The sequence below is a fragment of the Bacteroides sp. HF-4919 genome (assembly GCF_018860125.1).
This window is the reverse complement of the sequence record NZ_JAHKNF010000004.1, coordinates 1-57671: the sequence shown is the minus strand read 5'-3', so window position 1 is coordinate 57671 and position 57671 is coordinate 1. Positions and strand designations below refer to the sequence as shown.

The 57671-nt window shown below is 41.9% G+C and carries 34 protein-coding genes and 3 pseudogenes (1 of these 37 running past the window's edge); 8 read left to right on the top strand and 29 right to left on the bottom strand.

Features of this window, described 5'->3' with window-relative positions; all coding sequences use genetic code 11:
* Both KO473_RS08315 and KO473_RS08310 read right to left on the bottom strand, forming a co-directional pair.
* On the bottom strand, positions 1–856 hold the 5' portion of the coding sequence (locus KO473_RS08315; RefSeq protein WP_181996065.1) for an OmpA family protein. It extends 452 nt beyond the left edge of the window; only the first 856 of its 1308 coding nucleotides appear in the window; its start codon is at positions 854–856; its stop codon lies off the left edge, out of view.
* Between the two features lie 31 nt (positions 857–887).
* Positions 888–1736, bottom strand: a complete 849-nt coding sequence (locus tag KO473_RS08310; RefSeq protein ID WP_005781301.1) for an AraC family transcriptional regulator — start codon at positions 1734–1736, stop codon at positions 888–890.
* 327 nt (positions 1737–2063) lie between these two features.
* On the opposite strand from KO473_RS08310, the gene KO473_RS08305 reads away from it, so the two are divergent.
* Complete coding sequence (locus tag KO473_RS08305; protein ID WP_005781304.1) at positions 2064–2654, top strand: peptidylprolyl isomerase; 591 nt, start codon at positions 2064–2066, stop codon at positions 2652–2654.
* Positions 2655–2747: 93 nt separating this feature from the next.
* Here KO473_RS08305 and KO473_RS08300 read toward each other — a convergent pair whose 3' ends face one another.
* Both KO473_RS08300 and KO473_RS08295 read right to left on the bottom strand, forming a co-directional pair.
* Positions 2748–3266, bottom strand: a complete 519-nt coding sequence (locus tag KO473_RS08300; RefSeq protein ID WP_122130836.1) for a hypothetical protein — start codon at positions 3264–3266, stop codon at positions 2748–2750.
* Between the two features lie 108 nt (positions 3267–3374).
* Positions 3375–4661, bottom strand: a complete 1287-nt coding sequence (locus KO473_RS08295; protein WP_005808324.1) for a serine dehydratase subunit alpha family protein — start codon at positions 4659–4661, stop codon at positions 3375–3377.
* A gap of 175 nt (positions 4662–4836) precedes the next feature.
* Here KO473_RS08295 and KO473_RS08290 point away from each other — a divergent pair, with 175 nt between their 5' ends.
* From KO473_RS08290 to KO473_RS08280, 3 genes are all read left to right on the top strand, one after another.
* A complete protein-coding gene (locus tag KO473_RS08290; protein ID WP_005808327.1) occupies positions 4837–5964 on the top strand; it encodes a glycoside hydrolase family 43 protein in 1128 nt (375 codons plus the stop codon).
* A 150-nt stretch (positions 5965–6114) separates the two neighbouring features.
* Positions 6115–7209 carry a PCMD domain-containing protein gene (locus KO473_RS08285; protein ID WP_005808332.1) on the top strand — a complete coding sequence of 365 codons (1095 nt, stop codon included), beginning with the start codon at positions 6115–6117 and terminating at the stop codon, positions 7207–7209.
* A gap of 10 nt (positions 7210–7219) precedes the next feature.
* Positions 7220–8002 (top strand): porin family protein, encoded by a 783-nt coding sequence (locus KO473_RS08280; protein WP_005781314.1) that lies wholly within the window; start codon positions 7220–7222, stop codon positions 8000–8002.
* A gap of 427 nt (positions 8003–8429) precedes the next feature.
* Here the strand turns inward: KO473_RS08280 and KO473_RS08275 are convergent.
* The 19 genes and pseudogenes from KO473_RS08275 to KO473_RS08190 form a co-directional block, all read right to left on the bottom strand.
* Positions 8430–9311 (bottom strand): annotated as a pseudogene (locus KO473_RS08275) (transposase); the annotation flags it as partial.
* A complete protein-coding gene (locus KO473_RS23775; protein ID WP_005821669.1) occupies positions 9310–9447 on the bottom strand; it encodes a hypothetical protein in 138 nt (45 codons plus the stop codon). The gene KO473_RS23775 and the pseudogene KO473_RS08275, both read right to left, overlap by 2 nt.
* A 150-nt stretch (positions 9448–9597) precedes the next feature.
* The gene (locus KO473_RS08270; RefSeq protein ID WP_005781318.1) at positions 9598–9993 is read right to left on the bottom strand and encodes a calycin-like domain-containing protein; all 396 of its coding nucleotides are present in this window, start codon (positions 9991–9993) and stop codon (positions 9598–9600) included.
* 35 nt (positions 9994–10028) lie between these two features.
* Positions 10029–11600, bottom strand: coding sequence for a DUF4925 domain-containing protein (locus KO473_RS08265; protein ID WP_005821670.1), 1572 nt, complete (start codon positions 11598–11600; stop codon positions 10029–10031).
* 394 nt (positions 11601–11994) lie between these two features.
* Entirely contained in the window at positions 11995–13542 is a 1548-nt protein-coding gene (locus KO473_RS08260; protein WP_229067040.1) for an arylsulfatase, read from the bottom strand.
* A gap of 27 nt (positions 13543–13569) precedes the next feature.
* Positions 13570–14511: an endonuclease/exonuclease/phosphatase family protein gene (locus KO473_RS08255; RefSeq protein WP_032538029.1), complete on the bottom strand. Its 942-nt coding sequence runs from the start codon at positions 14509–14511 to the stop codon at positions 13570–13572.
* A gap of 64 nt (positions 14512–14575) precedes the next feature.
* Positions 14576–15499 carry an alkaline phosphatase gene (locus KO473_RS08250; protein ID WP_032536834.1) on the bottom strand — a complete coding sequence of 308 codons (924 nt, stop codon included), beginning with the start codon at positions 15497–15499 and terminating at the stop codon, positions 14576–14578.
* Positions 15500–15512: 13 nt separating this feature from the next.
* Entirely contained in the window at positions 15513–17969 is a 2457-nt protein-coding gene (locus tag KO473_RS08245; RefSeq protein WP_005808352.1) for a PQQ-binding-like beta-propeller repeat protein, read from the bottom strand.
* Between the two features lie 101 nt (positions 17970–18070).
* Positions 18071–19864 (bottom strand): RagB/SusD family nutrient uptake outer membrane protein, encoded by a 1794-nt coding sequence (locus KO473_RS08240; protein ID WP_022011707.1) that lies wholly within the window; start codon positions 19862–19864, stop codon positions 18071–18073.
* Between the two features lie 12 nt (positions 19865–19876).
* A pseudogene (locus tag KO473_RS08235) lies at positions 19877–23316 on the bottom strand (SusC/RagA family TonB-linked outer membrane protein).
* 161 nt (positions 23317–23477) lie between these two features.
* On the bottom strand, positions 23478–24503 hold the full coding sequence (locus KO473_RS08230) for a FecR family protein (protein WP_122130838.1): 1026 nt from the start codon (positions 24501–24503) through the stop codon (positions 23478–23480).
* 74 nt (positions 24504–24577) lie between these two features.
* Positions 24578–25150, bottom strand: coding sequence for an RNA polymerase sigma-70 factor (locus tag KO473_RS08225; RefSeq protein ID WP_005781333.1), 573 nt, complete (start codon positions 25148–25150; stop codon positions 24578–24580).
* 939 nt (positions 25151–26089) lie between these two features.
* The gene (locus KO473_RS08220) at positions 26090–27931 is read right to left on the bottom strand and encodes a RagB/SusD family nutrient uptake outer membrane protein (RefSeq protein WP_216035101.1); all 1842 of its coding nucleotides are present in this window, start codon (positions 27929–27931) and stop codon (positions 26090–26092) included.
* A gap of 22 nt (positions 27932–27953) precedes the next feature.
* A complete protein-coding gene (locus tag KO473_RS08215; RefSeq protein ID WP_122130839.1) occupies positions 27954–31169 on the bottom strand; it encodes a TonB-dependent receptor in 3216 nt (1071 codons plus the stop codon).
* Between the two features lie 876 nt (positions 31170–32045).
* Positions 32046–33367 (bottom strand): annotated as a pseudogene (locus KO473_RS08210) (BT_3987 domain-containing protein).
* Positions 33368–33393: 26 nt separating this feature from the next.
* Complete coding sequence (locus KO473_RS08205) at positions 33394–35280, bottom strand: RagB/SusD family nutrient uptake outer membrane protein (RefSeq protein WP_216035100.1); 1887 nt, start codon at positions 35278–35280, stop codon at positions 33394–33396.
* A gap of 29 nt (positions 35281–35309) precedes the next feature.
* Complete coding sequence (locus KO473_RS08200) at positions 35310–38762, bottom strand: TonB-dependent receptor (RefSeq protein WP_032531998.1); 3453 nt, start codon at positions 38760–38762, stop codon at positions 35310–35312.
* A gap of 128 nt (positions 38763–38890) precedes the next feature.
* On the bottom strand, positions 38891–40090 hold the full coding sequence (locus tag KO473_RS08195; protein WP_005821694.1) for a FecR family protein: 1200 nt from the start codon (positions 40088–40090) through the stop codon (positions 38891–38893).
* 99 nt (positions 40091–40189) lie between these two features.
* Complete coding sequence (locus KO473_RS08190) at positions 40190–40768, bottom strand: RNA polymerase sigma factor (protein WP_005781354.1); 579 nt, start codon at positions 40766–40768, stop codon at positions 40190–40192.
* Between the two features lie 260 nt (positions 40769–41028).
* Here KO473_RS08190 and aroC point away from each other — a divergent pair, with 260 nt between their 5' ends.
* A complete protein-coding gene (aroC, locus tag KO473_RS08185; RefSeq protein WP_005808404.1) occupies positions 41029–42105 on the top strand; it encodes a chorismate synthase in 1077 nt (358 codons plus the stop codon).
* Between the two features lie 11 nt (positions 42106–42116).
* The gene (locus tag KO473_RS08180; protein ID WP_005821695.1) at positions 42117–43481 is read left to right on the top strand and encodes a dipeptidase; all 1365 of its coding nucleotides are present in this window, start codon (positions 42117–42119) and stop codon (positions 43479–43481) included.
* 107 nt (positions 43482–43588) lie between these two features.
* Here KO473_RS08180 and KO473_RS08175 read toward each other — a convergent pair whose 3' ends face one another.
* From KO473_RS08175 to KO473_RS08160, 4 genes are all read right to left on the bottom strand, one after another.
* Positions 43589–44641 (bottom strand): linear amide C-N hydrolase, encoded by a 1053-nt coding sequence (locus KO473_RS08175; protein WP_005821696.1) that lies wholly within the window; start codon positions 44639–44641, stop codon positions 43589–43591.
* A gap of 67 nt (positions 44642–44708) precedes the next feature.
* A complete protein-coding gene (locus KO473_RS08170) occupies positions 44709–48140 on the bottom strand; it encodes a bifunctional proline dehydrogenase/L-glutamate gamma-semialdehyde dehydrogenase (protein ID WP_181996066.1) in 3432 nt (1143 codons plus the stop codon).
* 245 nt (positions 48141–48385) lie between these two features.
* Entirely contained in the window at positions 48386–49108 is a 723-nt protein-coding gene (locus KO473_RS08165) for a DUF4396 domain-containing protein (protein ID WP_005808413.1), read from the bottom strand.
* Between the two features lie 89 nt (positions 49109–49197).
* The gene (locus KO473_RS08160; protein WP_005781365.1) at positions 49198–51348 is read right to left on the bottom strand and encodes a DNA topoisomerase 3; all 2151 of its coding nucleotides are present in this window, start codon (positions 51346–51348) and stop codon (positions 49198–49200) included.
* A gap of 124 nt (positions 51349–51472) precedes the next feature.
* On the opposite strand from KO473_RS08160, the gene KO473_RS08155 reads away from it, so the two are divergent.
* Positions 51473–52864: an alpha-L-fucosidase gene (locus KO473_RS08155; protein ID WP_005781367.1), complete on the top strand. Its 1392-nt coding sequence runs from the start codon at positions 51473–51475 to the stop codon at positions 52862–52864.
* 129 nt (positions 52865–52993) lie between these two features.
* On the opposite strand, the gene scpA is transcribed toward KO473_RS08155, so the two are convergent.
* Positions 52994–55141 (bottom strand): methylmalonyl-CoA mutase, encoded by a 2148-nt coding sequence (gene scpA / locus KO473_RS08150; RefSeq protein WP_005781369.1) that lies wholly within the window; start codon positions 55139–55141, stop codon positions 52994–52996.
* A gap of 1 nt (position 55142) precedes the next feature.
* Positions 55143–57041: a methylmalonyl-CoA mutase small subunit gene (mutA, locus tag KO473_RS08145; RefSeq protein WP_005808421.1), complete on the bottom strand. Its 1899-nt coding sequence runs from the start codon at positions 57039–57041 to the stop codon at positions 55143–55145.
* Positions 57042–57369: 328 nt separating this feature from the next.
* Between mutA and KO473_RS08140 the strand changes: the two genes are divergently transcribed.
* A partial coding sequence (locus KO473_RS08140) for a transposase family protein (RefSeq protein ID WP_216035099.1) occupies positions 57370–57671 on the top strand: 302 nt, incomplete at its 3' end.

Below are 57671 nucleotides of genomic sequence, written 5' to 3'. Positions count from 1 at the left end.
AGCAAACAGGTGTGGGTAAGTTCACCGCGCGCTCCTCTATATATCTTACCGCAATATCTGTCACATGCTTTGAGGCATAAAGGGCATTATCTTGTTTCTTCTTACCCACTTTCCATATCAAGGAAAGCCCGGCACTCGTCATAAAATGGTCTTTTGACTTGATAAGGGTCGACACACCATCCATCTTATTATTATTGACCCATATAATTCCCGTACGCAACTGTACGTCAAAAGCGCGTGAAATCTTGTAACGCAAAGAGAGATCTCCCCCTACTCCAAAGTTCCAGTCATCAGTCTTTTTGCCTGACAACGGGCTCTTATCCGCCTTATTTACTAACTCCGTAGAGAAACGTTGTGCATAAACAGCAGGACTCAGCAATACCGTCCAACGCCGGTTGCCCCGGTTGGGTCCAAAGAAGTTATTTACATTCAGGTTCATCTGTAAGCCAAGATTGGTGAAGTGTACTTTCGAAAACACATCCTTATACTTCCAGGTAGTAAAGTCCTGCTTGGTATAATAAGTCATTCCGTCAGCACTCAGGAGGTAATCGGACGCATAAGATTTTGCGCCCATTCTGGTATATCCGGTCCGTGCGGATGCCTCTATACCTATCCACGAATTGATCTGATAGCCTGCAAATCCCCCAAGCTGAGACCCGATATAAGTTTTATCTGCCGAAAATGAAGTAAAATCACCAAATAAAAAGGGAGTAGCATACTCTGCTCCGAAGTACCAATGAGAATACGATTTGAGAGGTTCATCGGCCCCAACCGATGTTTTTGTCTGGGCAAAGCCGTTACAAAACAGCAGAGATAAGAAAAGGAAAAGAATGACTCTTTTACATTCTGTTTCCATACAACAACGAATTTTTAACATAAGCTCCAATTTAAGAATTATTGTTTGTTTTCAGTTTCTTGCGAAGTTCGCAAGGTGTAAGTCCATATTGTGACCTACAAAATTTATTAAAGTGTGAAGGAGACGAAAACCCAAAGTCATCGATAATCTGGCTAAACTCATCACCATATACGGTAATGCGATAAATAATCCGTTGTGATTTCCGATTGAGGAGCCAACGATAAACCGATACTCCGAATTGCTCTTTAAATTTAACCCGGAAATTGGTGACCCCGTATCCTAACAGACTGGCCAACTCGCCTACATTTTTTGCACTGAGATAGTTTTCCAGTATCTGTTCTTTGAATTTGGATGACTGTTCCGTCAAAGAGCTGAATAAAATTGCAAGTTCCTGCTCATTATAAACAGAATTCAGAATATAAAACAGTTCCTGCCGTTTCGTTATATACAAGGAGACATCATCTAATTTCATCTCCAGATACAGCACCAGAAGCTGTAGAAAAGAGTTCAATGGCTCCGCGAATCTGAGTCCTGTACCTTTCAGAGCAGACTTGTCCTGAAAGGAAGCATAAGGCCTAAATGTCAACAAATCATGTACAATTAAATCGCCGAATGCAAACAGAATGACCTGTGTATCTGAAAGCATCTCACAAACATGATCATTTTCTTTATCCCAAAAGAAGATATGCCGCTCGTCAATAATAGCTAATTCTTTCTCACCAGAAAAAACTTTCATAGTGCCACTCATGATAAAAATTAAAACATTGCTATCCATTTTCGGCAAATGGCTTCCTTTCACAATGGTTAAAAATCTAAATCCTGTTTGAAAGACCTGATTTTGCAGTAAATCAGAAGATAAATTGTCCAGTAAGGTTTTCATAGGTTTATGTATGTTGTAAAAAAACAAAAGACACACTAATATCTTATTAATAAATAATACAAAGAAAACCCTTTGACAACTCAATCCGTTTATACATTTTATTTATTTTGTTATATATAATAACGAAATAAAATACTTTTTTTCATTTAAGTAAAATTGAGACATGGCATTCCTTATTTTCATAAAATCACCGCCTATCAGCCAACAGGTATTAATTTCTACTACGAAAGAATAAACTCCATACCAGTCCACAAATCTCTGATGATTAATTCGTATCTTTGTCCCCACGGAAAATCCGAATTTTATTAATAACATTATAAAGAACAGATGGAAACAGCAGAAAACAAGTACATCACTGTAGCTTACAAACTGTATACAACAGAAGATGGCAAAAGAGATTTAGTAGAAGAAGCAACAGCCGAACATCCCTTTCAGTTCATTTCCGGTTTGGGTACTACGCTTGAAGCTTTTGAATCACAGATAGCAAACCTCAATAAAGGAGATAAGTTTGAATTTACCATTCCTTTTGCCGAAGCTTACGGTGAATATGATGAAGAACATGTGATTGATCTTCCGAAAAACATCTTCGAGATTGACGGAAAATTCGATAACGAACATATCTATCCGGGAAATATCATCCCTCTGATGAATTCAGAAGGCCAGCGCCTGAACGGTAGCGTAGTTGAGGTAAAAGCCGACACTGTGGTAATGGATATGAACCATCCGTTGGCAGGTGAAGATTTGACTTTCGCGGGTGAAGTTGTTGAAAGCCGTCCGGCTACAAACGAAGAAATCCAGGAAATGGTTAAAATGATGACCGGTGAAGGTGGTTGCAGCTGCGGAAGTTGTGGTGACGGTTGCGGTGACGACTGCGGAGATAGCTGTGGAGACAGCTGCGGTTGCGGACATTGCCATTAATCGAGCGATTATCTATAAAATAAAAAACGGTGAACATACTGCACATGCATGGTATGTTCACCGTTTTATTATATCAAAATGTGTATAGCACACCTATTTCACGATCTCTATCAAAAAAGAGTCCTCACTGTACTCCTTACCATTCAAATAAAGTTTCTTGTGTATCGTAGGATCCTGTTTCTTCCAGGTGATGTATAAGTCAAATTTCACCACGTCTTTTGTCCCGTCTCCCCAATGGATCGTAAAAGTCTCTCCCTTATATTGATGTTCCGGAGAAAACTCACCAAAAGAAAGAACACGCTTTTTCTCTTTACCCAGTAGCTCTTTTCTTAATCCTAAAGACCGGGGCATATTAAACCGCGTATCCACAGAGTTTTCCAGCGGAAAGGTCTTACCTTCGTATTCCACCGTAAATTCATTAGCCAATAAATTTGATGAAACCTGCGGGTCCAACAGGTTAGCCCCGGCAGCATCCTTCACCGAAAAATAAATATTATAGTTTATGAAATCCCAGATATAATCCCCCGGGCCGTCCTCTTTCTCTTCTTCTCCATAACAACCGGTTGCCAGAAGCGGAAGCAATAGAAGCAACCATACAAAGTAATTTTTCATATATTCAGCATTAATAGTTCGTCATTCCGTCAAAGTTCTTTATATCAAGAAAATGAAAGAATTAGCCTTTTACTGCTTATCTTCTGATTTTTAACACATTGTTTAACATTAGCACCCTTTATGAGTCATAATATCAAGCACCACCTTATCTGTTTCATTCATCCCCTGAGATCCAATCCGCGTCAAATTGCGGATACTTTGATCAACATCTTCATCAATAATTCCTTCTACCGAAGTTACGCAGCGATTCTCCATAGCCATTACAGCGGACAACACAGCTGTTGACACTCCTGTCGTCACCTTCAAGGCACAGCTCGGTTTCGCACCGTCACATATCATTCCGGTCAGGTTGGCTATCATGTTTTGAACAGCAAAAGCCACTTGCTCATAACTGCCTCCCATCAACCAAGTGATTCCACAACTGGAACCGGTAGCAGCTACCACACAACCGCAAAGTGCAGAAAGACGTCCCAGACTTTGCTTAATATATATCACAGTCAAATGACTCATCATCAACGCACGGATCAGTTCCTCTTCCGGTTTTCCGTTTTCTTCGGCATAAACCACTACAGGCAATGTAGCGGAAATACCTTGATTACCACTACCCGAGTTACTCATAACAGGAATCATCGCTCCTGCCATGCGTGCATCACAAGCAGCCGATGTATACGAAAGAATATGTGAAAACACACTGTCGCCCATAATCTTATGTTCATAGGTTCCGCGAAGCATCTTGCCCAATGCGTGACCATAATCTCCCTGAAAAGACTGTTCGGCAGCTTTCTTGTTAAGTCTTGCCGTTTCAAGAATAAAACGGATTTCATCCAACGGAGCAGTCAGTGCAAAGTCATACACTTTCCGCAGAGTGAGTTCCAGTTCCTCTTCTTCCTCTTCTTCACCGGAAACTTGCTGTTTATTTAATAGTATTTCATCTCCTTTGGCTACATAAACAAATGTAGTATGTCCTCCGGAAATAATAGCTGTAGCCTGCTCTCCACCGGCTTCACACATCACCTCTATGTAAAGTTTCTCCGTAATGTTTTCCTTCAGCGAAATACAGATACGCTTTTCATCAATCAACTTCTTCCCTTCTTCCACGGCTTCCGGAGAGCTGTCTTTCAACACTTCAAGTTGATAATCCGACTTTCCGATCAACGCCCCCAGAGCCACTGCAATAGGCAGCCCAATCATCCCCGTACCGGGAATTCCCACTCCCATCGCATTCTTCAGGATGTTAGCACTCAACAATACTTTTATTTTTTCCGGTTTAGCTCCTAAGGTTTCTGTAGCCTTTGCCACACACAGCGCAACTGCAATCGGCTCTGTACATCCAATAGCCGGAATCACCTCCCGCTGCACTAAAGCAATTATCTGTTTTCTTTCTGACTCAGTCATCTATTCAAGGTTTATATTTTGCACAAAAGTAGGAAATATACTCTTATAAACCATTCATTTAACTAAAGAATATCCCACCCGGACAAGTTAAGAGTTTTACAATCGGTTTACTGGTTATTTAAGAATTATCATGTATCTTTGTCTCTCAATTACAAATACTTAATAAAAAAGAGCAATGAATAAAGGATTTACACTAAAAGCCCTCTTTCTGTTATGTTTTCTTTTCTCGCAAACAGCCAAAGGGCAATCCTTCACTCCCGGAAAAATATGGCCGGACAATCATCAGGTCCATATCAACGCACATGGTGGAGGTATTTTGTACGATAACGGAACCTACTATTGGTTTGGCGAACACAAAACAGAAGGTGAAACCGGCAACGTTGCCAATGTAGGAGTGCATTGCTACTCTTCCGATAACCTATATCATTGGAATGATTGTGGAATAGCACTGTCAGTGATCGAAAATGACTCCGAACATATCATTTCTAAAGGATGTATCCTTGAGCGTCCCAAAGTCATATACAATCCTCACACTAAAAAATATGTCATGTGGTTCCATCTCGAGCCCAAAGGAGCCGGATATTCGGGAGCTTTAAGCGGAATCGCCGTAAGTGACCGGGTGACAGGTCCTTACACCTTCTTAAAAGCCGTCCGCCCCAATGCAGGTTCATGGCCTGTCAACGTACTGCCGGTCCATAAAACCGCCCGCAGACCTTCTATCGAAGAAGAACGTCAATGCACAGGTGGTAGTCTTCCTGCACATCCCGACAGCCTCAATATATTGGGACGCGATATGGAACGGGGACAGATGGCACGTGATATGAATCTATTTGTCGATGATGACGGCAAAGCCTATCACATCTATTCTTCCGAAGAAAACAGCACCTTACATATTGCCGAACTTGATTCATCTTATACCGGCTATACAGGAAAGTACACCCGAATTTTTATTAACCGATTTATGGAGGCTCCCGCCATGTTTAAGAAGGATGGTAACTATTACCTTATCATGTCCGGATGCACCGGGTGGAATCCTAATGCGGCACGGTCTGCAATAGCTTCTTCCATTTGGGGAGAATGGAAAGAATTAGGGAATCCCTGCGTAGGTCAGGATGCGGACCTGACTTTCCATTCGCAAAGTACTTATATTCTTCCGGTGCGGGGTAAGAAAGACCAATTTATATACATGGGCGACCGTTGGACACCCCAAAATGCAATAGACGGACGTTATATTTGGCTTCCAATTTATTTTGAAGGCGAAAAACCTGTTATAAAATGGAAAGATTCATGGACTTTAGACTAAAAACGCACCATTCTGAACATTATGACCGTTATAAAATGTTGTATTGTAGGGGTTCAAATGTATCTTTTCAAAAAAGAAACTTAACTTTGCAGCCAAGTTTACAAAAAATCAACTAAACTAAAAAGGATTATTAATCAAAAACAGAATCGAATGAAATTAAAGAATCTGATAGCCTGTTTCTTTCTGGGCTTTATAATGGTTTCTTGCATACAAGACGAAGCACCTAATGCAGAAGCAGACATCATTGCATGCACTGTACCGGGTGATGTTCTCAATCGTGATCCCATCATCGAAAACAAGAAAGTTACATTAATTGTAAAAACAGGAACAGATATAACTGCATTAGCACCTAAGTTTACTTTGACTCCGGGAGCTTCTATTGTCCCTAATAGTGGAACTATACTTGATTTTACCACACCTCAATATTATGAAGTAACTTCTGAAGATGGAAAATGGAAGAAAAAATATGAAGTAGGAGTAACTTTCTCAGGTATTACTAACACAATGTATCACTTTGAGAATATTAAGTTCGACTCAGAGGGAAAATACCATATTTTCTACGAAACAGATGCACAAGGGAAAGAAACCATGACTTGGGCAAGTGGCAATGCCGGCTTTGCTTTTACCGGTGTAAAAGCAAAAGCAGAAGAATATCCAACAAGTCAAGCAAACAATGGCGTCGAAGGGAAATGCTTAAAACTAACAACTTGCGAAACAGGTTATTGGGGCTCGTTGCTTGGAATGCCAATTGCAGCGGGTAATCTATTCTTAGGTAGTTTTGAAGTAAAGCCTACCGATATTCTCCGTTCAACCAAATTCGGAACTCCTTTTTCAAATATTCCAACTTCAATTACCGGATATTATAAATATAAGGCAGGAAAGTCATTCCAAATAGATGGTAAACCTGTAGATAACAAAAAAGATATCTGTGATATTTATGCCGTATTTTATGAAACAGATGAAAAATTGTCTACACTTGACGGAACTAACGTATTGGCAGAAGATAATACTTATATCGTATCAGTAGCTCGGATTAAAGATGCAAAAGAAACTGATGAATGGATTAAGTTTGACTTACCATTTGAATATCGTACTGGTAAATCAGTAGATATGGAGAAACTCAAAGCTGGAAAATATAATTTAGCTATCGTATTTTCTTCAAGTATACGCGGAGATCATTTCGAAGGTGCTCCAGGAAGTACACTTTACATTGATGAGGTTCTATTAAATTTCACTAACAAGTAAAAATGAAAAAATGAAAAAGTATATACTTATAGGCCTGCTCGCTTTTATCGGCACAATCAACACTTTAAAAGCCCAAGAAGAACGGAATCATGGTATTATTTGGTCTGCACTACATGGGCTTGAATATGAAATAAAAGCAGGTTTCAACGTTGGAGGTGCTTCACCACTCCCATTACCTGCAGAAATACGTGCACTCACAGGGTATAGCCCTACTATATGCTTAGCTATAGAAGGCAATACAACCAAATGGTTTGGTAAAGACTCTAAATGGGGAATGACTTTAGGATTACGTCTTGAAACTAAAGGTATGGAAGCCAAAGCACGTGTAAAGAATTACAGTATGGAAATTATAGGGGATGGCGGCGAACTTTTAGCAGGCTACTGGACAGGAAAAGTAAAAACTAAATATAGAGGTTCTTATTTCTCAATTCCAGTAACAGCCGCTTATAAACTTAGCCAACGTGTTAGAATTAATGCCGGTCCTTATGTTTCATTTATGACCAGTGGTGACTTCAATGGACATGTGCATGATGGATATCTACGCAAAGACACCCCCACTGGAGAAAAAGCAGAATTCGAAGGAGATAAAATTGCTCCTTATGACTTCTCTAAGGACCTAAGCAATTTTCAATGGGGGTTTCAAGCTGGTGCCGAATGGAAAGCATTCAAACATCTAAATGTATACGCAGATTTAGTCTGGGGATTAAATGATATCTTTAAAAAAGACTTCAAAACAATTACATTCAATATGTATCCCATATATCTAAATGTAGGATTTGGATATGCATTTTAATTAAAAAAGACATATTTCATTTTAGTAAGCTCGTATAAATCCTAATACCTTGGACTTTATACGAGTTTTTTATACAATAATATTCTAATACACTTCTTTGAAGACAAACTAACAACATACAGATAATATCACTTTTAAAAAAGAAGCATAACAATAGATTCCACTGAATTCCAACAACCCAAACAATTAACAAAAAAGTCCTAAGCATTAATACTACATAATAAAAAAGGAGGATGGTTAAACGAGGGCACTGAAAAAGTGATCTTTTTTAGCATCCAATCCTTTTTTTAGAAATTCTTGGAAAAAGTTGCATGTCGAATGATGCATTTCATTCACATACAACTTTTTCTTATATTAAGGGTAATAACTCCACAATTTGCTTTATACAAGCCGTGTTTGTCTTCCACGGGCATGGATTACACTTACTTTAACTGAGTTTGAGTATTCTCTTGAGATTTGCTGCAAAAATAGCCATTGCTCCTTGCATTTTCATACATGACAGTCCGTAGGACTGCGCCCTGTCATATCCATATACCTGTTTCAGTTCCGCATTTTTAGCTTCAATCTTATAACGCTCGGCAGCCTTCTCTTTGAACCGTTCGGTTTGTTGAAACTCTATCTGTTGTTGCTGCTCATCGGTTTTTATGGGTACAGAATAGGTTTTAGATTTAGCTCCCGGCTTATAACATCCCTCCCGTTTTGAGCAGCATTGACACTTATGTACATCAAAATAATAAGTATACGCCTGATTCCATGCTCCATTCTTTCTCCCTTGTTTTGCCCTACGTATAGCTATATGGCCGGCAGGGCAAACAAACATGCCGGCATCCTTATTGTAATCAAACTTGCCTTCCTCCTTTCTGAAACCTTGGCTGATACTGGGATTCAATTTAGCTACCAACTCAAAGTGTTCATCACGAGCTTTCTCCAGATTATCCTTTCCCGAATAAGCTGAATCACCAATCACTGTTTGTACATCGATACCATTCTTCCGGCTTTGTTCAATCAACGCGGGCAGCTGGGGACCGTCTCCCTTTTCACCCGAAGTTATGACAGCCGCTGTTATGATACGCTCCTCGGTCATTCCGATATGCGTCTTATACCCAAAGAAAGAACTTTCTTCCGATTTGTGCCCGATACGTGCATCCTCATCTTCAGAAACAGTGTAATGGTCGCTGATATCATCCAATGTCTCTTTTAAGAGGTTCAGTTTTTCCTTTATTTGGGGAATGCAGACGAAGGTTTCCTGTTCTTTTAATGTATCAATCAGTGTTTGCGTATAAGTCAGTTCATGTTCCAGAACGTCGTCAGGAAACGAGCTCATTATAAACAAAGGAAAAGTCTATCAGCGAGTTGATACGTCGAAGCAGGTTATCCTGAGGGATGATCAAATCATAAAGACTTGAATAATCACTAAAAGCCAAACGTTCTTGGGGTGCTAACATGGCGGTATTCTTTTGGTGACTCGAAGATACAAAAAAACGGTATAAATCCGGATTTTCTTGGATTTATACCGCCATTTTTTTATAGAAGGGAGGCAGGAGGACTTTTTCAGTGCCCTCGCCCGGAAAGCATCCTCCTTTTATCTATACAATTTATTTAGTTCCAACAAAAGTAACCTCTATTTTTTGAAGAACAGCTGAAATAGCCAAAGAGATATTACAGTTACTATCACTAACCTTTGAACCATCATCGAATTTCGCAGATAATCTCAAAAAGCCATATTTAATTGTTTTCAAAGTCAAATTTCCAGTAGCATCTTTTGAGGCCGTAATAACAACATCCGCTTTAGGATAACCAGAATAAGAAAAATCAGGAATTGTTAATGTCACAATATCACTTTCTGTCACAATTACATTCTGACCATCCTTCACAGTTGGGGTACCACCATCAACCGAAATCGTCAATCTACCAGTATAAGTACCAGCAGCATTTGCTGCAAACACACTTATCGTACAAAGTAACATTAATAAGGTAAATATCTTTTTCATTATTTATTGTTTTAACATTATATACTACAAACAATTTATTTAGCTAATAAATCCAACCCCAGATCAAAACCTGTTGTAGATGGCCAGTTCTGTGGTAATCCAATTAAAAGAATTATAGCCGCAGCTGCATCCTCTGGAATTATTTTTGCATCCATCATGATCTTCCACAACTTAAATAAATCTGATCCAGCACCAAAATCAGAAGAGTCAGCAGACATTTCTTTATCAACCATAATTGGGTCAAAAGCTGTTTTATCAAGATAAATATAAGTATGCCCCTTATCTGTGGTTTTTACATTCAAAGGTACACCATTATTCACCCAACTCAGCAACATTTCAAATGTCTCATCACTAATAGAACTCATATCAACCTTCAACATTGTACCTATTAGTTTCTTAACAGTAGCAGCATCACCATTTAAAATTTCAGAAATTATCGGAGCAAGCGATTCTGCATTACTACCCATTGCCTGAGAAATAATGGCAGGAACATTTAATTTCAAATACAGTTTATCATCTTTAGGAAACCAATAAGCTAAATTTTTAGGAGACTGCTGCCATCCATCAGTAGGAATTAATTTATTTAAAACATCAACTCCTGGTGCTCCACCACCAAAAATTAATCCCATTGCCCAACTTGGTTCAAAAGTTATAGAACCTGAAGAATATTTTGCAGAAATATTACCATCAGCTTCAAGAGTTACAGACTGCAAAACTTGAGGCAAAATTAGTCCACCAATAGTTCTGAGCACCGCAGGGAAGAAAGTAGAATAATATGCATCCTCAACCTCCCAGTTAGAATATAAAGAACTTGTTAATACAGAGTTAGGCATAGGTGTACCATCTACATCTAAGGTACCAAGAGTGTATTCTCCCAAAGTATATGTCTTAGCCCATCCTTTAGGATCATTCATTGTCACTTTCAAGTTCAAAGTCAACACTTTATCTTTGCGATAACCAGTATATTCTATAGTAGAACTATTTGTTTTGGTGCTTCCACTGAATCCTCCATTTGCTACTTGAACGCCAGTCAATGTAGTTTCTGTTTCTCCTGGGATAACGTCCTTCAAAAGGATACTTACATTATCACCATCTGTGGCATCAAACACTACTTCTTTACCTGTCAGTGCAGTTTCTCCATAAGTCAAAACTAAAGTTTCACCTTTGTAGGTTCCGATATAAAGACCGGCACCTGTTGCACTAACATTCAAGGTAACCTTACCTTCAGGTGTAATTGTACCATCAACTGTAACCTTTAACAATGGAGTCGGTTTAGCCGTTTCTCTTGTTACAGGTTTAGTCATAATATCTTTCGTCCCATTGAATTTGAAAGAGCCGTCAGCTTGTTTTTCCATTGCAACATCAACAGTTACATCACTATAACCATCAATCACATTTTTAAAACCTACTGTTGCAGACTGAAGACTTGTAGCTTCAAAGTTTACAGTTCCCGTGGTACTTGCTCCATTCAACTGGAAATCTACATTTTCTGCCTTAATTTCACCTTTAGGAAGTTCTTGCCAACTGTTATCATCATCGTCACTACAAGCAGTGAACAAGCTCACTGAACAAATCAGTGCGAAGAGATACAATAAATTTTTCTTCATAAATTAATCACGTTTAGTTAGTAATTTTTAATCTTTATTCTAAAACGGAGCAAAGTAACTGCTTTATTTCCATCCAAACAAGGTCTATCTTACGTATTTTATGTTCTAAATTTAAGATTAAGTTGCTTATTGGCCGAAATCGTATCATAAAAAATTCAATCTATGATTCTAATCCATCAGATATAACATCTCTCAATCATCATCTTTAATAATATAATGGCAGAATAGTTTTCTTATGCTAATTACTTATATTACACTGGTTATAAAAAGACAGGGGTAAGAGTCCCTTTCTATCAAAAAAGATCTCTTACTCCCTTTCAGCCTTTATACATAATAATATAATCGTATATATACGTTCTAAGTTGCCACTACCGATTATCCTATTTTTTAAGAATCAATATAGCTCGTCCAATACTTTCACCCGAAATGCAGGATATACGGGAACAGTATGCTCTTTTTTCATAATCTCACCAATCTTTTTGACGATTTCAGGATGCTTAGGGGCAACATCCCTCTGTTCACAAGAATCTGTTTCCAGATCGTATAGCTCGATCTTCATATTTCCTCTTTTCAGTCCATTACGCAATCCTTTCCATTTGCCCATACGTACAGCCTGTTGTCCTTCTATGTCCATAAACTCCCAATAGAGATAAGAATGCTTCATTTGATCTCCACTCTCCATTAAAGTCGGATAAAAACTGATTCCATCGGTCTCTGTGGCCGGATTCACACCTGCCAGTTCACATATCGTTGAGTAAAAATCATAAGATGTACATGGTAATGTAGTGTGTGCTCCTGCCCGGATATGTCCTTTCCATGTTACAATCAACGGTACACGGATTCCTCCTTCACGCAAAAAGCACTTTCCCCATCCATATTCCGAACGGAAAGGACCTCCACTCCGGAACCAGGGCGAATCGACTCCACCATTAAAGGTCGGGCCATTATCACTTGAAATGATAATGACCGTATTTTCATACAATCCCTTCTTCTTTAAAAAATCTACAATCTCACCTACCTTCTCATCGATGTAAGTCACCATTGCCGCATATCCGGCATGTGGATAACGTGCCGGAAAGTAATCGGCCTGTCCTAAATAAGGGGACTCGTCACCAAATTTCCTGACATAATGATCAATCAAACGTTGAGGGGCCTGAATTGGAACATGTGGCAAAGGAGTAGCGTAGTAAAGAAAAAAGGGTTGTTTTTTGTTCTCCTCCATAAAACGCAATGCTTCTTCCTGAATTTTATCGGGCGAATAAACATGTGAGATTAACTTATCATAGCTGCTCAGGCTCAAAGGATCGGCTCCGGGGTCAAGTTTGGTATGCGGTATCACCGTATCATTTGCCAGATACTCCCTCTGTTCATTCCGATACAAATGCAATGGAAAGTAAGTATGTGCCTGACGCTGACAATTATAACCATAGAAGAAGTCAAAACCATGATTCAAAGGCAGGCTTTCAGTACCCGGAGCACCCAATCCCCACTTTCCTACTATCCCTGTACGATATCCTCCTTCCTTCAAAATTGACACAAATGTTTTCGTACCGGATGGCAATCCGCGTTGACCTTCTAAGGTTGAATCGCGCTCAGCCGCAAGAAAATCCCATACTCTACCACGTTCCGGAGCTTCATCATTCCCCCTGATGCCACAATGACCACTGTGTTTTCCTGTCAAAAGAACACAACGGGCAGCAGCCGAAACCGGAGATCCGGTATAATAATTACTGAATACCATTCCTTCGGCAGCCAAACGGTCTATATGGGGAGTTTCGATCCGCTTCTGTCCGAAACATCCCAGATCTCCATAACCCAAATCATCCGCAAGCACAAAAATAATATTGGGACGGACAGAATCGGTAACCTTATCCCCCGCATACACCATCTGGAGTCCTGCTGTTTGTACCAACAATGCAGAACATACAAATCTAATATTCATAAAAATTCAATATATGATAATCCGGCACTACTTTTCCAACGATGACACTTTAAAAGTAGTCAATACAAAACCGTGATCGGAAGGATAAAAGAATTTTTCTCCCATAAACTCCAGAGGTTTAGTCAGCTCCTGGTTATAAGATTCAGACGTTACCGCACGAATAGTCTTACCTTGATAATAGATAAAATCAATACGGTCGGACCGGACAGGCTTATCTTCATTATCGTAGATCCAGGTAGCTCCTATATTCTTTTCGGGTTGGGGATGAATTTCACGAAAGCTATCCTTGAAACCTGCGTTTTGCATCTCTTTAGAAACAGTCCATTCCACAACGGCACCACCATGGCTATACATATCTTTCGTGGTATCTGTCCAGTCAAGATGGGAATGTACATTGAAATCTCCCCCCATAATCATGGGAATACTGTCAGTCTGACGAATCATCGGTTGCAAAACAGAAAGTATGCGGCGTATTTCATCATCTCGTGTCCCGGCATCGTCCCAAGCCAAAATATCGGCTTCTGATTGCTCCGTAGGCACTAATCGCATATCGGGTAAATAATGCAGCCAGGTATCGAATAAACGGACTGGCGTACCATCCATATCTATTTCGACTCCTCCGAAATTGAATGTAGAAATGGAATCAGGAAAAAGATACGTTTTCTTTATCGGATAGCGACTATAAATGCACAGATTGTCTGATAACAATACGTAATCATATCCCAAAGAGTCTGCCACCATTGGAGCCGCACCATAAGTCTCAATCATCAAAATAACATCCGCCTGACTCTTTTTCAGAATCCCTATAGTTCCTTCACAGCCCTTTTCGGGATAGTTTTTAGCATGTCCTGCATGCCATACATTCCATGACAAAACTTTTAATTCCTTCTCCTTAACACGTTCCACAGGTGTGCAAGAGACAAAGCTAATTGCCAAAGACGCAATTAGCATATATATAAATCTTTTCATATCAATCTTTTATACAGGTATCATCCAATGGGGCTATTTCCCCCATTGGATAAGTACATTTTAATTATTTAGTAAAGAATGCTGTCGTTACCGGATTGCCCAACCAGGCTTCGTGAGGCTCAACCCCCAGCAGCCAAGCTTCCGTTGCAGCCACATCAATCACCATTGTACTCTCAGTTATCTTATAGTTCTTTTTCACACCCTTTCCATAAAATACAAGCGGGGTCTCCATTTCATTGAGAGTTTTTCCGCCATGATTAGTACCGATTCCGCCATGATCCGCAGTCAGTATAATTACAGTATCATCCATCATACCGGCTTCTTCAATGGCTGCTACTATTTCACCTAAATAACCGTCCAATTCATCGAGCTTTTCATAATACTCTTTGGATTCCCACTTGTAGCTGTGTCCGGTGTGATCAGGATATTCAAATATAACAGCACAATACATAGGCTTTTTCTCTTTCAGATAATTCACGGCGAATTGTGTCGCTCCCTTAGGATGTTCCTTTGTTTGCGGAGCATGTACGAAGTAGTTGATAGCGAGCGAATCAACCAGATATCTCATTCCATCCCATTCATAAATATAGCCTACCTCTGCTTTAGGATATGTATCGCGTATCAATCCGTAAAGTCCCGGAAAACGACCGTATTGATTGGTTATAAAAGGAGGAATCTCGGGTGTCTTGCTTCCCCAGGTCGTATATCCATGAAGTTCCGGTCCGGCTCCGGAAAACATAGAGGCCCAGTTTGGAGCACTCGATGATGGCAGAATCGAACGGTTGTTCAGTGTATAAGCCCCTTCTTCCATCAACCGGTTGAAATTGGGCATGGGATGATTGCGGATAGCAACGGCACTTAAACCGTCAAAAGCAATTAATACTACATGCTTCGGATGTTTCTTCAAACGGGGACCGGCTGCATTTACTTCACTGGCAAATAAACTAAGAATCACAGAAAATATGAATAATATCGAAATCTTTTTCATTTTGTATATACAATTAATCATGTAACCTAAAATTATAAATATTACCTCCAAAATCGGTAACGAACAGACAGTTACCGCTTACTGCCACACTCGAGAATACCGGAGCTCCCAAAGCACGTTTTCCACGATAGGCGCCTGTGTCCAAGTCAACGGCATGCAAATGCCCGTCACTGGCCCCAAAGAAAACAGTTGCTCCCACAAGTACAGGCGAAACTTCGACTGTGCATTCATGGCTATGAGAATAAGGGACAGTATAGAAAAGGCTTGTTCCGGTACGATAGTTCCAGACCTCTTTAAAAGTGAGACGGTCAAATGCAACCACTCCTTTATTGGAAGTGGAAACAACCAGATATTTATCCGTCACAAGCGGAGCGCAGGCCGAATTAAACTCATAAGAAGTTTCCGCCATTTTCAGAATATCTCCGGAACGTGGGTTGATCACATATAAATTCTCACATGAGGCCAGATAGAAATTACCATCGTAAAAAGTTGCCGATCCGTCACGGAAACGAATTTTACTGTCACGCTTCTTCCACAATAAAGTACCGTCATTGATGTCATGTCCGAAGAGTCCGTTCCAATGTGCAGACGCCACTAATACTCCTGCACCTACAGTCAAAGTAGAAGTGGTTCCCTCACCTCCATCCCAGGCTTTGTTCTGCCACAGGATCCTTCCATCGGCAGTCCGTACGGCACAAGTTCCTTTCGCATGTCCGGCATACACCACACCATCGACAACCGCCAAGCCTTCATCAAGAAGTGGCAATAGAGAAACCGGCAACTGTGTTTGCCAACAAACCGTTCCTTTTTCTGCATCTATGGCGTAAAGCATCCCCGAAGCATCCGAAGCAAACACGCGCCCGTCTTCATAAGCAATGGTATTCTTTATCGAATTAGAAGCACTGAAAGTCCAGCAAAGACCTCCTGTTGCAGCATCATAGGCTTTTATAAAGCATTTCTCTGCCCTATCATCGTCAATGGTTCCTATAAACACTTTATTCTGTGCCACTATGGGCGAACACATATAAATATTGCTGCCTGCATTTCGGACCCAGTTGGTTTGCAGAGGCAAAGACACTGTGTCATTCACCAGTTGATTGTGGGCGGCATTTCCACGAAGTTCCGCCCAAATGGCGGATGCCACAGCCGAAGCTGCCGGCTGCCCGGTTACGGTGTAATCCACCCTTTTCGTCAAACGGGTTCCATCCTCAAACTCGGCAGTCACCAACAAGCGCTGCTTGCCATCGGACACACGGACTGTTCCGCTCCATTCCCAGTCTGTTTCGGGTAACAATGTGACAGACGACATGACTTTCCCGTTCCGTTCAACAGAAGCCGTTACTTTTTTTGCGTACGACACCGTACGATAAGCATTAATCCGAACTGTCATTTTACCATCAGAGACAGAAACAATTTCACCTTCTGCCGGATAAGCAGAAGTCAAGATTCCATCGATATAAGTATAACGGGTTTCCGAACTGAGTTTACCTTTGGTATCAGCATGATAAATCCTGAAACAGGACGTTCCGTGATCGATTCCTCCTTTATCCGGAGTGGATGAGCAGTAGGTCTGAAGTCCCGACTTCAACTGCTTATAATAATGATTGTGCCAGTGTCCGTAAATCATGGCGTCCAGATTATAATCTGCAAAGTCTATCTGTTCGCCGTTTTTATCCTTGAAGAGCAAATCGTCTCCCCAAAACCATAAGTCGTGATTAAATAAAACTACCCTTTTATCTCTATTTATTTGTGCAAGGTCATTCTTCAGCCAACGGATGATATCAGCACGCCTGTACGAGGGTGCATGATCACCACCCAGCATCGGAGTAACCACATAATGCACATTACCAACGTCGAACGAATACCATGAAGGACCGAAATGACTCTGCCATAACTCTTCACCATACCTTCCGGCACGCAAATCATGATTACCCACACAATAATAAGTCGGAACCCCCAAATCCTCAGAACGAAGATAACGTCCGTGAAAATCCTGATGGGCTTCATAACAAATATCACCTGTATGGATGATAAAAGCAGTCGGATTTGTTTTCACATACTCTTTCAGATTGTCTATCCAGTCACCATACAGAGATGTCTCTGTATCTGTGATTTGTACAAACGAATATCCATTTCCTGTCCTTACCGGACTCTTGCAAATTCCCAGTTCATACTTTTTCCCGGTCCCGTCGAAAGGTAAATAATGGGAAGCAGATGCCTGAAATCCATCGGGCACGGTCAAAGTGATAAACCGGGTGTCTTTATGTCCCGGAAGTATAAAGCTACCATCTTCCGCCGTTTGCACCACATGGAGCCCATCTTGCACACAGACTCCCTTTATCCCTTTCTCTCCGGCATCACGAATGCCGTTTCTGTTTGTGTCGATATAAACCCCGCCTTCTATCTGTGCGAAAGCAGAACTGCCAACTCCCAGGAATAAAGCCGCTATACCTGCAAATAACTTCAACATATTTATTGTTTTACTATATTAATCAGTTTTATCTCTTAACGAAAACAGCAGGCTTCTCCCGCTACTGCCGGAGCAGCCTTTCTGTTTTCGATATGATAAACCTATTCCCAGAATGGATTCTGATAGAGGTTTTCGTTAACAGTAATATCTTTGGTAGCAACCGGATAATAATAATATTTAGGAGATACAAAAGTATACTTACCATGTTGCGCTATCAGGTAGATATAGCCTTTTGTCCCTTCGGTGAGCCCAATCGTATTACCTTCCAAAGCATAAACCGTCAATTTATACTTTTGCTTGTCCTCCTCAGGTATCTTATCTACATCCGCTTTCTTTTCCACTACTGCAATGTCCGGTGTACCATCACCTGTTACATCATAATAGCCCATTCCCGGAATATACGCCCCTTCCGGAGCAGCCTCAAACAACTTTCCACATCCCCAACGCATTAAATCACCATATCTGAACCCTTCGCATGCCAATTCGATTCTGCGTTCACGGCGCACTTCCAGCACAGCACCTTTTTGTGAAGACTGTACATTGGAATAACGTTCTTCCTGTACCGGATCAATATTAGCCAGCCAGTCGTCCAACGAAGCATCCGGCATACCGGCACGCTGCCTGATCAGATTGATTGTATTATTGATGTCATCTTGTGTAAGCGTACCCAATTCGGCCTTTGCCTCAGCATATATCAGCAAAATTTCAGCGTAACGGATAATAGGTAAATCAGTATAAGATTTTCCCCAATCCATCTGATCGAATGTCAACGGACGGAATTTGATCTGCGGATATCCACCCAGATTCAGTTTAGCCCGGTGAGGCTCGGTAGTACCCACGTTCAGGACACCCGGTTTCATAAAAGTCTGCTCCAGACGAGGGTCCCGATTCTCAAAGATCTCCAGTACCGTCTTGGTCCGGTAACCTTCCACTTCATGAAAATATTTGGTTTGTCCGTCCTCAACGACTAAATAATCTTCCATCAGACTACGAGAAAGTCCCGTATTATAGTCAAACTGAGCCTGGGCATTGTGCAGGCGTCCTAATGCTTTATCGTAATCAGCCACCAGAATCATTTCCGGGTTTTGCGTAAGATCCGCACTACAGAAAAGTGACTGATAGGCAGGCAGGCCACTCTCTTTGGAAGTCGACAGACTGTAATGTTTTGTGTCCATAATCTTCCGGCAGGCCTCCACCGCTATTTTCAGGAAACGGTCGCCATCATTCAGTTTCAACTCGGGATGATATTTACGGAATGTCCCTTCATGCAAAGCAATCCGCGCCTGTATAGCCAAAGCAGCATTCCGGTAAATACGGGTCGTACTATTGTTTGTTTTCATGTGGGTCACGGCAAAATCAAGATCGGCCATTATGGAATCTACGACCAGGGAACGAGGATCCTGTGACTTATATAGTAACTCGGTGTCCGTCGTTTGCAGGTCATGGCTATACCATGGCACATCCGAATAGTCTTTCACCTTTGAATAATAGATTAATGCACGAAACATACGTGCCAGCCCGATGTAGTGATTAATCTCACCGCGGTCACCCTCCACACGGTCTGTCCTCGCTAACATAAAATTGACCGTACGAATATTCTTCCAACTCCATTTACCTATGTTATCGGGTCTATATTCACCACGCATCATTTTATAAATATCAGTATCTTCCGTGTAAAGCATATTGTCGGAAGGAGTATCCGAATAGCTTGCATCAATGTATCCGTACATGCCATTGGTATAGGTTTCCAAATCGGCAGGAGAAGAGAAAAAGACCTTCTCCGTGATACTGGTCTCAGGGAAACGATCCATGAATCCGTCATTGCAACTTGTCATCAGACCTGCGCCTGTCAGACAGCACGCAGTCAGTAATATATGTTTTATTTTTGAACACATAACTTATCTTAATTAGAATGTGAGATTTAAACCAAATGAATAAGAACGCTGAAGAGGATAAACAATATTACCTAAACTTTCCGGATCTACCTTATAATGTTTGTATAAGCCTGAAAACTCACACAGATTATCACCGGAAAAGAAAATACGCAAACGTTCAATTCCTATCTTATTCAACAGTACTTTAGGAAGAGTATAACCTACGGTGAGGTTTTTCAGACGGACATAAGCCGCATTTTGCAGGTATCTGGTCTGAACAACTCCACACTCCCTGTCTGTATTTTCCGCCACATAAGCTTTCATACGCGGGAAATACGCGTCCGGATTTTCCTCTGTCCAATGGTCGTACATATTACCCACGGTAATATTTGTCCAGGGCTGTGCATAAATACCCCAGAAATAAAGGTCGCCTGTACCCGGATAATAATCTTTCTTACCTACCCCCTGGGCAAACAGGCTAAGATCGAATCCATTCCACTGTGCATTGGCCGATAGACCAAATGTATAGCGTGCACGGCTGTTACCAATGACTTTATAATCACCATGGTCTTCCAGTGTCCATGCTCCATCGGTTATTTTACCGTCTTTATTTTCATCTTTAAATTTCAGATCACCGGGAGCCAGCGGACGGGTACCCGGATAGGAAGTACACCATGACTGGTCTGCATGATTCTTTATATCTTCCTCGGAAGTGAAAAAGCCTAAAGTCTCTACCCCCCATATCTCACCAATCTCTTTTCCTACATAGTAATCACCCAACAATCCTTTCGGATTTTCGTACTTCGTAATATAGGCACGGCTATCTGCCAGATTAAAGTTCACATCATAATAAAATAGTCTTCCGGCCAATTTGAACTGATCTTTCCAACCTATTCCCAACCCTCTGTCTTCAAGTCGGCTGCATTTTGCTTGGGAACATCCGTTCCCAAAACACTTGGCAGTGTCACTCCTGCCGTCAACATATCTTTTGTTCGGCGTACATATACTTCACCCGTTATGCTTAAACGGTTATTGAAAAAATTAGCGTCTACAGCAATATTGGTGGTAGTTACCTTTTCCCAGGTCAGGTTACCGGCTACCAATCCGGGAGCTCCCACATATACCGGCTGTTGTTTCTCCAGTATCTGGCTGATTTTTCCCGATCCCATCGTGGCAAGATATGCATACGCATCCACATCCTGATTTCCCAGACTACCATAAGAACCTCTCAACTTCAAGAAACTAACCACATCACTCAAAGGCTCAAAGAACTTTTCACGCGAGATGACCCAGCCCAATGATACGGAAGGATTAAATACAAAACGATCATTCTTCGGGAAACGCGAAGTACCGTCATAACGTCCGTTAAATTCGAAGATATATTTATCGTCGTAGATATAGCCCAAACGCGCGAACGCACCTCTTAAAGCCCAAGTCGTTATACTTTGAGACATATTCATATCTCCCGTGGCCAGGTTAATGGTGGGAAGTGAACTTGAAATCAGCTCTTTACGATTCGCTTTCACATAATCATATTTATACTCTTCCTGATTGAAACCTGCAACAGCAGTAATGGCGTGTTTCTTCGCAAATGTTTTCTGGAAAGTACCATAAACATCAAACAAGATGTGCTTTGTATCGGAATTACTGCTCGAAGCATCCGATACGGTAGAAATAGGATTAAACGTCAGGACAGGCAACTCGGGTCCATTGCGATAAGTGACAGGCAGATTATACCAGTTGCTTCTGGTCTTGGTATTTGCAAAAGCAAAGGTTCCCTGTACCCAAAAGACATCTTTGACTATATCCATCTTAGTAGACAGGTTGATATTTGTATTTGTTTTCCAGTCTGTAGCACGTCCGCCTTCGGCCAATGCCCCCAATGTACCCACACTGGCATCTGTCCAGGTTCCATCAGGATTCTTAACCATATCCATCGGATTTTTACGGTACATCTGTTTATAGGTGTTGGTCATGGCATTCGCATAGTCATAATCGGAAGTGGTCAGGCTCACATTGCTGCTCAGACTCCACCAATCCGTCAGTTTAAACTGTAACTTGGTACGCAGGTTATACCGGTTATAAATGTCGTTTCCATACCTTAACATACCGTTCTGACGATTGTATCCTCCCGAAAAGTAATAAGAGATACGGTCTGTTTTCCCGGAAATATCAATATTATGGATCGTAGAGAAACCTACATCATTGTAAGCCTCGTCCACCCAGTTTGTACGTCCAAAATAAGTATAAGAACCATCCGGATTCAGGAAGTAGGGAGAAGTGGAAGGATCTTCGGAACATTTTTTCGCATAGGCCAGTTGTTCCTCGTTATAAAGGTTATACCACGGATATGACATTGTATTTCTCGTAGTTGCCACCAGATAAGGGTCTGTTATAATTTCCGGCATACGAGTGTTGGTACGCAATACAAAATTGTTGTTATAGTTAACAGTAAGTTTTTCATTGCTGCCATTTTTAGTTGTAACCAAAATAACACCGAACGCAGCACGCGACCCATATATAGCAGAGGATGCGGCATCTTTCAGCACAGAAATATTGGCTATATCAACAGGATTCATGCGATTCAACTGATCACTGGTGGAAACAACCCCGTCAATGACTACCAACGGAGAACCTCCGTTCAGAGAAGTAGTACCACGAATGTTATAGGAAGGGGAGTCATCTGCCTCACCATCACCGACAGACACATTAAGGTTGGCAACGGCACCTTGCAAAGCCTGCCCCATGTTCAGTACCGGACGGTCTTCGATTGTTTTAGTAGATACGGTCGCTACCGAACCCGAAAGGTTGACTTTCTTCTGTACAGCATACCCCACTACCACAACTTCGTCAAGTGCTTTACTGTTTTCCTGCATTACAATGTCCATCACCGTTTTATCGCCTACCTTCACCGTCTGGGTGATATAGCCGACATACGAATACTGAAGCGACTTGCCTACCGGAACTTTCAATGAGTATTTGCCGTCGATATTGGTTATGACACCGGTAGTTGTTCCCAATATCGTTACATTTACTCCGATCAAGGTTTCACCCCTTGCGTCTGTAACGGTACCGGTTATCTCTTTCATTTTTGCAACGTGGTCATTCCGGACATTTTGTTTCTCCGCACCGGGAATCAGGATAATCTTTCTATTCTCCACTACGCATTTGCAGTCCGGCAGAATTTGGGATAAAATTACGTCAATACGTTCATTATCGGCCTCAACCGTTACTTTACGGTTCATGTCAATTTCCGCATCATTGTAGAAGAAAGTGTACTCACTCTTCGATTCAATCGATTTAAGAACCTGCTTCAGGGGAACTTGTTTCACATGGAGATTAATACGTGTCTGCTGAGCATAAACTCCCTGAAAAACAAACAGGAACATAATAAAAGACATAAGTCTTGCTAAACGAATGTTTCTTTCTGTTAAGAAAAAGCTCAAAAAGCTCCTCCATTTAAATTTATTCATATCTTTGTAAAAGATTTAAAGTAAATAATTGCGTCTCCTGCAAGAGACGTGATTAAAAGAAATCTGAGATAGGTAAGTGCTGCAACATTTACCTATTTTTTTGTTTGGTTGTGTGTCTCTACATATTTTCATTCAATTTTTAAGGTTAATACTTGTGTTGCCTATCGCTTTCTGGGAAGAATATGTAAGATACCATTCTCCCAGTAATATCTTATTGGAGCAACCAAAGTCATCGCTTTCAGAATTTCATCCAGATTCTCTCCATTCCTGACAGAGAACGACATAAATACTTTTTCAGCAAACTCTGACGGACATTCAATATCCACCCCATACCATTTATTCAAATTAATGATAATATCGGCCAATTTATCATTGTCGAAAGTCAGCTCATTCTGAATCCAACTGATATAATCATCCGTATTGACCATCTGTACCTTGGTCCGCTCACTCTTCTTATCATAATTTATCAACTGCCCCGGAGTCAGTACCACCGAATGGTTCATCTTGCAACCGGCAATCTTCACACTACCTTCTACCAATACTGCCTCGACTCCGGATTTCCGCTGATAATTGTCGACAATAAAGCGTGTACCCAACACTTCCACTTTCATTTCTCCGGCTTGCACCCGGAATGGAAGTTGCTCATTTCTCCGCACTTCAAAATAGGCTTCACCGGACAAACTGACTTCACGGACTGATGCACTGAACGTTTCCGGATACTCCAACAAACTATTTGAATTGAGCCATACAACCGTACTATCCGGTAATACAAAACGGCCTTTACTTCCATTGGCAGTCAGCAAACGGTTCATGACTTCCTTCTGCCCCGGAGCCGAACTGCTACCCCAATAATAAGAAACAGAACCGACAGCAAACAGTATCAAAAAGACGGCTGCCACTCGCAGGAACAGACTGAAATGTTCCGGAAAAACGAATCTGCTTTTACGGGAACCGGATTCCGGTATTTGTATCCGTGATCTAAACCGGTCGAGTGCTACTTCCGTTTCAACATCATCAGTAGCCAGCGTATTGCCTAAAAGCCATAAATCACGAACTTCGGAAAACTCGTTCCGGTTCTTTTCCGATTGTTTCAGCCAGTTCAAAAGAAAAACTTTCTCTTCACAGGTAGCTGTACCATCCAGAAAACGTATAATCACTTCGTTTATGTCTCCTATTTCATTCTTCATTTTTAGCTCCTCTATTAAGTAATACAAGTGAAATTTAAAAAACCCTCCTCCAAAACATACTTTTTTTAAAAATATTATTTTGAGCAGAGATAGAGTAGGAATAAAAGGCTCATTAAACCTTTATTTTTAAGATGGGTACGCAACTCCAACAGAGCACGGGTCAAATACTTTTCTACAGTCTTGGGTGACAGATCGAGCTGAACAGCAATCTCCTTTACCTTCAGGCCGTAGCTTCTGCTTAGTATAAATACCTTCTTTACCTGTACAGGCAGTGTTTCGACAAAAGCTTCGATTTCACCCCGAAGTTCCTTCATGAATAATGAGTTCTCCTGATTATCTTCCTGAATCTGCAACGCATCGATCTGATCTGAAAAACATTCCATGGACTCTTCTTCAGTATATTTCTTACTGGTGAGAAAGTTGAGAGATTTATTATAGACGGCCTTAAAAAGATAGGCCTTTACTGCTCCATCGAATTCAATATCTGCACGCTTATTCCATAAAGCAACAAAAACATCTTGAACGATGTCTTCTGCAACATCCCAATCATTCACAAAGCGAAACGCATACACCCGCAACACTTTATAATATTGCCGAAACAGTTGCTCTACCGACTCAAGGTTCGAATACATTGCGTTTTTCTTCATTTAAAGCATTAGTTAATAAAAAGACATTGACAAAGTAACAAATAATAATAATAATCTCAAAATTTTAAGAAACTGTTTTAGTAATCGTAAGGAATAAGTTGTGACGGTTTTCAAACGAACCGTTTTTCTCATCTCCATAAAAACAGGTATCTGAACAGGGTCTTAGATAACCATAGCCATTGAAAGCACTGCCCGCACCCATACTTACCGATTGACATTATGAAAGCAATATTCCAAAATCCGTATTAAAAAAATACAATAAATAATTTTAGGCTAACTATTCATTTTACCAAAAACAGTGAAACAGAAGCGAATCGGCAAACAAAATGCAAATATTTGGTCTGTTTATACCCTAAAATCCGGAAACAGAAAACAGGAAGTTAACATCGTAAAGATAAAAAACAAACTTCTTGCCAAGAGAGAGTTAACATCGTGAAAGCAGGAAGTTAACTTCTTGCTTACACGATGTTTGTCTTCCAGAAAAAAAAGTAAGATCACGTCGTAGAAAATAGAATAAATCGCCCCCAAAAAGAGCATTTTCTTCCACAATCTAATCACAAACGGACATCATAGAAATAGCCTTTTGAAACATTTACAACACTTTCACTTTCATTTTATTACAATATCCACCAACAGCCCTTTATTACAATCAACATATCGTCCAAACACAAGACGCATGAATTATGCTATCTCAAAATCCATGGTTTTTTATTCAGCCCATCTTCCTTCGAACCGTAAAAAGCATTTCTACGCATTTTTAAAATACAAAATGACAGATTGTAAGTGATCATAAAAACATGTTATATCACCTCTTCAAGTCGATATAATGCATACCAACTGAAATCATGATCACAAAAACCGGATTGTAAACAAATGTAAAGTCCATCTGTCTACAACCCGGTTTCATCTATATCGGATACCTATTATACGTGCGTTTCCTTACCAGCCGGGGTTTTGTACCAATTTCTTCGACTTTTGTATCTCTGCCAACGGAATGGGGTACAAATACATACGCTTCTCAAAAATACGGGTCTCAAAAGCAGTGCGTTTCATAAAGCCCTCAAGATCGGTGGCATTCATATCCATACCATGAACAGGGCCGCCTTGTTTATATCCCTCTTCTTCGGCACACATCCAACGACGTACATCAAAATAACGCTGTCCTTCGGCAAACAATTCAATGCGGCGCTCGTGACGTATGGCTTTCTCCTGCAACTCCCGGTTACCGATAATTTCCGGTTTAATGTCTTTCAGTAAGGGAATACCGGCTCTATAACGAATGCTGTCCACATACTGGATGATACGCGCATCACCCGGATTCACATGATTCAGGGCCTCTGCATACAACAAATAAAAATCGCCCAGACGGAACAACATACTTGCACGATATTTGGATTTCGGATTGTTGCCCTGATTCAGCAAATCACGGTTCATACCTTTATAAAGTAAATATCCCGAATAACTCATATCCGCCTTCGAGTTGTCATCCGGCATTCCTTTATAAAAATAAATCTTCTTATCGGTCTTTTGCCATATTTTGCCGGAATAAGTAATGTCCTGGTAGAAACGCGGTTCACGATTCTTATACATATTGGGTATACCGTCTTCACCGATGCCCTCTTCTTTATACAAACCCGATTCTTCAATGCTTTTACCATCACTCATCAAGAAGTCATCAATAGCTTCCTGAAGAACTCCGACGCAACTGAATCCACTGAAAATAGCACGCGGAGTACATCTACGTTCACGGCCTTCACCGTTTACTCCTCCCCAGGAGTTCTTACTGCTTTGCCAAACCGCCTCCGAATTGTTAACGCTTACCTGAAACAGCTGATAAAGCGATTCTGCCGGATCAATCTCACCATCCTTTATCACTTGGTATAACGAGTAGCGCCCCTTTGAATAATCAATAAAGCGTTGTAGAGCATCCAAAGCGGTTTTCCATTTCGTGTCATCCTTTGCCGGAAAGAGTTGTTTGCCCTGATTATCCTTCAAAGCAACAGCTTCGGGATAACCACCATTGAACAACGGACTTGCCGCATACACATGCAATTTAGCCAAGATAGCTAACGCTGCCCCCTTGGTCGGTGCCGCCGCACGCTCATTGTTAATAGTACCATCCGGATTCAGTTCTTTCTCCGGTAGCAAGTCGTAGCATTCATTGAGTTCTTTATCAATAAAGGCAACTACTTCATCTACCGAATTTCTGTAATAATCCAAGTCAGCGGCCGAAGGATCGGCTATTTCGGTCATAATAGGAATGGGCCCATATAACTCGAACAACAGGTAATGATAATAAGCACGTAGGAAGCGTGCTTCGTTCTTCAGAAGAGCCAGTTCTTTTTCATCAATGAAGTCGGCTACATCTCCGTTCTGCGGAATGACATGGGCGTATGCGATGAATTCGTTTGCCTGCCGGATCTGCTTGTAGAGACTCCAACGTGACAAATCGGCCGATCCGGCATGATAGCCTATCGTTGGAATCGTTTTCACATTGTTTTGTGCTGACTTCAATTCGTCTGAAACAGCCGGCCAGGGATTATCCAAACCGGTCAGGCTGGCATAGGCATCCGTTATGATGATATTCGACATATCGGGGATACCGGTATAGATGTAACGATGAAACCGGCGTGTGTAACTTGTGTTATTAAATACTTCTTCCATAGTCATTTCGGCAGCCAGATCGTCAGATACATTTAAATAATATTTACAGCCGGAAAGAAGGGTCGCACTCAATCCAAGTGCAAGTATGAAGGTCGGTAAATTTTTAAATACTTTCATATATATACTATTATTAATTTAGTTAGAATGTAAAGTCAAGACCAAAAGTAAACGTACGGTTCAGCGGATAAGGGAAACCTCCATTGTTGTTTCCTTGCTCGGGATCCCACATCTTAATACGATCCCATACGTACAAATTATTTCCCTGTACATAAAAGCGCAATGCTTCTATATTCAACTTCTTCAATAACTTCTTATCGAAATTATAACCTAATTCGATATTTTTCAGCCTCAGGAAACCGGCGTCACGCAGCCACCACGTACTGGCTGCCGTATTGTTCTGGAAGTTATTACTATGCATACGGGGAAACATCACATTCTGACTTGGATTCTGTTCTGTCCAACGATCGGCTACCACCGAACGCACCGCAGATTCTTCGATTCCCCACTGGAAAGGAAAGAAGGTCGCATCAGCTCCGGTTCCCAATACAGTTGACGTATTACCGGCTCCCTGAAAAAAGATACCGGCATAAAAACCTTTCCATTCGGCATTAAATCCGAAACCATAGACAATTTCGGGAACAGTGGGATTTCCTACATCTTCCATTTGGTCATTGCTGTCAATTTTGCCGTCACCGTTCAGGTCTTTGTATTTGATATCACCCGGACGAACGCCGCTCGAAAGACCGGAAACAACTCCGGGTTTTAATTCATAAGTGCGGTTGAGCCCTTCACCGTTGATGATAAAGTCATCATAGGTATACAAACCGTCGGCGATATAGAGCTTGTTCGAGTTGAGACGGGTACCTTTCTTTTCCAGCCAGGGATACACCTGCGGCACCTGATCGTATTCGATAATTTCATTACGGGCAAACGTGAAGTTTCCGCGTGCACTCAGGTTGACTTGCCCTATTTTTTGGTTAAGGGTGAGGCTGGCATCTACTCCATGATTCTTCACAATACCAAAGTTCTGCCAAGGCATCTGTTGGAAACCGGTTACGTTGGACACCGTGTTGCGTTGCAATAAAATGCTCTTACGCTTATTGTTGAAATAGTCTACCTGCAAATCGATGCGGTTGTCGAATAAGCCGAGATCAATACCGTAATTCGTCTTTTCCTCAATTTCCCATGAAAGATAGGGAGCCTCAAACCGGGCCTCGGTAATTCCATTACCGATACCGCCCATGCCTCCCGTATCACTGAAGCCGAGATTATACCCTCCATTATCCTGTTTCATCGTACCACGGTACAAGAAACGGTCACCACCGGTGTCATCATTTCCCGTACGTCCGATAGAAAACCTGAATTTCAACTTGTTGACTACCTTCTTCAACGCCTCCGGATAATAAGGTTCGTTGCTGACATACCATGCCAATCCCATTGCCGGAAAAAAGCCGAAACGAAATCCTTTTGCAAAGGTCTCGGAACCTGTATAACCGAAGTTGCCCTCTACGAAATAACGTCCGTCATAACCGTAAGTGGCACGTCCCACAAGACCCTGCTTTCTGTAAGGCAAAGCATTGTCGTGATATTGGGTCTCTTTTTGCATATAAAGAACCATAGCGGTCACATCATGCTTCTGCGCAAAAGTCCGATTGTAGTTAAACGAAGTTTCGAAATAGATTTTTTTATTCGAAGAGTTTTCCAGTTTCTCGGTCAATACGTCGCTGCCCTCCACAACTTTCTTAAATTGCAGTGCCCCGTTTTCATCACGTCCGGTTGCCAGATACTGAGTAGGTGTCTTGGTTCGTTTTGCCGTATATTTCATATCAGCATCAAAACTGATCAGACCTTTCCAATTCAGCCCCTTGGTGATAAAGTCCAACTTCTGGTTTACTTCCAGTTTCGACTGGATAGACGTTCTCCACTCTTTGGCATATCCGGAATTTACTAATAAGTTATATGGATTCACGCGGTTACCCGAAGGACGCGGATGTCCGGCAATCGTTCCGTCCGAGTATTCAGCAGGCATCAGGTAAGAGGGAGTGCGACACATCGAATTGAAAATTGTATTTGTGCCTGTACCCGGATAATTCGTTTGCAGGTATTGTCCGCTAATATCTACTTTCACCAATGTTGTTTTCGTCGCGTCGAAATCGATATTACTACGCAAATTATAACGTTTCAGCCCGATGTTATTGTCATACTCGTTTTTCTTGCCCTCTTTAAAAATACCGTTCTCCTGATAAAAGGCTCCGGAAACAAAGTAACGTGCACGCTCGGATCCGCCTCTTACATTGAGGGTATAGCGCATATTATAGGTATGCTCTCTCAGCATCTCCTTCAACCAGTCGGTGTCGGGATAAAGGTCGCGATCGGCTCCCGGACCGTATTTGGCAATTTCTTCCGCTGTACGTATACTGGCTGTTCCTTCATTGTTCAAAGCTTCATTATACAGTTCCAGCGTCTCTACCGAATTCATAAATTCAGGCAGGCGAGTCGGAGTGAGCAAGGTAGATTCGGCACGAAGGGATATTTTGGGTTTCTGCGAATTACCACGTTTAGATGTGATCAAGATCACTCCGTTAGCACCCTCGGCACCATACACAGCAGTTGCCGCGGCATCTTTCAGCAGAGTAAACGATTCGATTTCATCAGGTTCTATATCCTGCATATTACGGGGCACACCGTCGACCAAAACTAACGGATTTGTACCTCCTTTGAAGGAACTTACACCTCTGATCCAGAACTCGGAATTATCATATCCCGGTTCACCCGAACGCTGAACGGCAATCAAACCCGGCACTTGTCCGGCCAGGGTATTAGTCAGATTTCTATTGGACGATACAGCCAGTTCCTTAGGTCCGATAGCATTAATAGAACTTACGACACTGTTTTTTTTCTGTTTACCGTAACCAATAACCACTACTTCATCCAGCAATTCGGTATTGGGAAGCATCTTTATGGCCAGAATCTTTTCACCTTTGTAGGTGATCCGTTGTGATTCGTAGCCCACATACGAGAAAAGAAGTATATCTCCTTTCTTGGCACTTATCGAGAAGTTACCATTTACGTCAGTAATAACTCCTGTAGTAGTCCCTTCCAGTTTAATCTGTACTCCGATCAAAGGCTGACCGTTCTCATCCACCACAAGTCCGGTGGCATTATGAACCTGGGCGAAGACTGAATTCAGCCCGAAAGACAATAAAAACAGGATAAAGCAGATCAATCTCAATACTTTATTCTTAAACGCATATTCTTCTGGCATCCTCCCGGTACGATCACCGGCAGTATCAGCATCATTACTAATATGAGCAGTCATCGGCAAAACTGATATTAGCATAAAAGGTTTTTTCATAAGCTTAAATCTTTTTTGTTGTGTAGGTTTTAAATTAATTTTCAGGAAAAAGTGATACTATCCATCTATCGATGCATAGTCCTGTTTGAAATCCGGTCTTTCTTATGTTTTCATAGGCGTAATAAATATGGTTAACACGTCATCTATACTGAACCATGCTGATATTGATTTACGCAAAACGCCTGATTTTATCAGAGTTCCTGTAGAACTTAAGAAAGAAGAAAGACAACTGAACTTAAAGGTAAATGATGTAAACGAAAAGGAGTATTTGTAAAATGTAGTCTAAAACGAGAAAGAGATATACCTATTTTCCACCTCTGTATACTTCGATATATATCACAAGAAAAAACACATAATGGAGAGAAAAGATCAAATCATTGATATTAAATAGTATAGAAAACCATCTTATAAAGAAGAATTTTCAGAGTTGCAATTACGATATTTTAAAAAAATACATGCTTAAATAAGCGTTTTATTAAAGTTATTGCTATATTTGCCACAAAAATGGACCATTTATTACGTATTTTTAAAACTGTTAACTCGATAATCTAAAAGGTAGCATCTGTATGTATTGCGCATAAAACTTTCCAAGTTCTACAGGAACTTTTCTCAAGTACTTTTGAATTTATTTATTTCCAAGCAGAACCGCATATCAATAACATTTTTATAGAAAAGTATTGTAAAATAATTACTTAATCAAAGAACGTCAACGGTACATCTTTGGTAGCATAAAAACAGCCCGACAGCATATTAATATCATCACATCAAGATCTTTACCCATTCTTTTTATCCTTATCAGGCTATTATTCTCTTGAATGCGAATCAATAATTGGATGAATTCTCCCAACTATTGATTCGCATGATTACTTATTTATATCAGTTGATTACCGTACCTCTTATGTCCAACTCACGGATAGCAGCCACCGTACCGTTGCCTACCCCATCAGGAATGACAAGTTTGATATAGCGTGCCGTTGATGATTTTACATAATATTTCAATGCAGCATCCTGATTGGTGAAGCCAAACTGACCAATCGACTCCCAGTTGTTTCCATCCTCACTGGCTTCAAAACGTACCACTTTAATCGGATTATTACTTCCCCGCCCACGTGGCAAGAGTTCCACTTGAGCTATCTTAACGCGGTGATTCATATCAATGATTATCTCGTAGGGGAGAGAGGATCGGAACCTCCTTGCCAGCGAGAATGCCAGAAGGTCTCGGCGTTTCCGTCGATCAGGTGTTTGGCATGTCCGTTATTGCTACCTTCACCCGAAGGTTCCTCGGTAGTGAACGACACGATTTTCCAGTCCGTTTTAGAAAGTTTATCTCCTTCTTTTATGATGCTATACAGCATAGTATCCTTATCTGCCCGTATAGTGGCGTCAGAAGTTACCTCTGCTATCTGTACGGGCAACATATAATTTCCCGGCAAAATGTCATCCTTCAGTTTATAAGTTGCTGTTACCTGATTTACTCCGTTCTGAAGAACCGGGGTCTCGGGTGCTACATAAGCATCGGACGGAAGCATACTGAAATAAGTGCCGTTGGCTGTGTTATAGGCATCTATCACCGACTGGCGGTTTTCCAGACGGCAGGTTATTTCCCATTTATTGGTAAACGGAACGCCGATCTGTACAGGCAACTCTTTTACGTCTGCCAGATTGATTTCTTCGACTCCGGCATTCATAATGGTTACAATCGGTTCTGAGACCTTAAATCCCAACAACAAAGCAGAACGTCCCGGAACCAAAGGCATCCCGTTGGATGTGGCACGCAAAGGCAACACATATTTCAAGTGATCGTATCCGGAAAGCTGTTGTATCTTAGCCGGATCGTAAGTAAGTTCACCTTTCAGCAGTCTTTCGTCTGCCGGAATATCGACTGTCCCTTTTGTCAGTTGATAACAATCGGCCGGCAGAAGTTCGTACGACGTTCCATCAGCTGCATTCATCGAATCGAGCAGGGCTTTGTCCACCGAGAAACTCACCACACTGGCGGTTGATTTCAATCCTCCCTGTTGTATCCATAAATCTGCCGTATACTTTTCACCTACATTATAGGATTGCAGTGTGTTGAATCCTTCCTGAGATACAGCCAAAACTCCATCGGCTTTGGAACTTACATCAAAACTGTCATCGCAACTGCTTACCGACAATGCAACGCAAGCTGACAGTGCTATATAATTAAATCTATTCATAAGTTAGTCTTTTTATTCGTTCAAAATCACCATCCCGGATTCTGTACCAGATTCTTAGTCTTCCGCATTTCTGAGTCAGGCATCGGATATAAATACATTTTCCGGTTAAATACAATCTGACTTGCTTCCACTACACGATTGAAATCGTCAATATCATTCGGTTCGCCACGCACATTCATTCCATGTGCATAACCGTTCTGACGACCTTCTCCGTTTTTATCGGCAATCATCCATCTTCTTACATCAAAATAACGTTGCCCTTCTGTGGCCAGTTCCACCTGACGTTCGCGCTGAATAGCAGCCCGCTGCAATTCCTGATTACCACGAATGGCAGGATTCAAGGTCTCTACACCGGGCAATCCTGCACGCTCACGCACGAGATTGAGGTATTTCAAAACTCTCACATCGTTAGGATTGACTTCATTGGCTGCCTCGGCATACATCAAATAAAAATCTGCCAAACGGAATATAATAGAAGGACGGAACTGAGAGGCTACCCCCGGATTGGTCAAACTGACTGAACGGTTGAAACGTTTGAAAAGTATATAACCGGTCAGCGTGGCCTGTCCTTCTTGCACACCGGAGTTTCCACCATTGTAAAACAACACTTGATTACAGCTCACAGGCCATTGACGTCCATTGAAGAAAACGGTGTTATAAAAACGAGGTTCACGATTGAGGTAACGGTTGCTGACAGACACGTTGGTATACTTCTTGGAGAAGTTATCATTCTGATCTTTGTAAGTCCCGTATCCCTCTTCCTGATAAAGTGTGGATTGCGGCAAATAAGCCGTAGCCGAAATGGGAAGCCCGTCTTTCATATAAAAAGCATCTACCAATTCCTGCGTAACTCCGGTGGAACCCAAACCATTTTTTTCACAGCGCGGAGCGATACGACGATCAAAAGCATCGCCATTCATTCCTCCCCAATCATTATTTGCCGTGGCCCAGATAATTTCGTGTGTATATTTCTGAAACAGATTATATACAGACTTGTCCGGATCAATGACAGCACCGTTGTCGTCTTTATATTCTTTATACAATTCATATCTTCCGGCCTCGGCATAATCGATAAAGTCTTTGCAAGCAGCAAGAGCTTTCTCCCACTTACCGGCATCATAATCGGGAAACAGGCGGGTACCATCCGGATTCGTCACCGCCAAAGCTTCTCTGTATCCTCCGTTTAAAAGAGGACTTGCAGCATACAGCCACAACTTGGCACGAACGGCCAGAGCAACTCCTTTGGTCGGCCAGGCACGATAATCCTTATCTTCAAAAATGGGCTCCTGAGTCAATTCTGAAGCAACTGCTGTCAGTTCGGAATCAATGTACGCTACCACTTCGTCCACCGTGTTCCGGGGTACGTCCTGATCTTCAGTTGCATCGTATATCTTGTCCTTCACCAAAATGATCGGACCGTACTGTTCAAACAACAAATAATGATAAAATGCCCGCATAAAACGTACGTTGGCTTTCATCTGCGTCAGCTCGTCTTCCAGCAACTGGTCACCCTGAGTACCTGTAGTCACGATCGGATGGGCCTTCTGCAAAAAGATATTGGCCTGACGGATGTATTTGTAGCAGTCGCCATAACGATGAAATCCCATGTTGGAAGCATTTCTATCCGAATTATTGTATTTGGAAGAGTTTCCATATCCTACGACCAGTTCATCACACATACCCGTCCAAGGATTCTTGAAAGCTCCCACATTCACGCTGTTTATTCCCGAATAGTCGGGGATACCGGCAAAAACATTGGCATACCATCTTTTTGTATACGATACGTTATCAAATACCTGTTCGGTATTCTGCAAACCTCCCGCAAGTTGTTCGGAAACTCCCAGATAGTCGCAAGAACTAACAAAGCACAATAGCGCTATCAGCAAAGTATATATAGAATTTTGCTTTTTCATCTTTCTATTTATTAATCTGTTTTTTCTTTTTAGAATGTAAAGTCTAAACCGAGTGTGAAAGTACGTGGCAGAGGATAATTCAAACCTGCGTTGGCATTACCGGCTTCCGGATCGAAATACTTAATCTTGTCCCACACAGCAAGATTATATCCCATAATATAAATACGGGCAGCCTCAAAACCAATCTTATCCATAAATTTCTTAGGAAGCTGATAACCGAACTCTATGTTTTTCAGTCGTAAGAATGAACCATCACGCAGCCACCAGGTGCTTGCCACCCGGTTGTTGGCATTATTGGCATTGTTTTTATGCAAACGCGGAATAATGACATCCTGGCTGGGATTGCTCTCGGTCCAACGGTCTAAAGCAAACGTACGGTAATTGGACTGGTCGACACCCCAGGAGAACGGGTACCATCCTTCTGAAGTAGCCCCTCCCAGAAGAACAGATGTATTGCCTGCCCCTTGAAAAAAGATACTTGCATAGAAACCCTTGTACTCGGCATTAAGGCCAAATCCATAAATAATTTCAGGGGTACTCGGGTTCCCTACTCCTCTTACCTGGTCGTAAGAGTCAATCACACCATCACCATTTACATCGACGTATTTGATATCACCCGGACCAACCAATCCTCCCAAAGTAGGACGCGGAAGTTCCGAACGAAGTTTATAGGTTTTCAATCCGTTGGCATTGGTACTGACTATAAAATCGTCCTCTGTATAAAGCCGGTCGGCAATATAAAGAGTATTTTCGCTGACCCGGGTACCGGTAACTGCTTGATAATCGTACTTCTGAGGTAGCTCATCGTATTCAAGAATTTTGTTGCGCGTAAAGGTAAATGTCCCGCGGGCGCTGAGTTTCAGTTTACCTATCTGCTGATTGAGGTTCATTGACATATCCACACCCTGATTACGTACCTTACCAAAATTCTGCCATGGGTCTTGACGAAGTCCGCCCAACTGGGGAACAGTACGGCGTTGCAGCAAGATATCTCTACGTTCGGAACGGAAATAATCGAAAATAATATCAATACGGTTATCGAACAATCCAAGATCAAAACCATAATTCTGCTTATCTTCAATTTCCCAAGCCAGATAGGGGGCTGCAAAACGTCCTTCAACAATACCGTTACCTATTCCGTTGGTTCCGCCAGTATCTCCGATACCCTGTGTAAATCCACCGGCATTGGTCGTGAAAGTAGGACGATACAAAAAGCGTTCCTGTCCCGTTTTATCATTACCCGTACGTCCGACAGATGCTCTCAGCTTTAGTTTATTAACTATCTTTTTTACCGCTTCCGGATAGAATGATTCGTTAGAAAGATAGTAAGCGGCACCGACTGCCGGGAAAAAGCCGAAACGATTACCTTCGGCAAATGCTTCGGAACCGGTATAACCAAAGTTGCCTTCGACAAAATAGCGTCCGTCATAGCCATAAGTGGCACGGCCCACAAACCCCTGCTTACGGAAAGGAAGAGGAACATTGTGCTGTTGTGTCTCTTTCTGCATATACAGCAACATGGCCCCCACGTCATGTTTTCCAAACGTACGTTTGTAGTTGACAGACGCATCGATATAAATTTTCTTGGTGGCAGATGTCGCACTGTTTTTGGGATCCTGAATATCCGGGTTACCCGATACAACCGTAGAGAAAATCAGTTGTCCCAATTCATCACGACCAGTAGCATGATATCGTGTCGGATTATATTCACGACGGATAATCATCTCGCTGTCATAGTCATAACTTATATTCAGGTTGGCAGACAAACCTTTGGTAATGAAATCGAGTTTTTGATTGACATTTACTTTTGACTGGATACCGGTTCTGTATTCTTTTGCATAACCGGAGTTCATCAATAAGTTATAAGGGTTACGCATATTGGCATCTCTTTCCTGAGCATAAGTAGCTACTGTTCCGTCACTGTACACAGCCGGGAAAGCATAGGGAGGAGTGATCAACATGGAACGGAAAATGGTGGAAGTACCTGTTCCCGGATAATTATTAATGAGATATTGCATGGCAAGATCTACTCCTACTGTAGTAGTAGAAGATACAGCCATATCAATATTAGAACGCAGATTAAACCGGTCAATACCGATATTGGTATCATAAATCCCATTCGGTCTGTTCTTGAACAATCCGCTTTCATTAAAATAGGCACCTGATACGAAATACTTGGCCTTTTCCGTACCACCGCGTACATTGAGTGTATAACGGTGGCTGAAGGTATTCTTACGAAGAAGTTCGTCAATCCAATTGGTATTAGGGTACAGATCCGGATCATCGTTGTTACGGTAATGGGCTATCAGTTCATCAGAAAATTGAGGTCCCTCTCCATCATTGCGCAATGCTTCGTTATACAGGCTCAGATAATCGGCAGAACCAACAAATTCCGGAAGACGAGTAGGTGACGAAATCGTATGTTCTGTCTTAAAAGATATTTTAGCCTTCTCAACCCGTCCGCGCTTAGTAGTCACCAGTACTACACCGTTAGCTCCTTCCGCACCATAAATGGCAGTAGCGGCCGCATCTTTCAGTACAGAAAATGTTTCTATTTCATCCGGTTCAATATCACTCATATTTCTGGGAACTCCGTCGACAAGTACAAGCGGAGAAGTTCCTCCGGCAAAAGTACTGACTCCGCGAATCCAGAATTCGGCATTATCATAACCGGGCTCTCCGGAACGCTGGACCGCAATCAGACCTGCCACCTGACCGGCAAGGCTGTTATTCAGGCTTCGGGAAGGAACGACAATGTCTTTGGGTTTTATCGAACTCATGGATACCACCACACTCTCTTTTTTCTGTTTACCGTAACCGACTATCACTACCTCATCAAGCGCTTTTGAGTCTTCGTGCAATACGACATTGATGTTACGACGTCCTTTCACCTTGATTTCTTCGGTATTATATCCCAGGTATGAGACCAGCAAAATCACATCATCCGACGGAAGCATGACTTCATAACGTCCTTCCATATTGGTTATGGCACCGATAGCAGGATTTCCTTTTACCACTACGTTTGCACCGATGACTGACTCTCCTTTTGCATCGGTAACGACTCCGGTAACTTTGATTTTAGCCTTCTGCTGAGGGGCAGAGGCGGACTCGGAAGTTTCTTTTTTATAAATAATGATCTGACGGTCTTTAATGGTAAATCCATTATCGGTATGTGCCAATAATTGCTCTAATATTTTTTCGACCGACTGATTAACCACATTTACACTAACTTTCCGGTTCAAGTCAATAACACCATCCCTGTAAAAGATGATAAACTCACTATTCTTCTCTATCTCCTTAAAAACCTGTAGTACGGTTTTTCCGGCAGATTGCATAGTAAAGACTTTGGTTTGCGAGTAAACACTTGAAGCATAAGCTATTTCGAATGCAAAAGTGAATAACAAAAATAAAAAAATACTTTTTATTGATAATAAAGTTCCTACTTTAGTCCTATTGGGACTAAATATTCCATGATTATTCATACATTTGTACGATTTGATTAACAAATTTGTTTTTACGTAGTTTAATCTAATCAGGGGTTGGATGATATGAGGGTATTATCCAACCCTTTCTTAAAAAATTTAAGGTCCTTGTTTCATACTATTAGAAATTACTTGGTTAATAAAAAATGGTTCTCTCTGATCTCTACTTTCGCAGGTATGGTTTTACTTAACATTTCCAAAACATCCCATAAATCTTCCCGTAAATCAAGCTTACCACTACAGGTTAACCCGATCAGCCCCGAATCAGCTGTGATGTGTTTTCCATAATATTGAGATAACTTTTCGATGATTACTTCAATCTTTTCACGCTCAAAGCAATAATAGCCTTCTACCCAACTGATATATTCAGACACATCCACTGTATTTATCCGCAACTCGTTCCCTTGGTCATCATAAGTTAACATATCATTGGGGTTAAGAACTTTCTCGGGATGCTTATGTGTATCCACTTTCACTTTACCGGATACCAAAACCACCGATTGTTCCTCTGCAGAATCATAAGCACTCACATTAAATTTCGTGCCCAGCACCTCTACTTCCATCCGATTGGTCTTTACGATGAAAGGCCGGGTTTTATCAGGAGATACCTGAAGGTAGACTTCTCCATTCACATAAATCTCCCGCCTATGTGCCGCAAACTCTGTCGGATATACCACACGGGTATTAGCATTCACGGCTATTCGTGTCCCGTCGGAAAATGTTATAAAAGAACGTTTTCCGGAAGGAACTATTAACTGATTATAACCTGCGCCCCCTTCTTCATCTGCCTGAGCCGTTCCGGAATTGATGGCTATTTTACCACCCTTCTTATAGTGTAATTTACTTTCTTTCCCATCCATAACCACCTTCTGCCCTTTCGACAAGACTAACTGTATGTCATCGCTATGATCCGGTTGGGAGATACTGGCCAAACTGTAAAATGAACTTTCTTCATAAAAAGCAATAAGGGAAAAAACAAAATAACTGCTCAAGACCAACATTGATATACAGGCAGCAATACTCGCTACACGCAGGAAAATTAATCGTTTTTTTCCTCTTCTCGCTTTTTTCTCAACCGCTACCTGATAGCTGATTCGTTCCCAAAGTATTCCCACTTCATCGTCTGTCATCTGCTTTTGAGGACTTACGGCTACAATCTTTAAAAAACTTCGAGCCATATGTAACTCTTTGGCAAAATCGCTGTCTTCTTTTTCCAATCTTGCCCAAAAATCTTCACTTTGTTCCGTAGGATGCTGCATTGAGTCCAGAAAAGGTCCGTCGTTCAACAAATCAGCTGCGGTATAGTGTATATAGTGAGTTCGCTCCATTTTCTTCTTTTTATAAAAAGACAGACAGAGCTCTGAAATCTACTCAGTGAAAAGCGGATTTTTTTATTGAATTTCTATTACCAGCTGAAAAACAAGGAATTAGAATAGAAAGAAAAATGGCAATATACCATACATTTCACGCAAGCGGGTAAGAGATCGCTGAAGTAAATTATAGGCTGACTGATAATTAAGCCCCATCAGCTCACAAATAGAACTGTAATCCAGCCCTTCAAAAAAACGATAATAGATGATTTCACGCTGTCGGGGAGAAAGCGTATTCAACAAATGGGCAACAGTATGTTTCTGAGATGTTTCATCTTCGGTCTCAATAATTTTTTCTTCTACCGACAAATCGAACTCATAATTTATATTAGAGATATAAGTGTCATGTAAACTCCCTTTATTAAAGACATTAAAGATAGAATTCCTTAACGAAGACATTAAGTAGATTTTAATATTGGCAGGAGGAGAAGAGTATTTACCTTTCTGTCTGTAGATATTCACAAAAACATCCTGGACACAGTCTTTCACCATCTCTGTATCTGTAGTAAAGCGACACCCATATTGATAGAGTTGCTGAACATATTGAGAATACAGCCATGCATAAGCATTGTCATCTCCTTCCAGAAATGACTGCCACTTCGCATTACTACTCTCAACGGGATCATTATTATACATATCGCATGACTTCTGACAACATCAGTTGCGCAAAATAAGCAAAAATTCATTAAAGGTAGTCAAGAAACCTCTCTTTTTAACTATAAAATTCCTTTATAATTGCTAATCTTCTTTCTTGTATTAATTAGAGGACAAACAAAAGCCGGCATCTATTACAGCGAAATTCAATCTCCCCTTATGAAGGAAAACCGAAGAGAACAACTCTTTCCTGAAATTTATTGTTATATTTGCATATACTAAACTTTAAAGCCTTATTCAATATGTTCAATTCATTTGGCAATATTTTCAGACTAACCAGCTTTGGCGAATCTCATGGTAAAGGAATCGGAGGAGTGATTGATGGATTTCCAGCAGGTATCACTATCGACGAGGAGTTCGTTCAGCAAGAACTGAACCGCCGTCGCCCGGGGCAGTCGGTCATTACCACTGCACGCAAAGAAGCTGATAAGGTAGAATTTCTTTCGGGCATTTTCGAAGGAAAATCTACAGGATGCCCCATCGGGTTTATCGTATGGAACGAGAACCAACATTCAAACGACTATAATAACCTGGAAAAAGTATATCGTCCGTCACATGCCGATTATACATACACTGTAAAGTATGGAATCCGTGATCACCGTGGTGGAGGACGTTCTTCTGCACGTGAAACCATTTCAAGGGTAGTGGGTGGTGCTTTGGCAAAACTCGCATTGCGTCAATTGGGAATTCACATCACAGCTTATACTTCACAGGTAGGTCCAATTAAATTGGAGGGCAATTATACAGATTACGACCTTGACCTGATTGAAAGCAATCCGGTGCGTTGTCCGGACCCCGAAAAAGCAAAAGAAATGCAGGATTTGATTTATAAAATCAAGGGTGAAGGAGATACCATTGGAGGCGTATTGACTTGTGTCATCAAAGGATGTCCTATCGGACTTGGACAGCCTGTATACGGTAAGCTACATGCCGCATTGGGAAATGCCATGCTGAGTATCAATGCTGCAAAGGCTTTTGAGTATGGAGACGGTTTCAAAGGACTCAAACAAAAAGGATCAGAGCAAAACGATGTGTTCTACAACAATAATGGGCGGATAGAAACACGAACCAACCACTCCGGAGGAATCCAAGGGGGGATCAGTAACGGGCAAGATATCTTCTTCCGGGTAGCATTCAAACCGGTAGCCACGGTACTGATGGAACAGGAAACTGTTAATATCGACGGCATCGATACCACATTGAAAGCCAGGGGACGTCACGACCCATGTGTATTGCCACGTGCAGTACCTATTGTAGAAGCCATGGCAGCAATGACCATACTCGACTATTATTTATTGGACAGAATGACGCAACTTTAAAATTATTCAACGTGAACGAAATTCAGAAATATATTGCAGAGAACGAACCGATGATGATGGAGGATTTATTCAGCCTCATCCGTATTCCCAGTATCAGCGCATTACCGGAACATCATGACGATATGCTGGCATGTGCACAACGCTGGACACAATTATTACTCGAAGCCGGAGCAGATGAAGCCATCGTTATGCCTTCAAAAGGAAATCCTATCGTATTCGGACAAAAGATAGTAGACCCTAACGCTAAAACGGTATTGATATATGCGCATTATGACGTGATGCCTGCCGAACCTCTCGATTTGTGGAAAAGCCAACCTTTTGAACCGGAAATACGTGACGGACATATTTGGGCGCGAGGTGCCGATGACGACAAAGGACAAGCATTTATTCAAGTAAAAGCTTTTGAGTATCTCGTAAAATACAATCTGCTGAAAAACAATGTGAAATTTATTTTCGAAGGAGAAGAAGAAATCGGTTCACCAAGTCTGGAGGCCTTCTGTGAAGAGCATAAGGAACTACTAAAGGCCGATATCATACTGGTATCAGATACCAGTATGTTGGGTGCCGATCTTCCTTCATTAACTACCGGGCTGCGTGGTTTGGCCTATTGGGAAATCGAAATAACAGGTCCAAATCGCGACTTGCATTCAGGCCACTTCGGTGGGGCTGTAGCTAATCCGATTAATGTGCTTTGCGGCATGTTGAGTAAAGTAATTGACGCTGACGGACGCATCACGATCCCCGGATTTTATGATGCCGTGGAAGAAGTTCCACAAGCAGAACGGGAAATGATCGCCCATATTCCTTTTAATGAGGAAAAATACAAGGCAGCCATCGGTGTAAAAGAGCTTTTTGGTGAAAAGGGATACAGTACCCTGGAAAGAAACAGTTGCCGCCCCTCATTCGATATTTGTGGCATTTGGGGTGGCTATACCGGTGAAGGCTCTAAAACCGTACTCCCGTCAAAAGCCTATGCCAAGGTATCGTGTCGGCTGGTTCCGCACCAAGACCATCATGTAATCTCAGATCTTTTTGCAGACTACTTCCGCCGAATCGCTCCGGCTACAGTGGATGTAAAAGTGACACCGATGCATGGAGGACAAGGATATGTATGCCCTATATCACTACCGGCCTATCAGGCAGCAGAAAAAGGATTTGAAATAGCCTTCGGTAAAAAACCATTGGCCGTACGTCGCGGAGGGAGTATCCCTATTATATCAACCTTCGAACAGGTGTTAGGAATAAAAACCGTACTTATGGGATTCGGACTGGAATCGGATGCTATCCATTCGCCTAATGAAAACTTCTCTCTGGATATATTCAGAAAAGGGATCGAGGCAGTTGTAGAATTTCATCTGACATACAGTAAAAAGTAAGCTTCTTATCACAAATAATAACACGGATTAAAACAGATATCAATCAGGTTCCGTTGCGACCTAAAATTGAATGCTGTTTTAATCCGTGTTATTTGTGGTAAGACTTATCATGGCAACTCAAACATAAATGTGAACGATTTACTGTCTTTGAAATCTTTCACTGCGTCTCCTGTATAAATTTCCCCGTGTGTCAAAGATAATTTCCTGATATTTGCACTCGGACTAAAATCAACCCTATTCAAATCTACCCAGAACAGATTGGGAGTCAAAGTCGACTCAAAGTAGTATACCCGATTTTTCTGATCAGAAACCGAACGCCAACGTGTGGAAGAAATATACGGCTTGTCCGGAGTTGTGATTCCGAAAGGAACAGATACATTCCGCATCACGCTCAATACACTCGGTACAGCAATATTCGCATCCGATGTCTGCGGAATAGCATGAATATAGAAAGAAGCACGCACAAAACGGTCACTTGAACGGTTGGTTCCCGGCAACATATTCAAACCGCCTACCTCTTTCCAATAATCATTCACAGCCAATTGAAGATCGTAACGGGGAGAGTTTGTCATTACTTGATATTCTTTACCTTCATGGATGATCAGGTCTCCATTGATATACTCCAGAATAGCGGAATTACCCGTTTCATCAGTGATAGCCATATGCAATGTAGATGCAGAGCCATTAGGCATGTTCGGAGCATCAATGCGGAAGGTTTGTTTACTTAGCTCTTCAACAGCTTCACGTACTGTTGCAAAGTTATCAAGCACATACTGTGTCCAAATACTGATCCCCATTACAGGGCGGGTGTCATTGGGACGGGTATAGACAGACTCCGGTAGAAACAGGAGACTGGCAACCAACCCTTTTTCATTCATGCCGTCGCAAGTACCGATATCATACCCGGTAGCCACAATGCTGCCATACTTCGAAGTCCATTCTACCGTATTTCCTTTATCGTACCCTGCACGTTTGATACCACGGGGAAAAAGATATAAATTAGACTGAATATCCTCTTTCCAATCCATCGTACGTCCGGTAATCACCATATTATCCGGTCCAATGTAAACTGCACGTGTACATGCTTTCGCAGGCTGTCCACCCCAGATCAAATTGACAGCTATAGTAACCAAAGCTGCCATCATAATTTTCTTTCTCATACTCTTTTTATTAATTAAAATGGTTTTGTTATCTGCATTTAGATAACAAAACCATAGAGTATTAGTTTTATTCACAGGCAGGTACTTCCGAAATACTTCCGTACCGATGGTACTCAAAAGCAATGCTTTGCTCTTTAATATAATGTATCAACTCTACCCTTCCGTCTTTCACCGGAGGTGCTGTAGCAATATACTTGTCAGTCTGTACAGCTGCTTCGTATATTTTCACGGGTATTTCCGGTGAGCAGGTACGGATACGTTCGTATTCGGAAATACTACTGATAAATGAATCCATTGTCTCCTTCCTCAACCGACAACCTGTGTCTGCCAAAGCTTCGGTACGATCGTCCGATGGGTCATAACTAATGGTAAGTGGAGTTCCACACAACCGGGCAGCATATACTATCATCTCTGCTGTTTCATTCCTGTCATCCGGGAAAAGCCTCAATACCATACTCTTCAGTGGCAAATAACGGAACAAATTCTGTTCACCATAAAGATCATTTATATCCCTCGGCTTTGAAAATTCCTCCTGAAAGGCTTTAGTATAGCTTTGACGATAGTCGGTTTTACTATCAGGTTTATCGGCTATTTTTACAAAGCAACTGCAATAGTTCGGGCCACCAGCTTTCACTCCTCCACCGAAAGCCGAAAGTTTCATCCCGCCAAATGGCTGCCGGTTGACAATAGCCCCTGTTATACCCCGATTGATATACAGATTTCCGGCCATTAACGAATTTTTCCAGATCTTTTGTTCGGTTTCATCCAGACTCTGGAGGCCGGATGTCAAGCCATAATCCAATCCATTCACCAACTCAATTCCTTCCTGTAAATCTTCAATACAAGCCACACTCAACAACGGACCGAACAACTCGGTGCGAAAAGAGTAACTACCCGGCTTCACTCCCCACTTTACAGTAGGAGCCAGTATATATTGCTTCTTATCAATGAATCTTGGCGGCACTAACCAAGTCTCCCCGGGTTCCAGCACTAATGCTTGCAGTAATTTTTCATTTTTATTTGTTATCATAGGCCCCACTACATTGCCCGGATCCCAGACACTCCCTACTTTCAGACTGGTAGCCGCATCAATCAGTTTCTCACGGAAACTCTTATCTTCATAGACCGAACGTTCCACTAACAGCAACGAACAGGCAGAACATTTCTGTCCTGCATTGCCAAAAGCAGAAGAAACAATATTCATAATAGCATGGTCACGATCACCGGAAGCGGTAAGTATAATGGCATTCTTTCCTCCGGTCTCTGCCGAAAGTGGAGTAACCGGAGCTGATTTTGCTATACTACGGGCTGTATCTGTACCACCGGTCAAAATAATATGTTTCACTATCGGAGAAGTGGTAAGCAGCTTCAAAGCCTCCCGATCAGTTATGATCACTTGCAATGCTTCTTTGGGTACTCCCGCATCCCAAAAAGCTTTGGCAAACAACCAAGCCACCGGAGCTGCCACCGTAGCAGGTTTCAGTATAACAGTATTTCCCCCGGCCAGGCCGGCAACAATGCCACCTATGGGAATGGCACAAGGAAAATTCCATGGAGAAATAACCAGTACAGTCCCCTTTGCTGTTAAACTAACATCACCCAACTCCGAAAAAGTTCTCATCGTTGTAGTATAAAAACGTGCATAGTCGATTCCTTCAGATACTTCTACATCTCCTTCAACAACTGTTTTTCCGGTTACTGCACACATACAGCCTATCAAATCTCCCCTCATCTCCGCCAGATTATTGGCAGCAGCATACATCATCTTATGCCGGTCTTCCAATTTGGTTTTTCTCCATCCGGCAGGATCGGCTTCGGCTATAGAAAGTATCCGTTCCACCTGCTCCGCATTGGCCTGTGACATCTCACATATACAAACATCCTCTTCCTGGCAACGATCCAGATATTTATAACGTTTCTCCGTAATTATATTTTCAGTTCCAATTTGCAATGGAATAATTTCGGGCACATCCTCTTTCGACTTTTTCCATTTGGCAAATATCTTCTCCACCCACTCCTGGTTTTGCTTCAGGTCGAAATCTGTATCCGGCTCATTTTCCATTCGGTCTGAAGGCATAGCCGACGTATAAGGTTTATTCCGATCCTGTACTCGTGGCGAAGTATGAGTCAGATGATCTTTCATCGCATAAGCATCTTCAAACTGTTGAGCCAGAAAGTTCCAGGTATCGGTATTCGGCTTCAAATTGAACGAATGGGTCAGAAAATTATCAGGAGCCGTATTTTCATCCATACGCCGCACCAGATAAGACACTGCATTGAGGAAATGTTCGTCTTTCACAACCGGAGTATAGAGAATCACCCGGTTACCTAACATAGACTGTGCACGCCACAAATGATTGGCCATTCCTTCAAGCATCTCAAACGTCATATAGTCTGATGTACCCAATTTCCGGCTCAACAAATAGGCATATGCTATAGAGAACAGATTATGCGAAGCAACTCCCAAATGAAGCACTTCAGCATTTTCGGGTTGTAAGCCACGCTCCAACAAATGCAAATAATTGGCATCTACTTCCGTCTTTGACGGGCGTACCGGATTAGGCCATCCACGAAGTGAAGAAATAACGGTTTCCATTTCCAGATTACAGCCTTTCACCAGACGCATCTTGATAGGTGCCCCCCCGGATTCTACCCGTGCTTTGGCAAACTCAAGCAACTCAGTCTGAAAATCATAAGCGTCGGGCAAGTATGCCTGAACGACAATACCGGCCGAATAATTTTTAAACTCGGGTTTGCTCAGCACCTCTTTAAACAGGCGCATAGTGAAATGTGCATCTTTATACTCCTCCATATCAAGGTTGATAAACTTAGCACGTTTCAGCCCGTCTTCGTCTACATATGGATTATCGATCGCCTTTTGATAAAGAGCAGACATGCGTCTGACCAATTCAGGAAAACTCTCCCGATAATTCAATGCATGTGTCTGAGCATAGATGCCGGAGATTTTAACCGATATATAATTTATATCCGGAGATTCCAAAGCTTCCAGATAATGATGATACCGATGATCAGCCTCTCCATTACCCAAAACCACTTCCCCCAACAAATTGACGTTTTGTCCGATCTTCTCTTTAAAACGAGTCGCTAAATGTTCTGTCAGGTTCGGACGCGATTCGTCAATAATCACTTTAGAGGTATCCGTACGCAATCGCTTCTTGATAATAGGGATAGCGATAAAATCAAAATGATGTCCGAAAGCCTGATACATTTTAAAAAGAAAAGTATCCCTTTTATTTAGAAATTCAGGAACTCCATATTCATCTATCAGTGTTTTGATTCGTTTGGCAAGTTTCTTCCGGTCACGTATCTGGGAAGATTCGTCCAGCATTTTCACCAGGAATTTTTTATCTTGAGGACGCTGCACCATTACGGCATATTTATGTTGCTCACGACGCTCTTCACTTGTAATGGTTGCTTCACAGGTATTGTAGAGTTTCAGTACCCATTCGTTTACTTCAGCAATAGTTGGTCTGTCCATAAGAAATCAATGTTAAAGTAATGTATTGAATCAGAAAATAATCTCAACTTACAATTACAGAAACATGGTAGGGCTGAACATAACGGCACGATAGCGATGCAAAGTCTGCAACGCTTGCTGTGAAAACCGGTCAAAAAGCAGATATCGGTCCATAATAGTATAATTTAAGGAGGTGTGTATCTGCAAATATATAGATATTTTCTAAGAATCAATGCTCTTTGGGCTATTTTTCCTGAATCAGAAAATTACATTCCTTTTTTGATACCCGCTTTGATTAACAATGCGTTCACCGGATAGGATAAGATAAAACCAAAAAGCATGGCAATCTGCATCATAAACCAAAATGTCCAGGATGTTTTCTCAAGAGGTGCATCTGTAAAAAGTACAAAAGTAACAACAGCCATCCAACCATACATACCCACCTGCCAGGCTAACAATGAAAAGAAATCGGCCTTAAAGGCACGCGAAACAGCTTTACTAAAAGAGATTTTCTCCATTTCACGGATTGCGGCAAATTGAAAGAAAACGCCTATAACCAATGCTAAAACAAAATCAAGTACCCAGCTGCCTGCTATCAAGCTCCCCCCTATCCGTAAAGGTACCCAGTAAGTAAACCATTCTCCAATAAGATCTGCCAGCGTACAACCAGCCCCGCAATGAAAAGCAGACAAAGTGATGGACTGCCATTTGGGACGCATATCAGGCATATCCATCTCCATCGGCATTTTCATATCCATCTTCATACTTTCTACGGGAGCCACTTCTACCATGCTATCTTTCCGGATACCAAAAGTATAATAGGCAAACAACGCAAAATAATGTCCCCACAGCCCGGTAAGCACCCAGACTATATTCATTATCTTCATGGATTGTTTGTGAAATATTACATTAATTGCCAGAATAAGGGCTATGATAAGACCGGCACATACGAAAAAGCAAGATACTGCATTGAAGAACATTGTATTCATAAGGCTCATTATTAATTGATAAGTGGTATTAATAACGAGCCTTTTGCAAAATAGTTCAGTTAAAATTATGTATTAACAAAACAACAAGACTACTCGAAGGCTTTCCGATAAGTGCATCCATTTCTCCATTCGGAACAACCATAAGCAGTTTTACCTTTAATAATCGTTCCTTTTCCGCAAAGCGGACAAAGTTGTCCCACCAAAGAGTCTGCCCCTGTCAGCACATCCGGTTGAGCCGATCCGGTGGCAGGAGACGCATTCTCAGTTGCAGAAATGACTTTCATCTTTTTCTCTTTCGGAGTAGTGGGTTTACGTTCTCGTTTCTTCGGTTCTTTCTTCTTCTTTTCTTCTTCCGCCGTCGCCGCTTCCTGAATAGTGATACGGCGGTTCGTATTATCAGACAGAACACTGTTGACTATTTCGGCTACCATCAACTTTAACTCTTCAAGAAACTGCCGTGCATCATAAGTCTTCTTCTCTATCTCACGTAACTTTTTCTCCCAAATACCCGTCAACTCAGCTGATTTCAACAACTCTTCATGAATCAACTGGATCAATTCCACTCCTGTAGGGGTAGCTATCAGGTTCTTTTTCTCCTTACGGATATAATTACGCTTAAAAAGGGTCTCGATAATAGCTGCACGGGTAGACGGCCGACCAATACCATTTTCTTTTAACGCATCTCGAAGTTCATCGTTGTCAACCAATTTACCGGCAGTTTCCATCGCACGAAGCAGAGTGGCTTCGGTATAAGGTTTAGGTGGCTGAGTCCATTTCTCATTCAAGTCGGGTAGATGCGGGCCACTTTCTCCTTTCACGAAAACAGGAAGTACATTCTCCTCTTCACCTTCTTTTTCTTCATTCGGATCTTTCACATCTTTGGAAAAGACCACACGCCATCCCGGTTCCAGAATCTGCTTGCCAGTCACCTTGAATTCAATGCCATCTACCTCCCCCATTACAGTCGTGGTAGAGACTTTACAATCAGGATAAAAAACGGCTATAAACCGACGGGCTATCAGATCGAAAACCTTACGTTCCATATCCGTCAGATTTTGCGGATGAACCCCTGTGGGAATAATGGCATGGTGATCGGTTACTTTCGAACTATCAAAAACTTTTTTTGACTTAGGCAATGAAGTTCCGGACAACGGTGCAGTCAGTACTTCGTAATCTTTCAGCCCTTTTAAGATATTCGGACATTTGGGATAAATATCATCACTGAGGAAAGTAGTATCTACACGCGGATAAGTAGTCACTTTCTTTTCATAAAGCGACTGAATCAGTTTCAGGGTCTCGTCAGCAGAATAAGCAAATTTCTTATTGCACTCCACCTGAAGAGAGGTCAAGTCGAACAGACGGGGAGCATACTCTTTCCCATCTTTCTTAACCACAGAAGTTACCACGAAAGGCAGGTTTTTAATACGTTCCACCAATGCCATCCCCTCGTCACGGTTAGCTATCGGGTCAATGCCCCGGTTCTCTGTTCTCTTAGTCTTGCCACCGGCTTTTTCTTCTTCAGCAGCCAACTCTTCATCACTCTTACGAATAAGGGCAGAAAAAGTCGTATCACGGTACATTGTTTTCAGTTCCCAATATTGTTTTGGCTGAAAATTTTCAATATCAAGCTGCCGATTGACAATAAGAGCAAGAGTAGGTGTCTGAACACGTCCGATAGAAAGCACTTGTCGGTTCTGTCCATATTTTACGGTATAAAGCCGCGTAGCATTCATCCCAAGCAGCCAGTCGCCAATGGCTCTGGACATACCTGCCTCGTAAAGCGGTTGAAAATCATCCTGATCTTTTAACTTTGCAAAACCCTCTTTAATAGCCTCTTCGGTCAGCGAAGAAATCCACAAACGTTTTACCGGACACCGCGCTCCGGCTTTCTGCATCACCCACCGCTGAATCAGCTCTCCTTCTTGGCCGGCATCACCACAATTGATAATCTCATCGGCCTGTTGCATCAACCTTTCAATAATACGGAATTGCTTTTCGTAAGTAGGGTTCTCTATCAGTTTAATGCCAAAACGAGGAGGAATCATAGGCAGACTGCCCAAACTCCATGATTTCCATCCGGGAGTATATTCATGGGGTTCTTTCAGGGTACAAAGATGGCCGAACGTCCAGGTTACCTGGTATCCGTTCCCCTCAATATACCCCTCTTTCCGTTCGCGGGCTCCTAATATATCAGCAATATCACGTGCCACAGAGGGCTTTTCGGCAATGCAAACTATCATTTGTTTTTTATTATAATGAGAATTGAGCAGACAAAGATACAAAAAAATAGAAAGGGGGAAGTAGTAATCCATCGCCATTTATTTTGTAGCTTTGCTCTGTACAATCTTTAAAATTTAAAAAGACATGAAAAGCTACAAATTATTATTTGCACTTACCTTACTCTTTGTATTTGCTTTCAATGCGAAAGCACAATATGTCCATGAACGCTCTGACCAATATACACCTCCTGAAGATTCTCTGGTGGTCAGGAAACTCCATCACTGGCAGGACCAGAAGTTCGGAATGCTGATTCACTGGGGATTATATTCCGTTGCCGGAATTGTAGAATCATGGTCCATCTGTTCGGAAGAAGCGGATTGGATACCGCGTGATAGTACCATTGCCTATGAAGATTATAAAAAATGGTACTGGGGATTGAAAGATTCATTCAATCCTACCCGTTTCAACCCGGAACAGTGGGCACAGGCTGCCAAAGCGGCAGGTATGCGTTATGCCATCTTCACCACCAAACATCACGATGGATTCAATATGTTCAACACGGCTTACTCCGATTTTTCAATTTCAAAGGGTCCTTTCAAAACAAATCCCCGGGCAGATGTAGCCAAATATGTGTTTGAAGCTTTTCGCAACAACGACTTAATGGTAGGAGCCTATTTTTCTAAACCGGACTGGCACTCGGAATATTATTGGTGGCCCCGCTACGCTACTCCCCGCCGTACACAGAATTACAATATAGAAAAGAACCCCTGGCGCTGGAATCAATTCAAAGAGTTCACTTACAACCAAATCAGCGAGTTGATGCACAACTACGGTTCTATCGACATTTTATGGTTAGACGGAGGATGGGTAAATAACCCCGGAACCCAATCGGTATTGGACATGGACCGTATATCGCAAATGGCACGAAAAGCACAACCGGGTATTTTATTCGTAGACCGCACCATCCATGGTAAATACGAAAATTATCAGACCCCGGAACAACAAATCCCGGACAAACAACTTCCCTACCCATGGGAGACTTGCATGACACTGGGAGTAGACTGGGGATACACTCCACATGCGGTATTCAAATCACCCACTACAGTGATAGCAAAGTTAATGGAAATCGTAGCTAAAGGCGGAAGTTTACTACTCGGTGTCGGCCCTACCCCTGAAGGAATATTACAAGAAGAAATTGTCAGCCGGTTGGACACTATAGGAGAATGGATGACGAAAAACGGCCCGGCTATCTACAATACCGTTACGACTCCTGACTATCATAGTGAAGGCATCTGGTTTACCATGAACAAAAACAAAAAAACAATGTATGCATTATACAGTGATCCGAAAGCCCGGACTCTTCCTAACTACATAGAATGGGAAAATAATATTCCTGCTAAAGGAAGTGCTGTTTACTGCCTTCAAAACGGTAAAAAAGTAAGATGGGAAATAAAGAACAATCGGGTACGTGTCTATTTACCTCAGAATCTGAAAACAGAGGTGAACGCGCTTGCATTCTCCTTCACCCCCCAATAATAGTCATGCAACCATTTATTCCATAAATAATACGTAGATGATATTGACCGGAATAGAACTAAAATCATAAAGAGGCGGAGTATTGCAATACTCCGCCTCTTCGTTTATCATTTCTCAAAGACTGTTTTTTTATTCTTCATCCATCAGGATTTCCAGAATCTGACAAGCAGCCTTAGCCACCGGAGTACCCGGACCAAAGATCGCAGCTACACCGGCCTTATACAAGAAGTCATAATCCTGGGCAGGAATTACACCACCGGCTATTACTACGATATCTTCACGTCCCAACTTCTTCAATTCTTCAATAATCTGCGGAACCAATGTCTTGTGCCCTGCAGCCAACGAAGAAACTCCGACTACGTGAACATCATTCTCTACCGCTTCACGAGCTGCTTCCGCAGGAGTCTGGAACAACGGTCCCATATCCACGTCGAAACCACAGTCGGCATAACCGGTAGCTACTACCTTGGCACCACGATCGTGACCGTCCTGGCCCATCTTTGCAACCATAATACGAGGTTGACGTCCCTCTTTCTTTGCAAACTTCTCAGTGAGTTCGCAAGCACGCTTAAAGTCAGCGTCGCCTTTGCTTTCTGATGAATACACGCCTGATATAGTTCTAATTATTGCTTTATAACGTCCTACTACTTGTTCGCAAGCATACGAGATTTCACCCAATGTTGCACGAACATGAGCAGCTTCTACAGCTAACTCAAGTAAATTGCCCTTACCGGTTTTGACACATTCGGTAATGGCAGCCAATGCTTTGTCCACCTCAGCTTGGTTACGGCCTTCTTTCAAACGCTTCAGGTTCTCGATCTGCTCTTTACGAACAGCGGTATTGTCAACTTCAAGAATATCAATCGGGTCTTCTTTCTCAAGACGATACTTATTTACACCGACGATAGTCTGTGAACCACTGTCGATACGAGCTTGTGCCCGGGCAGCAGCCTCTTCAATACGCATCTTCGGAATACCGGTTTCGATAGCTTTCGCCATACCGCCCAACTTCTCAATTTCCTGAATATGTTCCCAAGCACTGTGAGCCAGTTCATTAGTTAATGACTCTACATAGTAAGAACCACCCCACGGATCTACGTTCTTGCAAATATAAGTTTCTTCCTGAATATAAATCTGAGTATTACGGGCAATACGGGCAGAAAAGTCTGTCGGCAAAGCAATAGCTTCATCAAGCGCATTGGTGTGCAACGACTGAGTATGTCCCAGCGCAGCAGCCATAGCCTCGATACAAGTACGTCCTACATTGTTAAACGGATCTTGCTCAGTCAATGACCAACCGGAAGTCTGCGAGTGAGTACGCAATGCAAGCGACTTCGGATTCTTCGGATTAAACTGTTTCACGATCTTTGCCCATAACATACGTGCAGCACGCATTTTGGCAATTTCCATAAAATGGTTTGTTCCGATAGCCCAGAAGAAAGAGAGGCGCGGAGCAAAAGCATCGATATCGATACCTGCAGCAACACCGGCACGAAGATACTCCAGACCATCAGCCAACGTATAAGCCAACTCAATATCAGCTGTGGCACCTGCTTCCTGCATGTGATAACCAGAAATGGAGATAGAGTTGAACTTCGGCATCTTCTGTGAAGTATATTCAAAAATATCAGAGATGATCTTCATAGAGAATGCAGGCGGATAAATATAGGTATTACGCACCATAAATTCTTTCAGAATATCATTCTGGATCGTTCCGGCCATCTCTTCAAGTTTGGCTCCCTGTTCTAATCCGGCATTGATATAAAATGCCATAATCGGAAGTACGGCACCATTCATTGTCATAGATACAGACATCTTGTTCAAAGGAATGCCATCAAACAAGACTTTCATATTTTCAAGCGAACAGATAGACACGCCGGCCTTACCAACGTCACCTACCACACGTTCATGGTCAGGGTCATAACCGCGGTGTGTAGCCAAGTCAAAAGCAACCGACAGGCCTTTCTGTCCGGAAGCTAAGTTACGACGATAGAAAGCATTCGACTCTTCAGCTGTAGAGAACCCTGCATACTGGCGGATAGTCCATGGACGAAGGGTATACATCACCGAATACGGACCACGCAAATAAGGAGGAAGACCGGCAGCATAGTCCAGATGTTCCATTCCTTCAAGGTCTTCTTTTGTGTAAACAGGCTTTACGCAGATGTGTTCCGGAGTCTTCCAGTTGGCCTCGATTCCGTTAGCCTTTTGCCATTCTGCACCATTAGCGGGCTGGAATGCTGCGTAGATATCTAAGTTTTTAAAATCTTTTCTCATCTTACTTCAATAATTTAGCGTTGAACTCTTTAAGTGTCTCCAGTACATTTACACGTACATGGATGAAGTTCTCAATACCGGCTGCTTTCAGTTCTTCGGCGCATTCCGGATTTCCGGCAACGATGAACATGGCGCGGCCATTCAAAGCCTGGAAAGCCGGAACAGCATATTGTGCATACTCTTCATCGCTTGAACAGAGCACCACAATATCGGCTTTTGCAGCCATCGCAGCTTCTACGCCTGCTTCAACCGTTTCAAAACCAAGATTATCAACCACCTCATATCCGGCACAAGCCAGGAAATTACAAGAGTATTGTGCGCGTGCCTGCCGCATAGCCAGATTACCGATCGTCAGCATAAATGCTTTCGGACGTTTCCCACTGGCTTCGGTTTCAAGACGCAACGCCTCAAATTGACTTGCCGCACGATCGAAGTTCAATGTAGTAACATCTTTTTCACAAGTATCGTGTCCACCACAACAGCATGTGGCTTCTACCGGCTTCTTATCACCCGCTTTTTCATTGAAATTTGGGAACTGGTTAGTACCCAGCAGAATCTCGCGACGCTGAGCCACAGCTTTATGGCGTGCTTTATTGCTTTCATTCACAGCAGCCTGAACAGTACCGGCTTTCAATGCTGCATAGAAGCCTCCTTCTTCTTCAATGGCAAGGAAGATTTCCCATGCCTGCTTAGCAATAGAGACTGTCAGATTTTCAATGTAGTAAGAACCGGCAGCCGGGTCAATTACTTTATCAAAATGTGATTCTTCTTTCAACAGCAGTTGCTGGTTACGGGCCAGACGTTCGGAAAACTCATCCGGAGTTTCATAGGTCTTGTCAAAAGGAACCACCGTCATTGAATCTACACCACCCAGAGCAGCCGACATTGCCTCAGTTTGTGTACGAAGCAAGTTTACATGAGCATCAAACAGAGTCAGATTAAAAGTAGATGTTTCAGCATGTACCTTCATTTTAGCAGCGCAACGGCATTCTCCGTTAGGTCCTTTATTTTCGCAATCACGCAGACATTCCGGGTTGTAAGAAGCCACTATGTTAGCCCATAACATACGGGCAGCACGGAACTTTGCAATTTCAAGGAAGTAATTAGAACTGATACCGAAATTAAACTTAATCTTTTTTGCTACGATGGCAGCAGGAAGTTCAGCTTCGGTCAACTGACTCATATATTCATTACCCCATGCCAATGCATATCCCAATTCCTGAGAAATATAAGCACCTGCATTGTTCAGTGTCAGGGCATTCACATTCAGTACACGGTATTTAGGCAATTGGGCAGTAGCTTCGATCAGCGCTTTGGCTGTTTGTACCATATCCCCTTTCTCTTTGCCTTTTGTCAGCATTTTATTGAAGAAATCGTAATTGATAGAGCCTTGCAGCTTTGTCAAATCATAGTCTTTCTTTTGAAAATAAGCTACCAGCAAATCAGCCAGTTCTACCACGTGCCCCTGACAAGTAGAAAAATTCAACTCAACACATTCTGCACAAATATCGTTCAACAAAGTCTCAATGTATTCCGCATTGAGTTCTTTAGCCTTCACATGGAAAGAAAGAGAATCGATACCTTTATTCAGAATATCCAGAGCCTTGGCGTTGGCTTCCTTCGGACATTCCACCTTAATCTCCTGGCGAACCAACCACTCATTACTGTTCTTCTTTGTACCTCTTAAATAAGGAAATTCTCCGGGAAGCGCATCGGTTGTTTTCAGTCCTTCCAGGTCTTCCATCCGGTAGAAAGGTTTTACCTTGAATCCTTCGTTTGTCTTCCAAACGAGTTTCTTCTCAAAATCAGCTCCTTTCAGGTCGGCTGTGACCTTCTCCATCCACTTCTCGGTGGAAACAGGAGAAAAATCTGAGAAGAGTTTTTCTTTACTGTCTGCCATAGTTTATTTATTTAAAATTAAAATAAGATTGTTATCTCAATTTATTTCTCTGAATCCTTTATCAAAATGTAAGATTGCGACTTGCAAATATACTGAAATAGTCTAAACCCTACGCTTTTTTTAGGGAAAATTCGCACTACCCACCGCCTCCGTACCACGGCTCTTTCACAGGGCGGACGCTCAATAAGTATAACATCTTATTAGGGTTGTATTATTTCCTAAATATGTAGTCCCTTCCCTGTATTTTTCAATATTTCCTGCTCCTTTTGTCTGTGTGTAATATAATTCATTACATTTGCTTTTTACTATATTAAATCCATATCTCAATATGACCATTCAAGCATTTTCAGCTATTATTCCTGATGTAAGAGATGATAAGAATAAAATATATCAGTCTAACGAAATAGTGTTCATCGCCCTAGTCGCTGTTATCTGCGGTGCTGATACGTGGAACGAAATAGAAACATTCGGAAAAACACATGAATCATATTTCAAGGCTCGTCTTCCGGGTTTGGTTTCTATTCCTTCTCATGATACCTTGAGCCGTTTCTTCTCCATATTGGATATCGATTGGTTTGAAGAATGTTTCAGGTTGTGGGTTGATGACATCTGCCGTAGAATTCCCGGAGT

What these genes read in the sequence shown, in the direction of transcription:
- KO473_RS08310 (WP_005781301.1), bottom strand. Translation starts at nt 1,736, where the DNA reads ATGAAAACCTTACTGGACAATTTATCTTCTGATTTACTGCAAAATCAG.
- KO473_RS08305 (WP_005781304.1), top strand. Translation starts at nt 2,064, where the DNA reads ATGGAAACAGCAGAAAACAAGTACATCACTGTAGCTTACAAACTGTAT.
- KO473_RS08300 (WP_122130836.1), bottom strand. Translation starts at nt 3,266, where the DNA reads ATGAAAAATTACTTTGTATGGTTGCTTCTATTGCTTCCGCTTCTGGCA.
- KO473_RS08295 (WP_005808324.1), bottom strand. Translation starts at nt 4,661, where the DNA reads ATGACTGAGTCAGAAAGAAAACAGATAATTGCTTTAGTGCAGCGGGAG.
- KO473_RS08290 (WP_005808327.1), top strand. Translation starts at nt 4,837, where the DNA reads ATGAATAAAGGATTTACACTAAAAGCCCTCTTTCTGTTATGTTTTCTT.
- KO473_RS08285 (WP_005808332.1), top strand. Translation starts at nt 6,115, where the DNA reads ATGAAATTAAAGAATCTGATAGCCTGTTTCTTTCTGGGCTTTATAATG.
- KO473_RS08280 (WP_005781314.1), top strand. Translation starts at nt 7,220, where the DNA reads ATGAAAAAGTATATACTTATAGGCCTGCTCGCTTTTATCGGCACAATC.
- KO473_RS23775 (WP_005821669.1), bottom strand. Translation starts at nt 9,447, where the DNA reads ATGTTAGCACCCCAAGAACGTTTGGCTTTTAGTGATTATTCAAGTCTT.
- KO473_RS08270 (WP_005781318.1), bottom strand. Translation starts at nt 9,993, where the DNA reads ATGAAAAAGATATTTACCTTATTAATGTTACTTTGTACGATAAGTGTG.
- KO473_RS08265 (WP_005821670.1), bottom strand. Translation starts at nt 11,600, where the DNA reads ATGAAGAAAAATTTATTGTATCTCTTCGCACTGATTTGTTCAGTGAGC.
- KO473_RS08260 (WP_229067040.1), bottom strand. Translation starts at nt 13,542, where the DNA reads ATGAATATTAGATTTGTATGTTCTGCATTGTTGGTACAAACAGCAGGA.
- KO473_RS08255 (WP_032538029.1), bottom strand. Translation starts at nt 14,511, where the DNA reads ATGAAAAGATTTATATATATGCTAATTGCGTCTTTGGCAATTAGCTTT.
- KO473_RS08250 (WP_032536834.1), bottom strand. Translation starts at nt 15,499, where the DNA reads ATGAAAAAGATTTCGATATTATTCATATTTTCTGTGATTCTTAGTTTA.
- KO473_RS08245 (WP_005808352.1), bottom strand. Translation starts at nt 17,969, where the DNA reads ATGTTGAAGTTATTTGCAGGTATAGCGGCTTTATTCCTGGGAGTTGGC.
- KO473_RS08240 (WP_022011707.1), bottom strand. Translation starts at nt 19,864, where the DNA reads ATGTGTTCAAAAATAAAACATATATTACTGACTGCGTGCTGTCTGACA.
- KO473_RS08230 (WP_122130838.1), bottom strand. Translation starts at nt 24,503, where the DNA reads ATGAAGAATGAAATAGGAGACATAAACGAAGTGATTATACGTTTTCTG.
- KO473_RS08225 (WP_005781333.1), bottom strand. Translation starts at nt 25,150, where the DNA reads ATGAAGAAAAACGCAATGTATTCGAACCTTGAGTCGGTAGAGCAACTG.
- KO473_RS08220 (WP_216035101.1), bottom strand. Translation starts at nt 27,931, where the DNA reads ATGAAAGTATTTAAAAATTTACCGACCTTCATACTTGCACTTGGATTG.
- KO473_RS08215 (WP_122130839.1), bottom strand. Translation starts at nt 31,169, where the DNA reads ATGAAAAAACCTTTTATGCTAATATCAGTTTTGCCGATGACTGCTCAT.
- KO473_RS08205 (WP_216035100.1), bottom strand. Translation starts at nt 35,280, where the DNA reads ATGAAAAAGCAAAATTCTATATATACTTTGCTGATAGCGCTATTGTGC.
- KO473_RS08200 (WP_032531998.1), bottom strand. Translation starts at nt 38,762, where the DNA reads ATGAATAATCATGGAATATTTAGTCCCAATAGGACTAAAGTAGGAACT.
- KO473_RS08195 (WP_005821694.1), bottom strand. Translation starts at nt 40,090, where the DNA reads ATGGAGCGAACTCACTATATACACTATACCGCAGCTGATTTGTTGAAC.
- KO473_RS08190 (WP_005781354.1), bottom strand. Translation starts at nt 40,768, where the DNA reads ATGTATAATAATGATCCCGTTGAGAGTAGTAATGCGAAGTGGCAGTCA.
- aroC (WP_005808404.1), top strand. Translation starts at nt 41,029, where the DNA reads ATGTTCAATTCATTTGGCAATATTTTCAGACTAACCAGCTTTGGCGAA.
- KO473_RS08175 (WP_005821696.1), bottom strand. Translation starts at nt 44,641, where the DNA reads ATGAGAAAGAAAATTATGATGGCAGCTTTGGTTACTATAGCTGTCAAT.
- KO473_RS08170 (WP_181996066.1), bottom strand. Translation starts at nt 48,140, where the DNA reads ATGGACAGACCAACTATTGCTGAAGTAAACGAATGGGTACTGAAACTC.
- KO473_RS08165 (WP_005808413.1), bottom strand. Translation starts at nt 49,108, where the DNA reads ATGAATACAATGTTCTTCAATGCAGTATCTTGCTTTTTCGTATGTGCC.
- KO473_RS08160 (WP_005781365.1), bottom strand. Translation starts at nt 51,348, where the DNA reads ATGATAGTTTGCATTGCCGAAAAGCCCTCTGTGGCACGTGATATTGCT.
- KO473_RS08155 (WP_005781367.1), top strand. Translation starts at nt 51,473, where the DNA reads ATGAAAAGCTACAAATTATTATTTGCACTTACCTTACTCTTTGTATTT.
- scpA (WP_005781369.1), bottom strand. Translation starts at nt 55,141, where the DNA reads ATGAGAAAAGATTTTAAAAACTTAGATATCTACGCAGCATTCCAGCCC.
- mutA (WP_005808421.1), bottom strand. Translation starts at nt 57,041, where the DNA reads ATGGCAGACAGTAAAGAAAAACTCTTCTCAGATTTTTCTCCTGTTTCC.